Source organism: Arthrobacter sp. zg-Y238, assembly GCF_024385525.1.
GTDB lineage: Bacteria > Actinomycetota > Actinomycetes > Actinomycetales > Micrococcaceae > Arthrobacter_B > Arthrobacter_B jinronghuae.
Genome location: NZ_JANFLU010000005.1, coordinates 171,419 through 229,089 on the forward strand (window position 1 = coordinate 171,419; position 57,671 = coordinate 229,089).

Below are 57,671 nucleotides of genomic sequence, written 5' to 3' on the forward strand. Positions count from 1 at the left end.
TGTTCGTCAGCCGCCCGGCCCGCCTGCACCTGGCCATCATCGCCGCAGCCTTCCTCATCCTGCAGGGCATCAACTTCTGGCTCGACCGCTACGACACCCTGCTGAGCACCTCGGGAACCTGGACCGGCGCCCTCTACACCGACGTTGAGGCGGTCATCCCGACCAAGGCCATCCTGGCCGTTGCCTCGGTGATCGTGGCCGTCCTGTTTATCCTCTCCGCCGTCATCGGCCGCTGGCGCCTCCCGATTATCGGTACCGCAATGCTGATCATCACGGCCATCGTGGCCGGCGGCGTCTACCCCTGGATTGTCCAGCGGTACCAGGTGCAGCCTTCGGAACTGAGCCTTGAACGCGAATACATCCAGCGCAACATCGACCTCACGCGGGAGGCGTACGGCCTGAGCGACACCGAGGTCATCCCGTACGACGCCACCGTGAACGCCAACGCCGGAGCCCTTGCACAGGACGCCGGCACCACCGCCAACATCCGGCTCCTGGACCCGAATGTCGTCTCCGACGCGTTCGGCCAGCTGCAGCAGTTCCGCCAGTACTACCAGTTCCCGCAGACCCTGAACGTGGACCGTTACGAGATCGACGGCGAAGTCCAGGACACGGTCATCGCCGTCCGCGAGCTGAACGTCGGGGGCGTGCCCGCAGGGTGGGTCAACGAACACATCCTCTACACCCACGGCTACGGCGTGGTCGCAGCACGCGGATCCACAGTGGGGCCGGACGGCAAGCCGAGCTTCATGGAGTCCGGCATTCCCTCGACCGGTGTGCTCACCGACGGCGGGGACTACGAGCCGCGGATCTACTTCGGCGAGAACTCTCCGCAGTACTCAGTGGTCGGCGCGCCGGAGGGCACCCCGCCGGTGGAAATCGACCGCCCGCAGACAGGCAATTCGGAAGAGGAATCGCAGACCACCTTCAGCGGCGAGGGCGGGCCGAGTGTCGGGAACTTCTTCAACCAGCTGGTCTACGCGATCAAGTTCCAGTCCACCGAGCTGCTTCTCGCGGACGCGATCAATGAGGAGTCCCAGATCCTGTATGACCGCGACCCCCGCGAGCGGGTGGAAAAGGTTGCGCCGTACCTGACGGTGGACAGCAACGCGTACCCCGCCGTCATCGACGGCCGGGTGAAGTGGATCGTGGACGGCTACACCACGAGCAAGTACTTCCCCTACTCCACGCAGCAGGAGCTGCAGGATGCAACCACGGACTCGTTGACGCCCGGTGCTGCGGCGCTGCCGCAGGAACAGGTGAACTACATCCGCAATGCGGTGAAGGCCACCGTTGATGCCTACGACGGTTCCGTGGAGCTGTACGCCTGGGACGACGAGGATCCGCTGCTGAAGTCCTGGCAGAGCGTCTTCCCCTCCACCCTGAAAAAGTACAGCGACATGTCCGCTGACCTGATGGCGCACGTGCGCTACCCGGAAGACCAGTTCAAGGTCCAGCGTGAGCTGCTCGGCAAGTACCACGTCACCGATCCGGATTCCTTCTACAAGAACGACGACGCCTGGAGCGTTCCCGCCGATCCCACGGGCGGCAACGGCAGCGTTAAGCAGCCTCCGTACTACCTGTCGCTGCAGATGCCGGGACAGGATGAGGCGACCTTCTCGCTGACGACGCCGTTCATTCCGTTCGTGAGCGAAGGCGGCGACCCCCGCAACGTGCTTTACGGTTTCCTCTCCGCGGAGGCCGACGCCGGCACCGGGGAAGCGGGAATCAGGAGCGAGGACTACGGCAAGCTTCGGCTGCTTGCCCTGCCCACGGACACGGCTGTTCCCGGCCCGGGCCAGGCGCAGAACACCTTCAACTCCGATCCCACCGTCTCGAACGCCTTGAACCTCCTGCGCCAGGGCGCCTCGGAAGTCATCAACGGCAACCTGCTGACCCTGCCGGTAGGTGACGGCATCCTGTACGTGCAGCCCGTGTACGTCCAGTCCTCGGGTGAAGCCTCGTATCCGACGCTGCAGCGGGTGCTGGTGAACTTCGGCGAGAAGGTGGGCTTCGCACCCACCCTGGAAGAGGCCTTGGACCAGATCTTCGGCGGAGACTCCGGAGCCTCTACAGGAGATGCCGGCAACGTCGGTGCTACGCCTCCGGCAGCGGAAGGCGGCGGAGACGAGACCGCCCAGTCCGAACTGGCTACGGCGCTTTCCGACGCCGGGCAGGCCATCCAGGACGGCCAGACGGCCCTTGGCCGCGGCGATTTCGCCGCCTACGGCGAGGCCCAGACCCGGCTGCAGGACGCCATATCCCGGGCAACTGCCGCCCAGGAACGGATGGAGGGTGCTGCCGGCGGCGACGCCGCAGAGGCGCCTGCGGACGGCGCCACCGCTCCTGCGGAAGACGGAGACGGCGGCAACTAGCGGACGGCGGCGGGGCACGTAGGGTGCGCCGCCGCCGGCGCGCCGGCCCGCCCCCCGGTCCTGCAGCTATGGACCGGCGGGGTCCGGTTTGCACCACGGTGCTGCGGCGGGTAGAGTTAGATATCACGCCGCGGGGTGGAGCAGTTCGGTAGCTCGCTGGGCTCATAACCCAGAGGTCGCAAGTTCAAATCTTGCCCCCGCAACAAAAAGAAAGTCCTTCGAGGATCCGCAAGGAACCTCGGGGACTTTTGTTTTGCCCGTCAACGGACCCACTAAACTGCCCCCATGGGCGATACTCCAGCGGAACGTGACCCGGACCGCGGTGAGACCCCGCTGCAGAAGCAGGACCGGAACTGGACGGACCTGCTGCAGGAGCTGCGGGTGCTCCAGACCGGGATCCAGATCCTGACCGGCTTCCTGCTGACGCTGCCGTTCCAGCAGCGCTTCACCGAACTGAACCCGGTGCAGGTGGGCATCTACCTGTCCCTGGTGGTGCTTTCGGTGCTCGTCACCGCGCTGCTGCTGTCAACGGTCGTGCTGCACCGCACGTTCTTCCAGCGGCGGATCAAAGGGAACCTGGTGGACAGCGCGGACCTGCTGCTGCGCTTAACCCTGGTCCTGGTGGGCCTGATCCTGGTCGGGACCATCGGCCTCGTGTTCGACCTCGTGCTTTCCGGTTCAGCCGGCGCCATAGCCGCCGTCTCGGTGGCGGTGGTGGTGGCGCTGCTGTGGCTGCTTCTGCCTCTTGCGCTGAGGCGGCAGGCCCTGCGGCAGCGCAAAGCCCGGCGGGTCCGCACCGGACGCACGAAGGGCGGGCACCGGTAGCGGCACCCGCCCTTCGGCAGTACTGGAAGCAGCTGCGGCTAGTCCTCGATGGCAGACTGCTTTGTACCGGAAGACTTCAGGGCCGCCAGCCGGGCTTCGACCTCGGTCTGCTCGCCGAGATCCTCAAGGGACTCGAACTGTGCATCGAGGCTGGAGGAAGCCAGCTCGTTGGCGCCGCGGACACGGGCTTCTTCGCGGCGGATCTTTTCCTCGAAGCGGCCCACCTCGGAGGTCGAGTCCATGACATCGATGCTCTTCATGGCGTCATGCATCTGCGTCTGCGCGGAGGCGTTGCGGGCGCGGGCAATCAATTCGTCGCGCTTGCTGGTGAGCTGGTCCAGCTTGCCCTTCATCTGGTTCAGGCCGGTCTTGAGGCGTTCAACGATCTCTTCCTGGGAAGCAATGGTCGGCTGGGCGCCCTTGGCTTCGTTTTCGGAGGCGATCTGGCGCTGAAGGGCTACCTTGGCAAGGTTGTCGAACTTTTCGGCGTCGGCGGTGTTCCCGGCCGCACGGAACTCATCGGCCTTGCGGGAAGCCGCCAGCGCCTTGTTGCCCCAGTTCTGGGCGTTCTGGATGTCCTCGTTGTAATCGTCCTGGAGCATCCGGAGGTTACCGATGGTCTGCGCGACAGCGCTCTCGGCCTCAGCGATGTTGTTGCTGTAATCCCGAACCATCTGGTCGAGCATCTTCTGCGGGTCCTCGGCCTGGTCGAGGATGGCATTGATGTTGGCCTTGGCCAATTGAGTGATACGTCCGAAAATCGACTGCTTAACCACGGTGTCTGCCTTTCAATCTGCTGTGTTCGGAAAAATCCCGCCTCCGCCATGGAGCGTTACGGGTACATCTTGGTGTACTTTTGCGTCTTTGGCCCGTGTTGGCTAGAAGTTTCCGCCGGATGAGCCGAACCCGCCGCCGCCGCCGAACCCGCCGCCGCCGCCGAACCCGCCGCCTCCACCGAAGCCGCCGAACCCGCCGCCGCCCCAGCCGCCGCCGTGCGAGCCGCCGCGCAGGATGGAATCGATGAGGATACCTCCGAGGATGGCCCCGCCCAGGCCGTTGCCGCCGCCGCCGCCGATTCCGCCGCCGAAGCCGCCGCCTCCGTACCCCCCGCCGAAACCGTCAACGTCCTGCTGCGCCATTTCCGCTGCCTGTGCCGCCAGGGCATTGGCCTGCTGGGCGTAGGCGAGGGCGCTCACCGGATCTGCGGACTGCATGGCAACGGCCTGCTGCAGATTGCGCTCAGCCTCGGCCAGGCGGGTCCGGGCCTCACTGCCGACGCCGCCGCGGCGCGCCCGGATATAGTCCGAGGTGCCGGAAATCTGCGCCTGCGCGGCCATGATGGCGTGCTGCAGGGAATCCCGGGCCCGCCTCTCCTGCTCCTGGCGGTCCCGGATGCCTTCCAGTGCGGCGTCGAGTTGGCTGTTGGCCGTTTCCAGCCGGCGCAGCAGGTCCACCGGGTCAATGGGGCCGGCCTGCGTGGCCTGGTTCACGGCATCCAGGGCGGCACGGACGCCCGCTGCCGGACCGGCGAGACCGGGAGCGGTTCCGCCTGCGGCGATAGCGCCGGCCTGGGCCAGGTCCTGGTTGGCATCGGCGACTGCGCGCTGGAGCTCCTGCCGTGCGGCGTCGAGTTCCTGGCTCCGCTTGTCGATCGCGTCCAGCAGGACGTCGGCCTGGTGGACGGACTCTTCGGCCGCCCGGACGGAAACCACTGCCGAAGAAGTATCCCCTTCGGCCAGCTTTTCATTCGCCGTCGCTGCGGCATTGGACACGAACGCCAGGCGTTCATGGGCCTGATCGATGTTGTCGCTGATCTGGCTGAGCGCCGAGGCAGCATAGCGGGAGCGCAGTGAATCCAGGGTTGCCGCCGAGGCGCTGAGCCGCGAGGCGGCCTGATCGGCGGCTGTCTGTGCCGCGGCCAGGGCGGCCGGGGCGTTCTTCTCCAGTTCCCGGAGGGAATCGAACTCTTCCTTGTGTGCCTGCAGCGACTCGTTCACTGCCTCGCACCGGCGGATGATTTCCTTCAGCCAGGTCCGTTGCTGCTGCTCGGTGTCCGGTATGTGGTCATCGAGCTGCTGCTGCAGCTTGAAGGACTCGCCCATGTGGGCGCGTGCTGCGGCCAGGTCCTCGGAGAAGGTCGTGACCGCACCCTCGCCGTAGGCGGCCATGGCAAATCCGAGTTCCTGCTCGCTGGACTTGATCGCATCGTCGGCTGCCACGAGCAGGCTGCCGGCGCGCTTGCGCAGGTCCGGCACGCTCATGGTGTCCAGCGGATCCACCGGTGCAGCGGGCCCCTGCTGCTGTACGGGCGCCGCGGCGACGGACTTGCGGCGGCGGCTGCGGATCAGCAGCGCGGTACCCAGTCCACCGGCGACGACGACGCCGCCAACCAGGAGGGGTGCCACGTCGGCTCCGCCGGATTCTTCCGCGGCGGCAACTTCTCCGTCTCCGCCGCGGGCGATGTCTTCCAAGGACTCCGCAGCGTTCACGGCACTGTTGGCCCACTGCGCGGAGGAAATGTCCTGGGAGCCCAGCAGGGGGTCGGTCGCGGCAGCGAGGATCGCGTTGCGGCGCGTCTGGGTCAGGACGCTCTGGTCGCCGGTGGAGACCTGAATCTTGCGTTCTTCGGTGGCGATGCTCAGGAGTGCTTCCTTAGCGCCCATGCCCTTGCCCTGCACCACCTGCTCTGACCAGGCGGCGGGGTCTGCGGGGCTGGTAAAGGAATCCACGTAAACCACGTAGAGGGTGTACCCGGTGTTCCGCTGTACCTCCGAAATCGCTTCCTCCACCTCGGAGGCATCACTGCCCAGCACATCGGCGGGGTCCACAATGTACTCGCCCGGCGGTATCCGCACGGGGGATTCCACCGGAACCTGGACCACCGATCCGGTGGCCGCCTGGACGGGGCCCGCGGGCCCGGCAAAGGCAGCGGCGGGGACCAGGACCGTAACTGCACTCAGGCCTAGTACGGCCGCCAACCTGTTCCGTGACCGCATACAACGTCCTTTGGTTTTCGTCTCGCTCGGTTCCAGCTGCCGTAAGGGGCAGCTCATGCGGCCCCGGACCTTGGTACCGATTCTAGGGGCCGCCCTATGCCGCGTCCACCGGGACCGGAGCGGGAGAGCCGGCTGCGCAACCTGGGAACGTCCGCCTGACCTGCACTTTTACCCTGTCTTTCGAGTAGCCTGCCAGTAAGACGGCGTCCGGGTTCTTCACAGCGGATGTCCAGCAATCGTCCCCGTACATCCCAGCTGACGCTGCCATAGTGGAAAAAAAGAACGTTGTGGCTACACCATGGGTAAAGCGAACTTTGAAAGGACAACCCACATGACTGACCAATACGGCGGTCCCGAGGGCACCGAACGCCCGTTGCCTCCCCGGCCACCGGCGCCGCCGTCGTATTCGGGGACCGCTTCGGGGGCAACACAGGGGAACCCGCAGACCGAACCCCTGACCAACACCGTCCCTCCGCAGGGACAGCCGGGCGAAGGAAACGGACCGGCCGGCTACGGATCGTACGGGTCCGCGGGCTCGGGCACCGCTTTCCACGCACCGGCCGGAACTGCGCCGGCCCGCGAACCCCGGGCAAAGAAGTTCGGGGCGGGAACGCTCGTGGCGGGCATGCTGCTTGCGGGTCTGTTCGGCGGCGGGGTGGCCGTCGGCGCCAACACTCTCCTGGAAGACAGCAACACTGCCGGCCAGGCCAGCCAGCCGCAGACAGTCGTGGTGAACGACAAAGACAACGTCAACTCGGTCACGGCGGCGGCAGTGAAGGCCTCACCAAGTGTGGTCACCATTGAAGTTGCCGCCTCCGGCAGCACGGGCACCGGTTCCGGGATCATCCTGGACGATGACGGCCACATCCTGACCAACACCCACGTGGTGACCCTCGGAGGCACTGCCGCCGACCCCGTCGTCGAAGTCCAGACGGCGGACGGACGGGTCCTGACCGCGACCATCGTCGGGACGGACCCCCTGTCCGACCTCGCGGTCATCAAGGTGGATGCCCCGAACCTGACACCTGCTGCCCTGGGCGATTCCGGGAACCTGAATGTCGGGGATACCGTGATTGCCATCGGCGCCCCGCTCGGCCTGTCCGGGACAGTGACTGACGGTATTGTCTCCACCCTCAACCGCACCATCAGCGTCCAGTCCTCGGCCGCGCCGGAGGAGTCGGAGAGCTCAGACGAACCCGAAGACAACGGTTTCGGTTTCCGGTTCGCTCCGCCGGACGGATCGTCGCAGGACCAGAGCACCGCGGAGAGCTCAATCTTCCTCAACGTGGTGCAGACCGACGCCGCCATCAACCACGGCAACTCCGGCGGCGCGCTGGTCAACACCGACGGCGAAGTCATCGGCGTGAACGTCGCGATTGCCTCGGCTGCCTCCGGTGCCGCAGGCGAGGACAGCGGCAACATCGGTGTCGGGTTCGCCGTTCCCATCACCTACGCCGAGCGGGTAGCGGAAGAGATCATCGACAACGGGTCCGCGACCCACGGCTACCTGGGCGTCTCGGTGACGCCGGCAACCGCGTCCGATTCGTCGTCGACCTTCACTGTGGGTGCCGAGGTCGCTGAAGTGGTAGCCGGGTCGCCGGGCGAAAAAGCCGGCCTGCGCAAGGGCGATGTGGTCACGTCCGTCAACGGCATCCCGGTTACGGATGCCCAGTCGCTGACTGCAGCCATCCGGATGCAGCCCGCCGGCGGCAAGGCCACCATTGACTTCACGCGCGACGGCAAAACGGACAGCGTTGACGTCACCCTCGGGGATTCGGCTAAGCAGTAACGCCGCCTGCCAAGGCTGCGTAGTTCGAGCAGGCAACGAAGGGCCGCGCCGGGAGCATCCCGACGCGGCCCTTCCGTTTGCGCTGGTCTTCCGTTTGCACGGGCCTTGCATTTGCACCGACGCGAAAGCCCGGCCAGTGTGTGATTAGCTTTAAACGCGCCGCTTCGAGGGCGGCGCGCGTCGGCGGGAGGATCTCCAGGCCGCCGGGAAACGATTTTCCTACCGGAAAGGCCGGAATGCAGGAGTCAGCCACTCATCCGCTGAACATTGTTGTCTTGGTAAAGCATGTCCCCGACGCACAGTTTGACCGGCACCTCACCGGCCCCGGGCATACCTTGAACCGTGCTGAAAGCATCCTCTCCGAGCTGGACGAGTACGCCCTTGAGGCGGCACTGCAGCTGGCTGAGGCCCGCGGCGGGGAGAGCGCCGGGAACCGGGTGACCGCCCTGGCCATGGGCCCGGCGGCAGCAGTGAACGCGGTGAAGAAGTCCCTGCAGATCGGCGCCTACGCGGGCGTGCACCTGGCCGATGACGCCCTGGCCGGTTCCGATGCAGCCGGGACCTCCCTGGCCCTTGCCGCTGCGGTACGCGCTATCGCTGAATCCCAGGGGCCGGTGGACCTGGTCATCACGGGCATGGCCTCCACGGACGGTGAAACCTCGCTGGTTCCCGCCCAGCTCGCCGAAAGGCTGCAGCTGGCACAGGTGACCTTTGCTTCCGAACTCGACGTAGTGGACGTCGACGGCGCCCCGGTCGTGAAAGCGCGCCGCGACGGTGATTCCTTCACCGAAACCGTTGAGGCGCCGCTGCCGGCCCTGGTATCGGTCACCGACCAGGCCAACAGCCCGCGCTATCCGAACTTCAAGGGCATCATGGCTGCGAAAAAGAAACCCGTTACGGTGCTGACACTCGCCGAGATCGGAGTGGACCCGGCGCAGGTAGGGCATGACGGCGCCTGGACTGCCGTAGCCGCCTCCGCTCCGCGGCCGCCGCGCTCGCAGGGAACCATCATCACCGACGACGGCACCGCCGGCGTGCAGCTGGTGGACTACCTCGCCGCGCAGAAACTGATCTAAGACTTCTCCTGCTTGAAACCGGCGCTGCGCAGGCGCCGCCGCCTACGTCCTAAGGAGCGCACCATGGCGTCCGTCCTGGTTTTTCTCGATGTCCCAGCCCTGCCGCTGCCGCGGGCTGCCCGCGAACTGCTGACCCTTGCCGGCACGGTAGGTGAGCCCGCAGTAGCTGCCGCCCACCGCGTGGATCCGGCCATGCTCGACGCGCTTGCCTCGCACGGCGCCGTGAAGGTCTACGAGCCGGCGGGGGAACTGGACACCGTCCTGGTGGCCGCCAAGGCCGCCTTCCTGGCCGACGCTGCGAAGACCGAACAGCCCGCCGCGATCCTGCTGGGCAACTCCTTCGAGGACCGCGAAATTGCCGCCCGCGCCGGAATCAAGCTCGGCTCCGGCGTCATCACTGACGCCGTTGCAGTGGCGCCGGACCTCGCCGTCACCAAGTCGGTGCTCGCCGGGTCCTACACCTCGACCTGCCGGGTACGCACCGGCACGCCCATCATCACCGTCAAGGCCAACAGCGTCGAGCCGGCACCCGCCGATCCGTCCGCCGCTGCTCCGCAGCGGGTCGAGGTTCCCCTCTCGGAAACCGGTCCTGCCGCGCGGGTCACGGGCCGCTCCGGGAAACGTGTGAGCGGACGTCCCGAACTGGCCGAGGCACGGGTGATCGTTGCCGGCGGACGCGGCATGGACGGGAACTTCGGCCCCGTGGAGGAACTGGCGGACCTCCTCGGCGGAGCGGTGGGCGCTTCGCGTGCGGCCACGGACGCGGGCTGGATCGAACATTCCGCCCAGGTGGGGCAGACCGGCAAGACTGTCTCCCCGCAGCTGTACATTTCCGCCGGCATTTCCGGCGCCATCCAGCAGAAGGCCGGTATGCAGACCGCCAAGGTGATCGTCGCGGTCAACAAGGACGCCGACGCACCGGTGTTCGAGATCGCGGACTTCGGCATTGTCGGCGATGTGTTCTCCGTGCTGCCCCAGGCGGCAGAAGAGATCCGGAAGCGCAGGGCCTGAGATGTTCCCGACGTCGGCTCCCGGCCGGGTCCTGGCTTTCGCAGCCCATCCGGACGACATCGACTTCGGTGCCGCCGGCACCCTGGCCCGCTGGGCCCGCGAGGGCACGGAAATCACTTACTGCATCATGACGTCCGGTGACGCGGGCGGCTTCGACCCTACGGACCGCTCCGGCGTCAGCGCCCTGCGGAGCGGGGAACAGCGGGAAGCCGCCCGGCAGGTGGGAGTGCTGGACGTTGTGTTCCTGGGGGAGCGGGACGGCTACCTGGAGGTTAACCACTCGGTGATCGCGCGCGTGGTGGAGCAGATCCGTCGCGTGCGTCCCGACGTCGTGCTGTCCATGCACCCCGAGCGGAACTGGGACCGCCTCCAGGCGAGCCATCCCGACCATCTGGCCTGCGGCGAAATAGTCACCCGGGCTGTTTACCCGGCCGCCGAGAATCCCTTTGCCTATCCGGAACTCGCGGAGCAGGGGCTGGAAGCGTACAAGGTGCCGTGGCTGTTGTTTTACGGTGCGCCGCGTGAGCGGGAGAACACCGCCGTGGACGTTAGCTCCACGGTAGACGTCAAACTGGCCGCCATCCGGGTCCATGCGAGCCAGCATCCGGACATTGAGGGCATGGACGCCTCGGTCCGCCGGTTCCTGCAGGACAACGCCCGCCGGCACGGCCTGCCGGAGGGCGTCAGCGCGGAAACCTTCCACGCCGTAGGCGTGAATACCCCGGAGACCATCGCCGGGTTCTAGCTGCCGCAGCTACTGCCGGCTATCCTGCCGGCGCGTCCCTGCCGGCGGCCGGTTACGGGCGGACAGCCGTGGCGATCAGGGTGTCGGTATTCAGTGCGAAGTCGTCGCCGAGTTCGGCCAGGAACGCGGTCCGGACCCGGTCCACGGCTGCCGGGTCCTCGGGCAGCAGCATCCGGTAACCGCCGCCGAGCACCAGCGACCAGGCGAGGGACGGACTGAGCTGCACCTGCCCCGGTGTGGGGGCCACCGTGATATCGGTCAGGCCGAGCGACTCGAGCCAGGACGTGAGCTGCTCCGGTGTCTGAAGCCGCTGCGCGTTCTCGGCCCCCGACTGGGGAAGGGCCTCCAAATCGGGCCGTTCCTGCAGGCAGGCTTTCCACAGCAGTTCCCTGAAGGGTTCCCAGGATCCTTCGGCCCACGTGCTGAGGGCGAAACGCCCTCCACTGCGAAGCAACGACACAAGGTGGGCGGCGCCGGCGTCCATATCCGGAAGGAAGAACAGGGAGTAGGCGCAGACCACCGCGTCGTATGGTGCATCAGCCTGCCATGACGTGAGGTCGGCCTGTGCAAGGTGGACATTATTGAGTGCGAGGGTGTCTGCCTTGGCCTGCGTCAGGGCCAGCATCTCTGCGCTGAGGTCCACTCCGTCGACGACGCCGCCGGGACCGGCGAACTGTGCGGCCGGGATCGTGGTGGCACCGGTGCCGCAGCCTGCGTCCAGGACCCGGTCGCCGAGCGTAATGTCCGCTGCGGCTACGAGTGCATTTCCCATGGGGTTCCAGAGCGACGGCGCGAGCCGCTCGAAGTCGGCGGCGCCGTCGTCGAACGCGTTGCCGATGTGGAGTTCAGGCATGGGAAGTGTCCTTCGCTAGAGCTGGGCACCGGCGAAACCGTGCTGGCGCCAGGCTTCGTAAACGGCTATGGAGGCTGAATTTGCAAGGTTCAGGGAGCGCAGGGTGGGCAGCATGGGCAGCCGCACCCGGGCGGTGACATGCGGGTCTTTCTTCACCTCGTCCGAAAGCCCGACCGACTCGCGGCCAAACATCAGGACGTCTCCGGCACGATACTCGATATCCGTGTAGGAAGTGTCACCGTCCGAGGTGAAGGCATATACGCGTTCGGGTTTCAGGGCTTCCCAGGCGTCCTGCAGGCTTGCATGGACATGCAGGACGGCAAGGTCGTGGTAATCCAGGCCGGCGCGACGCAGCTTGGAATCCTCGAGGCTGAAGCCGAGGGGCTCAACCAGGTGGAGTTCGGCCCCCGTGATGGCGGCAAGGCGAATTGCATTTCCGGTATTGCCGGGGATTTCAGGGGAATGGAAAAGGATACGGAACACGACTCCATCCTATGCCCGGCGCCGGAGCCCAAACGCATCGCTCAACGGGTGGACGCGTCGATCAACGGCGCCAGCACCGGCAGCTGGACTGTGTTCGGTTGCGGGCCTTCGGCAAAGAACCGACGCAGTTCCCGCAGCAGGCCGCCGGGGTTGGCGACATGCAGGGTCGCAGGCGCTGAGCGGCTCAGCCTCGGCGGGTAATCGACGATGGGCTCGAAGGGGTTGCCGTTAGGGCTGTGGAGGACGAGCCAGCCCGTGGCGTTGTACTCCGGAAAGCGGGACTGGAGAGTTCGCACCGCATCGGCCAGCCGCAGGGTGGACACTTCCCGGCCGCGGTGCAGCAGATGCTGTCCGTCCCACCGGTAGTTGCCGGGCGAGGCCATCAGCGAACCCAGGACCGCCATTCGGTAACCGCCCAGCAGCACGTGGCTGACATCGAGGTTGCCGCCGCGCGGTCCTGTGTCCGGAATGTGGAGACCGTTGACCAGGCGCGCGGCCGGGTAGTCCTCCAGCAATTCGCGTTCCAGCAGGTGGATGGTCCGGTTCTCGGCCTCGAAGCGTCCCGCGGCGTTGGAACCGATCCGAGCGAAGAAACCAGGACGGCGCGGTGCGCCGTGGACCTGCTGTCCGGCCAGGGCCAGGGGGATGAGGGGAGGATTCTTCGGGGAGAAGTCCGGAACAAACAACGGCGGCCGGTCCAGGTCTGCTGCAGTCCGTTCCGGGGCGGACCGGGTTCCTGCGGCACGGCTGGCCGGGTTTCCGGAGCCGGAGCCGGAGCCGGAGCCGGAGTTGGTGCTGCCTGCGCCTGCGCCCGTGTCCTGGCCGAATCGGCGATCGTATGCGGCCTTTCGCCGCGGATCGGAAAGCACCCGGTAAGCTTCCGTGACCCGGTGGAAGCTCTCGCTCGTGCCGCCCTGGTCCGGATGGGAGTTCCGGGCTGCCTTCCGGTAGGCGGCCTTGATTTCAGCCGCCGATGCCGTGCGGGCCAGGCCTAAGACCTCATAGAGCGTCGGGTCTGACGGGCTCAAAATGGTTCCTCTCGGGCAGGCTGGTCGCTGCGTGAGGCAAGTCTACCGGTGGTTCCGGCACTGCGACCCGGCACGGGAGGGCCCCGGGGGAGACATTTTCCGCGGAAGGGCAGAGGAGGACAGTGTGTGTCCTGCGCGCTGCGTATCGTCGGCGTGCATCGGGGATCCGACCCCGGCATACCCCTCACGGAGGAACGCCATGAATGACCAGATCTAGCCCTTCAGCATTCCGATCGACCCGGCAGCGGTGGACCGGCTTAAGGACAGGCTCCGGGGAACGCGGTTTGCGCCCGCGCTTCCGGGGGAAGAATGGGCAACGGGTGTCCCGGCCGGCTACCTCGAACGCGTGGTCACGTACTGGGCGGACGAATACGACTGGGTGTTCCACGCAACAACCTTGAATGATCTGCCGCAGTTCACCACTGTCATCGACGGCCAGCAGATCCACTTCCTCCACATCCGCTCGAAGGTTGAGGGTGCCTTGCCGCTCCTGCTCACCCACGGCTGGCCCGGTTCCTTCGTCGAGTTCCTCGATCTGATCGGCCCGCTCACCGACCCGGCCGCGTACGGCCGAGGCACTGTAGACGCTTTCGACCTGGTGATCCCCTCACTCCCGGGGTTTGGGTTCTCGACCCCGGTGGCCCAGGCAGGTTGGGACACAGCGCGCATCGGCCGCGCCTGGGCAACTCTCATGAGCCGGCTGGGTTACGACCGCTACGGGGCACACGGGGGAGATATCGGCGCGGCGGTTTCGCCCGACGTCGCGCGCGCCGCTCCGGGTAACGTGGCGGGTGTCCATGTCAACGGGTCGATGGGCATGCCGCTGCAGACACCCACCAGCGATGACCTCGCCGCATTTACCCCGCTGGAGCTTGATCGGCTAAGCCGCGTGCAGCGTTTTATGCAGGAGGAATACGGGTACATCGCGATCCAATCGACGAGGCCGCAGACGATAGCCGCAGGCTTGGTCGATTCCCCGGCCGGCCAGCTCGCCTGGATCCTGGACAAGTTCCAGAAGTGGACTTTCCGGAGGAAGCCCTCCCGGAGGCGGTCATTGGCCTTGACCGCATCCTCACTAACGTCATGCTGTACTGGGTCACCGGTTCCGGAGGAACGGCTGCGTTTATCGGCTACGCCCAGCAATCGGCATGGGGAGCCCGCAGGGAGCCGTCGGGTGTGCCTACCGGCGTCCTCATGTTTGCCCACGACGTCGGCATCCGCCGCTATGCCGAGCAGGAGAATACGATCACGCGCTGGACCGACATCACTGACCGTGGCGGCCACTTTGCTGCCCTGGAGGAGCCTGCCCTGCTTATGGACGATCTCGCCGACTTCTTCCGTCCGCTTCGGTAAGGGCACTCCCGGTTCCTGCCTCCGTGGCGGAGCGGGCAGCCTGGGCGGCTATGCGACCGAATGCTGCGCGCAGTTCTGCAGGCTTGATGACGTCGATGTCCGCTTGCACCAGAAGGAGCCAGCGGGCGATGGAGTCATAGCTGTCCGCTCCTGCCCGCACAATAACGGACCCCGCGCTGTCGGCTTCGACGGTTCCCCACGCCGGCGCCATCCACCGGCTCACGGCCTCCAGCGGGGCATGGATCCGTACTGTGGCCGTGACCTGCTGCCAGCTGCTGCGGAGCTGCTGAGTCGCCCATGCCTCGACACCGGCCCCGGGGAAGACGCGCCCGCGGACAGGCGCCTCGGTCACCGTCACAACGGAGATCCGGTCCACCCGGTACGTGCGCCACTCGTCCCGGTCCAGGTCGAACGCAACGAAGTACCAGCGGCGGGCCGTGTGGACCAGGGCGGATGAATCCGCTTTGCGCATCTTCTCCTTCCCGCTGCGATCCGTGTGCAGAAACTCCACGCGGCGGTGCAGGACGCAGGCCCGGGCTAAGTCCCCGAGCACACTGACGTCGACCGGAGCCGCCTCCGGTTCCCTCAGGCCGTCAATTTCCAGATCGACTGCGGCCTGGTCGAGGGCCGTCATGATCCACTGCACCCTTTTTGGCACAGAAGCGAGGACTTTCTGCAACACGCCGGCTGCCAAGTGCTGTTCGGCAGCCTCGTTCCACTGCCGCAGTGCGAGGGTGCAGGCCAACGCCTCATCCACGCTGAGGAAAATCGGCGGGAGTACCGTGCCGGGCTCCAAGGAGTAGCCGCCGTCGATACCCAGGCGCGTGTCGATCGGGTATCCCAGATCGCGCAGCCGTGCCACGTCGCGGCGGATGGTGCGGGTTGTGACGCCGAAGTCGAACGCAAGGGTCTCGCCCGCGACGAAACCCTTCCGCTGCAGTTTCCTAAGGACCTCGAACGATCGCGACGCTGTATGCCACATAACGCAATAGTCGTCCCTATTGAGGACAGCCCCTGTCCTCAACGGAGCACAGCGACGTGCCGTCATCCGTGCTTCCGCTAGCCGGCGTCGCTTCCGTTGATCACCCGAAGCGTGGTTGCCCGGCTGTTGTCCAGCACCAGATCGGCCCGTGCAGCGGGATCCGCCGCAGCGAAATAGAGCTGTTGCCCGCCGACATACCGCTCGTGCGGACTCGCCGCACCGGCCTGCCGGGAACCCGGCCCGGGACCGTCCCTGACTGCCATACGTGCAGCCGTTACGTCGAACGGCACGTCCAGGAACACGGAGAAGTCCCAAAAGTCCCGGAGCTCCTCCCGATGCAGGAAAAGTCCGTCGATAAGCACTACCGCATCCTTTGCGGCCATCACCGGCTCAGGATCCAGCACCGCATCCGTTGGGAGGTCATGGCCCCGGTCCCGAAACTCCGCGGCGCCCGAGGCCAGGGGCGCCAGGACGTACTCCATGAACTGTTCCAGGTTGTAGGAATCCCGCCAGAAACCTTCGGGAGAGCCGCGTCCGCGCCGGTACCGGACGCTGCGCACGTTGTGGAAGGCATCAAGGGTGACCCGCAGGACCTGGCGTTGCGGTCCGTCAACCCCGCGGATAACACGCGCCAGGTCATCGGCGAACGTGGTTTTGCCGGCGCCGTCGACGCCGTCAACCGCGACCAGGAGCCGCGAATCAGTGCGCAGGGGAAGCAGGACGGCGGCCAGTTCCGAAAGAAAGGCGGCCCGCGCCAGGGGCTTGCCGGGGCGGAAGTGCGGGGCGAAGGGCCTGGAATCGGCGTGCTGAAGCTCCATCGCGGCCATTCTGCCACGACGGACCGGCGCCGGTCAGGGAAGGTTGCGGAAGTGGGATGAGGGCACTCCACGGAAAACGTCAGGAAAGTCCCAGCCGCCCGAATCGGCAGCAGGCGCCATGGCCGCTAGAATTGGCTGGTGCCCGTGTATCTAGATCACGCGGCGACCACGCCGATTTCGGCTTCGGCCCTCGCCGCACTCACCTCAGAACTCAGCCGCAGCGGCAACCCTTCGTCCCTGCACGGCTCGGGCCGCCGTGCCCGAATGGTCGTGGAGGACTCCAGGGAAATCCTGGCCGCCGCCGCAGGATGCCATCCCTCGGAGATCATTTTTACCTCCGGCGGCACCGAAGCGGACAACCTTGCCGTCAAGGGTCTTTTCTGGGCCCGGCGCGATGCCGACCCGGTGCGCAACCGCATCCTGGTCTCCGGCATTGAACACCATGCCGTACTGGACGCCGTCGAATGGCTGGAGAAACACGAAGGCGCGGTGCCGGTGTGGATCCCGGTGGACCGTGACGGCGTGATTTCCCTCGACGCCATCCGCCGGGAACTTGAAGCCAACGCAGACAGCACGGCCCTGCTCACCGCTATGTGGGCAAACAACGAGGTGGGTACCGTCCAGGACATCCGGGCCATCGCGTCCCTGGCCCACGAATACGGTGTCCCAGTCCATTCGGACGCCGTCCAGGCGTTCGGTGCGCTGCCGATCGGCTTCCGCTCCGCAGGCCTGGACACGATGGCCCTCAGCGCGCATAAGATCGGGGGCCCGGTGGGAGTGGGTGCCCTGGTCGTAGGCCGCGCCGTTAAGCTCACGCCCGTCCAGCACGGCGGCGGACAGGAACGGGACATCCGCTCCGGCACCTTGGACACCGCGGGAATCGCAGCGTTCGCGGCTTCAGCGCAGGACGCCGCCGAGCACCTGACGGACGAGTCCGAACGCCTGCGCACGCTCCGCGACTACCTCATCACCGGCGTCGAGCGGGCCATTCCGGAGGCAGTCCTGCGCGGCGCACGGGACGACGACGGCGGCGGACGCCGTCTGCCAGGCAACGCCCACTTCACCTTCCCCGGCTGCGAGGGCGATTCACTGCTATTCCTGCTGGATCTGGCGGGAGTGGAGTCCTCAACCGGGTCTGCCTGCACGGCCGGCGTCCCGCGGCCCTCGCACGTACTGCTGGCGATGGGACTGACTGAAACCGAGGCACGCGGTGCCCAGCGGTTTAGCCTCGGGCATACAACCACCGCCGAAGACGTTGACACTTTGTTGCAGGCACTTCCCGAAGCGTACGAGCGCGCGAAGAAGGCCGGCATGGCCGGACACGTAAGCAGCATCCAAACAGCAGGAACAGGTTTTACTTCATGAAGGTTTTGGCAGCAATGAGTGGCGGAGTCGATTCCGCCGTGGCCGCGGCACGGGCAGTCGAGGCGGGGCACGACGTCGTCGGCGTCCACCTTGCGCTGTCCCGGATGCCGGGCACCCTGCGCACCGGCAGCCGCGGCTGCTGCACCATCGAAGATTCCCGCGACGCCTGGCGTGCCTGCGACATCCTGGGCATTCCGTACTACGTCTGGGACTTCTCCGAGCGGTTCAAGGAAGACGTGGTGGACGATTTCGTGGCGGAATACGCCGCCGGCCGCACACCCAACCCCTGCATGCGCTGCAACGAACGGATCAAGTTCGCCGCGCTGCTGGAAAAGGCGCTGGCGCTGGGCTTCGATGCCGTGTGCACCGGCCATTACGCCAAGGTCCTCACCAACGCCGAGGGCAACCCGGAGCTGCACCGTGCCGCCGACTGGGCCAAGGACCAGTCCTACGTGCTGGGCGTGCTCACGGAGGAGCAGCTGCGCCACTGCATGTTCCCCCTGGCTGAGACCCCGTCCAAGGCCGAAGTGCGGGCCGAAGCCGAACGCCGCGGGCTGTCCGTGGCGAACAAGCCCGACAGCCACGACATCTGCTTCATTCCCGACGGCGACACCCGCGGCTGGCTCGAAGAGCGCATCAACATGACCGAGGGCGACATCGTGGATGAGACGGGGGAGAAGCTCGGCACCCACCCCGGCGCCAACGCGTTCACCGTGGGCCAGCGGCGCGGCCTGAAGCTCGGCACGCCCGCCGCGGACGGCAAGCCCCGCTTCGTGCTGGAAATCCGCCCCAAGGAAAACAAGGTCGTGGTCGGACCCGAGCAGCTGCTGAACATCGACCAGATGCGCGGCATCAAGATTTCCTGGGCCGGACTGCCGATCCCCGAGATCGCTGCCCGGACCACGTTCCAGTGCATGGTCCAGGTCCGTGCCCACGGCGACCCCGTGGCTGCCACCGGCTGGATGGAAGACGTAGCCGACGAGGCCGCCGGAGCAACCCGTGAAGAGCTTGTGGTCCGGCTGGCCGAACCCATGCGCGGGGTTGCCCCCGGCCAGTCCATGGTGCTTTACCAGGGGACCCGGGTGCTGGGACAGGCCACCATCGACTCGGCGCGTTCCCTCGAGTGGGACCCCGCAACCGTTTCGTAATGTGCTCCGGGCCGGGAGCCGCTCCACCTAAACTGGACCAATGAGCCAGACAGGACCAATGAGCGAATCACCGGACCACGAGTTCGATCCGCGGGCAAGTTCCCTTTCCGGGAAGGTTGCCGAGGACGTCATGGAAGAGCTGCTTGCCGTGCGCAGCAGCATTGACAACATCGACGCGACTCTCGTGTACCTTCTTGCGGAACGCTTCAAGGCAACCCAGCGGGTGGGCCATCTGAAGGCGGAGCACCACTTGCCGCCGGCCGACCCGGGACGGGAAGTGGCCCAGATTGCGCGCCTGCGCCGACTCGCCGCGGACGCCCATCTGGACCCGGCCTTCGCGGAAAAATTCCTGAACTTCATCATCAGCGAAGTGATCCGCCACCATCAGGCAATCTCCCAGACCCGCAACGGCGGAACAGATGTCCCGGAGTCCTGAGGACCGGCGCGGCGAAGCAGCTCTTCCGGAACTGCCCGCCCGCCCCGAAGCACGCAACGGCATGGTTACGGCGACGGCGCTCGGCAGCTGGCCGGGGACCGATCCGGTGGAATCGAGCCGGGTAGTCCGGGGCGAGCTGGGGGACCCGCACCTGCCCTTCCTGGTCGAACTGCCGCAGCGCGGGCCAGGTGCGGACGCGCTCGGCCGGAGCGCCGCCCTGCTCGTGGACCTTTTCGTGGATGTCCAGCCGCACGGTTGGCGTCTGGTGGGGCGGCCGGGCAAGGACCACCGCCGCGCGGTATCCCTGCTGACCCAGGACCTGAACGCACTGGCCGACGTCGTCGGAGCCGAAGAACGTACGGGCGAAGCGCTGAAGATCTCCGTCCGCGGGCCGCTCTCGCTAGCCGCGAACCTTTATCTGCATAACGGCGAACGGGCGTTGTCCGACGCCGGTGCGCGCCGGGAGATTCTCCAGTCCTTCACTGCCGGAGTGGGCGACTATGTGGCCCGCGCGTCGTCGTCGGCACCGGGCGCCCGGATCACCGTGCAGGTCGACGAACCCGACATCGCCGCTGTCCTGGCCGGCGGGATCCCCACCGCCAGCGGCTACCGCACACTGCGTTCCGTGCCGTCGTCGGAGGTATCCAGCGCCTGGCAGCAGGTCCGCGAGGCAATCGAAGCCGTCGGCGCGGACACAGTCTTCACTCTGCCCCGTGCGGAGGGATTCGGGCCGCTGCGGCCCGGCACACGGTCACCGTTTGAGCTCGCCGTCGGTGCGGGAGCGCAGGGCGCGGCCCTCGACGCAGCCGGGCTGGACGCCCGCGACTGGGAAGGCATCGCCGAAGCCGTGGAAGGCGGACGCCGGATCTGGCTGGGTATCCTTCCGGTTCCCGCGGACGGAGCAGCACTGTCCCAGGTCACCGACCTGGTGGAACGGGTGCTGCGGCCCTGGCGGAAACTGGGACTCCCGCTTCAGGACCTGCCGGCGCTTCGCCTGACACCTGCCGCCGGGCTGGCCGATATTTCACCGGAAGCGGCGCGGAAGGTCCTGGCCCGCCTCACGCAGACGGCGTCTGCCCTGGACCAGGTCGTAGCCGAGGGGTAAACGGGACCGATCCGCGTGGATCTAGGTCCGGCGCTCCCAGCGTGCCGGTTCGACGTCGGCAGGCAGGCCGCCGTCGAAATCCCGGCTGGCGTAGGTGAAGGCGCCGTCGTACTCGAAAACCGTGCCGACCTGCCGCTGGATGACCCGGGTGCGGATCCGGAACTGATCCTGCTGCGCGTCCCACCACTGTTCCACCTGCGCGTCGGCACCGGCGAAGTCCGGCAGGGGCAGCCGCAGCGGACCGAGGAACAGCCGGCTTCCCGGGGAATTCATGTGCAGATGACCGTCGTCCGAAACCCGCAGCAGCAGGTTCGTGGCCAGGTTGCGGCGGCGGCCCAGATAATCCGTCAGGACCCCGGGACCGGTCAGCACAGTGGTGTCCTCGAAGGTCCGCTGCCGGCCCGGGAAATCGAAGCGGCGGACCGCCGTCAGCGCCGGCCGGCCCCACGGGTCGAGGTGCGGATAGTTGCGGATGGAGAAGGGGACGGAGGTCCCGTACTCCGGGAAAAAAGCGTTGGACACCGGAACCAGCGGCAGCAGCGGACGCAGCCAGGCGCGTGGACAGCCGGCACGGAGAAATACGCCGGTGCCTTCACCGAACCGGCCGGTGTCCGGGCCGAGGCTGAAATACGCCTGCAGCTGGGGCTGCAGGCGGAGAAACCCTGATCCGAGGACCTGCTGGTACACGGAGTCCATGGCTACAGCCTTCCGGCGGCCTTGAGGCGGAGATACATATCTGCAAGTTTCGGCGCCAGCTCGTGCGGCGGCTCATCCACAACTTCCGCTCCCATCGAGCGCAGCTGCGCACTGACCGCAGCCCGGTCGAGCAGGGCCCGCTCCGCTGCCGCGGCACGGAAGACCGCCGGCGTTGTACCTCCGCCGGAACGCAGTTCGTCCAGGCCCGGATCCCGCACGGAGGCAACCACCACCACGTGTTTTTCCAGCAGCCGGGGCAGGACCTGCACCAACCCCTCCTCCACAGCTCCGGAATCCAGTGCGGTGATCAGGACAACCAGGGAGCGGCGTGCGGACACGGCGTGCACTGCGCCGGGCAGCAGGGAGAAATCCGCTTCGATGAGTTCGGGTTCCAGCGGTGCCGCCGCAGTGACGAGCCGGCTCAGCAGGTTTTCCTTGCCGCCGGAGTCAACACGCGCCCGGATCCGCCGGTCGAAGGCCAGGAAGTCAACACGGTCGCCGCCGCTGCGGGCAAGCACGGCCAGGAGCAGGGTAGCTTCAATGCCGGTGTCCAGGCGGGGTTCGTCGTCGATCCGGGCGGCGGACGTCCGGGAGGTGTCCAGGGCAATGACCACCCTGCGGTCGCGTTCGGGCCGCCAGGTCCGCACTACGGTGTCCCGGCGCCGGGCGGTGGCACGCCAGTCGATGGAGCGGACGTCGTCGCCGCGCACATATTCGCGCAGGGAGTCGAATTCGGTGCCGGCTCCGCGCAGCTGTACCGACGTGTTGCCGTCCAGCTCCCTTAGCCTGCGCAGCTTGGAAGGCAGGTGCCGCTTGGCATGGAACGGAGGAAGCACCCGGATTTCCGCGGGGACAGGCAGCGTCCGCTGACGGGCCGCGAGCCCAAGAGGCCCGAAACTGCGTACCGCCACATGTCCGCTTTTCAGGATCCCGCGGCGGGCAGGTTCCAGCACCACTTCCATGGTCCGGGCTTCACCGGCCGGAACGGTCAGGCGCTGCTGCGGGTTGCGGGCACCGGCAGAAGGCTGCCAGCCGTCCCGGACCACGGCCCGCAGCCGGGCCTTGGCGTCATTGCGGACCACCAGGGTGCCTGCCGTCGTTTCACTCAGCCGCACGCTGTCCGGCAGGCGCCGCTCCACGCGGAGCCGCCGAACGGGGGCAGCCAGCAGCAGGTCCAGTCCGGCGGCGGCGGCCAGGAAGGCCAGCCAGAGCAGGATCGAGACGGCGCCGGGGTACAGCACCACGGCCACGGAGCCCAGGAGCGCCAGCAGGACAAAGCGGCCCGAAACAGCCATCGGCGCTACCGGGGAACCGGCACTGTGGCGAGGATACTTCCCAGCACATCGTCCACATTGACCCCGTCCATCTGGGCCTCGGGCCGAAGCGCCACGCGGTGCCGCAGGGCGGGAAGGGTGAGCGCCTTGACGTCATCCGGAGTCACGAAGGTCCGTCCCGAGAGCCAGGCCCAGGCCCGCGCAGTATTCAGGAGGGCAGTTGCCCCGCGGGGGGACACCCCGAGCTGGAACGACGGCGCCGAACGCGTCGCCCGGACCAGGTCCACGATGTAGGCGAGGACCTCGGGTGCAACGGTTACCCTGGCCACTGCCTCGCGTGCCAGCTCCAGGTCCCGGGCCGAAGCCACCGGCCGGACGCCGGCCGCGGCGAGGTTCCGCGGATCGAAGCCGCCGCTGTGCCGGCGGATCACCTCGATCTCGTCCTCCCGGCCGGGCAGGTCTAGTGTCATCTTCAGCAGGAACCGGTCGAGCTGTGCCTCGGGGAGCGGGTACGTTCCCTCGTACTCCACCGGGTTCTGGGTCGCCGCAACAATGAACGGCTCGGGCAGCGGACGGGTGACGCCGTCGACCGTCACCTGGCGTTCCTCCATGGCTTCCAGCAGGGACGCCTGGGTCTTGGGCGGCGTGCGGTTGATTTCGTCCGCGAGCAGGATGTTGGTGAACACCGGTCCCTCCCGGAAGGAGAACTCGGAGGAACGGTTGTCGTAGATCAGGGAGCCGGTGACGTCGCCGGGCATGAGGTCGGGGGTGAACTGGACGCGCTTGGTGTCCAGGTCCAACGCCGCGGAAAGGCTTCGAACCAGCAGTGTCTTGGCGACGCCGGGCACCCCCTCGAGCAGCACATGCCCCCTGGCCAGCAGGGCGATGATCAAGCCCGTCACGGCCGCGTCCTGCCCCACCACTGCCTTGGCAACCTCACGCCGGACCTGCTCCAGGGCAGCACGCACGGGGTCCTCTCCCGGAGAGGGAGGAGGCGCCGGCGCGGTGCCGTTGGCGGCTCCGGAGAGTGCGGGTGCGTAGGGCTCGTACTGCTGGCTCATGATGAAGTGGCCTCTTCCTCTAGGTCTTTCAGGTCCTGGGCCCAGCGCACGAGTTCCGCGCCCGTTCCGGGCAGTCGCTGGTTGAGTAGATGGTCAATCTCGGAATAGCTGCGGCCGGATGCGTTCGCCGCCGCACGCGTCACCGTGTCGACGCCGGCGCCCGGGCCCACCCGCAGGTGCGCCGCCAGCCGGGTCATGGCCGCGGCACGCAGTGTGGCGGCTGCATGGGACACAGCCTGGCTGTCCTGGTACAGGCGGGCCCGGCCCTCAGCGGTCTCGGCCGCATGGACGATAACGGGCAGGGGTTCCTCCACCAGCGGCCCCAGCCTGCGGCCGCGCCAGAAAGCTGCGGCGCAGGCGACCAGCAGGAGCCAGAACAGGAGCGGATTCACCCATGGGGGCAGCAAGGCAAAGGGATCGGCGGGTGCTTCCGACGCGGGAATATCGAAGGGGCCGGCCTGGTACCAGACCAGTGTTTCGTCCGCACCGAGCGTGCGGAAAACCAGTGCGGCGTTGCCCTCGAGGGCAACGCTTTCGTTGGCGAGCAGGTCCGCGCTGCCAAGCACCACGGCGGAACCGCCCTCGGTAGCCGCATAGGCACCCGCAGCGCCGGCGCCCTGGCTGCCCGGAGCCGGGAAGCAGGTGACGGGCCCCCGGTAGGTTTTCCCGCCGGCATCAATGGCTCCGGCCGCCTCGGCATCTTCGTTGCTGCAGTCAGCGTCAAGCCGGTGGCGGTCAGGATCCTCGGGAAGAACTCCGGCGGAACGGATCTGAGGCGCAAAATCCGCCAGTTGCTCAAAGGACGGTTCCACGAGCACTACCCGGCCGGCAGCGTCGGCAAGGTCCTCGCGTTGTTCACCGGTGAGGAAGCCCGAGGGATCAAGGAACAGCAGAGTCGCCCCGGGATTGTCATCCAGGGCGGCCTGCGCTTCCGTCAACGTCTGGTGATGCTGCACGTCCACTCCCTGGTCCGTCAGGATTTCGGCGGCGGCCATGGCTCCGTCCGGGGCAGGGTTGGCGGGGGAGAGGGCAGCGGTGTCGTGATCAGCACGTCCCCAGACCGAAGCAATCACGACTCCGCAGAGCAGCAGCAGAAGCAGAAGCGGGACCCGGTGCCGGCGCAGCCAGGCCGCGACCCGGCTGCCTACCCGCCCCGGCTCTTCGTCGCCTTCACTTCCCGGGGCACCAATGCTGCCGGAAGGCACCGCTTCAGCGGCAACCCGGCTCATTGCGGCACCGCCAGCGGTGGTTCCGCCGATGCCGAAGATGCAGGACGGGCCGCCTCCAAAGCCGCATCAAGGGCAGATGCGCGTCGGTAGTCCGCGTCCGCGGCAATCCCCTTCCCGTAGAGCACTTCGTCGAACCGCTGCTGGATCCACGTGATCTCCGGGTGGAAGTCCGGGAAGGCGGCGGCCAGCCTGGTGCCGGCTTCGGCGGCCGTCCGGGCGGGCCGGGCATCGAAAATGACCCGTTCCTCCGCCGAACGGACCATCGCGCGGAAATACTCGGCAAGGGCTTCATTCCAACGGTTCTCTGCAGCGGCCTGCTCCGCGCGGGTACGGTGGTCGGTCGCCCGTTCCACGACGTCGTGCGCGAAGACCTCGGCCCGCTTTTTAGCGGACGCATTCAAGCGGGGGCGAATCACGAGAATGGCCACGGCCACCAGCACGACGGCGGCCAGGACCAGTACCAGGACTCCCGGACCCGCGCCGAGACCGTCCGCATCCTCGAACAACTCGTTCAGCCAGTCGCTGACCCGTGCCCAGAACCGGTCGAGCAGGCCGGGTTCGGCTTCTTCGTACACGCGCTTGGACAGCTCCTCGCGTGCCCAGTCCCGTGCCTGGTCGGCATCGGGCTCGATCGGGGCCTCCATGGCGGCGCCGGACCAGAGGCGTGCTGGGGACGGCATGTCTACTTCATGCCCGCAGGGGGACCGGGCGGCGTGTTCCGGGCCATGGGCACGGCGTTACGCCCGGGCAGGAAGTCCGGATCCTGTGCCTGCGGATTCTCCTGATCCTTCATCAAGGCCAGGTCGAAGCCTTCCCGGCGGATTCGGAGGTCAACATACAGCAGGGCCGTGACGGCACTTTGGAAGGCACAGGCCAACGCGCCCAGCAGCAGGGAGAAAACCAGGATCAGGACAACGCTGACTCCGATGAGGACGGCGCTTTCCGCCAGGGTGAGCATGCTCCCGACGAAGGAGAGCGGCACCGTAAGGACCTGGGTAAGGATATTGACGATCAGGCTCGTCAGGGCCATGACACCGAAGGTGCGCCACCAGTTGCGTCCGGTGAGGCGCCAGGACCGCCGAATCGCAGCGAAGACACCGATACCTTCCAATACCAGTGCTGCCGGTGCCAGGGAGAGTTTCACCGAGACCCACACAGCCGCGGCCATCACCGCGAACAGGGCCGGGATCACCACGATAAGCCCCGCTGCATCGAAAGTATCGATGATCAGGTAAGCCAGCATGGCCAGGACCGTGACGCCCACGGCGGCACCGGCCAGCATTAGTAATCCGAGGCCGGCAAGCGGACCGAGGGTGCCGCGGGCCAGCCGCCAGACCTGGCCGAAGCCGGTCCGCAGGTTCAGGGTGGACCGCACTACCGGAAGGACCAGGAGTCCCTGGACAATCAATACCCCGGCCATTGACAGGCCGCCGAGGGTCGAAACCGCCCCCACGACCGTTCCAAGGACCGGGCCCGTGACTTCGCCGCCCGCTGATCCGCTCTGCAGCCACCCGTCAATGGAGACGAAAAAGCCCGCGCCGAGTCCGATCAGCAGCACGCTCACGACAGCTTGGACCACGAACGCGTTGCCGAAGGCGGCCAACGCGTTGCGCCGGCACGCCTGGAACGCTCCGTCAAGGATTTCACCCAGTCCCAGGGGGCGCAGGGGAATGATGCCCGGTTTGGGCGGAGGCGTGTAACCGGGCTGGGGGAGGGGGCCTCCCCGGTAGGGGTTGGGCTGGTCCCAGGCGGATGCCTGCGGCGGGTAGCCCTGCGCAGCAGGTTGCTGCGTCCACGGATTACCCTGCTGCTGCGCCCACGGGTTCACGGGAGGCTGCGGCATTCCGGGCGGCGGAGGACCCTGCTGCTGCGCCCACGGGCTCACCGGCGGCTGCGGCATTCCGGGCACAGGCATCCGGGCGCCGTCGTTCGGCGCCCGGTACTCGGGGCTGCTGTTTCCCGGGCCACTGTAGTGCCGGTCGTTGTGTTCTTGCTCGCTCATCCTTACCCGTTCCCCCGCAGGCAGTAGCTTTTAGTTACCTCGACTATAGTGACGCTCCGCCCAAACGGCACCCGGCGAGCCGTGGCGGCATATGTGTCCCTTAGGATGATAGGGATTAACTTAGTCGGCTTAACGCCGTGGGGAGCGGCAGCCGATGCTGCTCCGGATGCGCAGCGGCGCGGAAGTCAAGCAGCGGAAACAGGGAGCTATGAAGGCACGCATACTGGTCGTAGACGACGACGAAGCACTCGCCGAAATGATCGGTATTGTGCTGCGCAACGACGGGTTTGAACCGGTGTTCTGTGCCGACGGTTCCTCCGCACTCGAAGTGTTCCGCAACAGCAAGCCGGATCTGGTGTTGCTGGACCTGATGCTTCCCGGCATCGACGGCATCGAAGTGTGCCGGCAGATCCGCAGCGAGTCCGACACCCCCATCGTTATGCTCACCGCCAAGTCCGACACGTCCGACGTCGTGCGCGGCCTGGAATCCGGCGCCGACGATTATGTGCCCAAGCCCTTCAAACCCGCGGAGCTGGTGGCGCGCGTGCGTGCCCGGCTGCGCCCGGGCGACCAGAAATCACCGGAGACCCTGCGGATCGGCGAGGTCTCCATTGACGTTGCGGGCCACTCCGTGACCCGAGGCAGCGACAGCGTTTCGCTGACGCCGCTGGAATTCGACCTGCTCGTGGCACTGGCACGCAAGCCCTGGCAGGTTTTCACCCGCGAGATGCTGCTTGAACAGGTCTGGGGGTACCGCCACGCCGCCGATACGCGGCTGGTGAATGTGCATGTGCAGAGGCTCCGCTCAAAGATCGAACGCGACCCCGAAGCACCCGAGATTGTATTGACGGTGCGCGGTGTCGGATACAAAGCGGGCCAGAGCTAAGTTGCCGGGTTTCCTGGCCGGGATGGCCGGGAAATCCCCTAAAACCGATATGGCACTGCAGGGCCTGGTACGCCTGCGGGATTCCTTCCGGCGGGCCACCTTCCATCGGATCGCCCGCCTGTGGCGGAGGTCCCTGCAGTTCAAGACGGTGGTTTCCACGCTCCTCCTGGTGGCGCTTGCAGGTGCCGGAATCGGTGCCTTTCTCTCCCACCAGATTGCCGATTCCCTCTATGAAGAGCGGCTGACACAGTTCCGAACCGAAGCGACGTCGGGCCTGTCCAAAGTGAAGGACAACTTCCGGGACACCGCCGCTAGCGACCGGGAGGGCACCGACCGGCTGGTCATGGACACGCTTCCGTTGCTGGAAGGCCAAGGTGCAGACGCCCAGCGGACTTATCTGCTCACCCCGCTGCCGACCGAGGAGCCCCTGTACGTCACGTCCTCTGTGAACAGCGGAACCATTACCGCCAGCGGCATTCCGGTGGCCCTCAGCGACGCCGTTATCGCCAGCGATGCCACAGCGTCCGAGACGGATTACGTGTTCTGGTCTCCGCTTGAGCTCGCCAACGGCGAGCCCGGCATAGCGTTCGGCACCAAGGTCACACTGCCCCCGGACAGCTCGGAATATGCCCTCTACCTGATCTATGACCTGCATTCGATGCAGGCGACGCTTGACGACATCCACCGGATTCTCTGGATCGCGGGATTCCTGCTGCTTGCCATCAGCGGCACGATCGCGTGGATCGTAGCCAAGGCCGGCCTGGGCGCGGTCAGCGACGCGGCAGCGGTGTCGGAGAAGCTGGCAGCAGGCGAGCTGCAGGAGCGCATGGAGGTCAAGGGCGAGGACGAAGTTGCGCGCCTGGCGGCGTCGTTCAACCGCATGGCCGGCACGCTGCAGGACCAGATCACCCAGCTGGCTACACTGTCGCGTATGCAGCAGGTGTTCGTCTCCGACGTCTCACACGAGCTGCGGACGCCGCTCACCACGGTCCGCATGGCCGCGGAGGTGCTCTACGAAGCGCGCGACAGCTTTGATCCAATGTACCGGCGTTCCACGGAACTGCTCTACCACCAAGTGGAGCGGTTCCAGGCGCTGTTGGCGGACCTGCTGGAGATCTCCCGGTTCGACGCCGGGGCGGCTGCGCTCGATTTGGAACCCACAGATGTCTTCCATATTGTCCGTGACGTCATCGACGCCACCGAGCCGCTCGCGAACAACTGCGGCTCCGAGGTGGTTGTGGTGTCCAAGGAGTCCAGCTGCGTTGTGGACGCCGATCCGCGCCGGATCGAGCGGATCCTGCGCAACCTGCTGGTGAACGCATTGGAGCACGGTGAAGGAGAACCCATCGAAATTGCGATAGCAGCTTCCGAGGAGGCTGTGGGCATAGCGGTCCGCGACCATGGCATCGGGATGACCGAAGAAGACGCCGAGCATGTCTTCGACCGTTTCTGGAGGGCGGATCCGGCGCGGGCACGCACCACGGGCGGCAGCGGGCTGGGCCTGTCCATCGCCACCGAAGACACGCGGCTTCACGGCGGCTGGCTCGAGGCCTGGGGCGAACCAGGAAACGGATCCTGCTTCCGCCTGACGCTTCCCCGCCGCCATGGTGCAGGCTTTGACTCATCCCCGGTGCCGCTGTCTCCCCGCGAGGTCGCTGCCGGCCCCCTGGCGCTCACTGCTGCGGCTCCGATCCGGGAAGAGGATATTGATGCCTACTAAGCGGAAGGTGCTGCCCAAGGCGCGCCGGGGACGGACCGGAAGGATGCTGGTTCTGTGGCTCAGTATCGTTCTGGTTCTGGTCGGCTGCTCCTCGATACCCACCGTTGGACCGGTAGGCACGGCATCGGCGGAGAATAACGGGGAAACGGGCGAGGACGCGGTTTTCTCGCCCGAGGGTCCGGCCGAGGATGCCTCGCCGCAGGACATCATCCGCGGCTTTATGGAGGCAGGCAGGGGCGCAGCAGACGATTACAGCGTGGCCCGGCAATTCCTGGCCCCGGAGCTGGCGACTACATGGTCCCCCGAGGAACGGGTGACCATTTACCGGTCCTCACGCATCGTGGCCATGCCGGAACCGGACCTGTTCCAGATTCAGCTGGAAGTGCAGGGGCGGGTGAATGTCCGGGGCATTCGGACGGACGCCGCGGAGGGCAGCACCGAAGCTTTCCCCGTCCAGCTCGAAAAGGTGGACGGACAATGGAGGCTCAGCGCCGTCCCCGACGGGATCATCGTGTCCCTGGCGAGTTTCCCTGCGATTTTCATCGCCCACAACCTCTACTTCTATTCGAGTGATTACCAGTACTGGGTCCCGGATACGCGGTGGTTCATTCAGCGCGCCGGCATTGCCGCCAACATCGTCAAGGAACTTCTCGTAGGACCCGCTCCGTACCTCCAGGGTGCAGTCCTCAGCGCCTTCCCTTCCGGAACCGCCTTGGCACGCGATGCGGTCCCGGTGGCCTCGGGAAAGGCTGTCGTGGATTTCGCGGATGAATCGCTGCGGGACTCCAGCGACCGGAACCGGCAACAGATGGTGAAGCAGCTCGAACAGAACCTGCGCGGCCTCAACAACGTCACCTCTGTGCGGATGACGGTGGACCAGCGGGACGTAGACCTCGGCAAGGGCAGCGGCGAGCTGCCGTCCGCCGTGGCAGACCCGTCCGCCGGAGCCACACAGATCGTGGTCTATCAGGACGAACTGGCCTACTACGCGGACGGTCCCGAACCGATCGGGGATATTCCGTCAGTGGCGGAATACGGCCCCCGGCATCCGGCCATGTCTGTGGATGGATCGGTCATCGCCTTCCTGAACAGCCAGGAGGACACGCTGCTGGTGACGGGAACGGGACAGGACGTTTCAGTGGTGGCCGAGGCCGAAAGGTTTACGGCGCCCAGCGTGGATCCCCGCCGGTGGGTCTGGACTTCCCAGCCCACGGATACCGGATCCCAGGTTCTCGCGGTACCGCCCGGGGGAGACCGGAGTTCCGCGGCCGTCCTTTCTGCGCCGTGGCTGGAGGGGCAGACCGTGACGGAACTGCGGATTTCCCGCGACGGCACCCGGGCCCTGGTGGCGGCGAACCGGGACGGACGCAGCGAGGTGATGATTGCCGGCGTCGTCCGGTCAGCCGAAGGCGTTCCCGTCTCCCTCACGGCTCCGATGGTCCAACAGGTGCCGCCGGAAGCGGGGGCCGTGAACCGGGTCAAGTGGGCTTCGGAAGACACAGTGGTTGCCGTCCAGTCCGGTGCGGAGGAAGCCGTGCCGGTAATCCTCAGCACCAGGCGTGATCCGGATCTGCTTTCCGCGAAGGAAGGGATCACGGGCCTCAGCGCGGGAAACGGCGCTGAGGACACTTTCATCCAGACCTCGGAGGGCATCTTCAACAAGGTGGGGAGCAGTTGGACGCTCCGGACGGAAGGAATCCGGGACCCGGCTTTCCCGGGGTGATGCAGCACCCCTGTTTTCCTCCACAGCGGCCTGATTGCGCTATTCGTCCGGTTTGATGTTCCCTGGCGGCGATTGTGCTGCGCCCACGGTTACGGTCGGGCCCCATCGTAGACGGATGGATATGCCGAATCGCCGGCTGGACCGGATGCTTTACTCACCGGCGGGGCAGGGGATCGCCGCTGCGCTGTCCGGTTTGGCTGCCGGGCTGGCACCTGTCTCCTGCGTGGCCTGCGGGGCGCCGGACCATTCTCTGTGCAGGGTATGCACGGCGAGGATCCGGCGCGGCACGCTGCATCCGTATCCTGCGCAGGAAGGTGCCGGGGCGCTTCCCGCCGCAGAACCGGGAGTCCCAGGCCCGGACCCGACAGGCGCGGACCCTGACCTCTTTGTCCCGTTGCCGGTCCTGGCGGCAGGCGTGTACTCGGGCGGGCTCGCGCGGACAGTCCTTGCTTTTAAGAACCGGGGGCACACCGACCTGGCCGGGTTCCTGGCACCGGTTCTGGCGAACGTCCTGCAGGCAGCGGTAACGGATGTACGCCGAAGGGAGGGGGACGTTCCACTGGTGCTGGTCCCGGTGCCAGGCACCGGCGGCTCGCTTCGGAAACGCGGCTACTTTCCGCTGGCGCTGCTGCTGAGGAGGCTCCGGCGCCGGCAGTTGTTGCCTGCCGGCTGCGCCGTGGTTTCCCTTGTATCCATACCAACGGGGTACGGCACGGCGTGCGCACTGCTGAGGCGGTGGAACCACGGGGGAGGGCCTGCCGGCGCATCCGGCCCGCAAAAGGGACTCGGCCGCAATGCGCGGCGACGCAACGTCCGGAACACCATGACCGCCGGTATGCCGGGAGGACTTGCGGGCGTCAACTGCCTCGTGATCGATGACGTATTGACCACGGGAGCCACTATTGCGGAGACGGTGCGGGCACTGCACCGGGCGGGTGCCCGGGTCCTTGGTGCGGCGGTTATTGCAGCCACACCAGCCCCGGAACGTAACACAACTCCCACAGACCCTGCCGTTCCGGGGGTCCGTTCCACGGGCGCCGGAAACGGAATCGCGAGACGTGAATAAAGCTCGACGGTGATCTAACGTGTTGAGTATGGATAGCTTCAAGTAGCGGGGTTATCCTGCGGCAACGGTCGCGAAGGCAACTGACAGCGGCCGTTGTTGTGTCACCGAAATCTATTGGAGGGCACCATGGAATTCATGATCAGCGGACGTAACGTTGCAGTATCAGACCGGTTCCGCGAGTACGCCGAAGAGAAAATCGGCAAAGTGGAGGCGCTCGGCGACAAAGTCCAGCGGGTGGAGGCCAGGGTCACGAAGCAGGGCAACGTCCGGGACGCAGACAGCGCCCTCACCGTGGAAATCACGGTCACCGGCCGCGGTCCCGTTGTTCGTGCCGAGGCGACATCCGGAGACAAGTTCGCGGCGTTCGACCTCGCGTACGGGAAGCTGCTGGAACGGCTGCGTCGGGCAAGTGACAGGCGCAAGGTGCACCACGGGCGCCACGCACCGATCCCGGTTCGGGTTGCCACCGCTGATCTTGGTCCCGTGAGCACCTCCGAGCCGCTCTACGCGCAGGTCGCGGCCGCCGCAGAGGAACAGGCCAACGAAGAGAACGCCCAGGACGCGGCAGAGGAAGACGCCACCGGCGACTGCCCCGTATTGATCCGGCGCAAGGTTTTCCCGGGTGCCCCCATGAGCCTTGACGACGCCGTGGACAATATGGAGCTGGTCGGCCACGACTTCTACCTGTTTGTTGATTCCGCAACCGGCGCACCTTCGGTGGTGTACCGCCGCCGCGGCTGGACCTACGGGGTCATCACCCTGGACTCCAAGTGCGCGGAAGGTACGGAAGAGCCACGGGAGGAAACCCGCGGCTACCGCGCCACTGCCTGACCGTCTCCGGACGGCTCCCCTAGGATGAGGGGATGAAAACCCGGCTCTCGCTCCGACAGGCCCGCCGTACGGCGCTGGCGGCGCAGGGACTGGCTCGGGAACGGCCCGCCGGCCTTGTTAGCGCAAGGCAGGTGGGCCGTACCTTTGAGCGGCTTGCCTTGCTGCAGATCGACTCGGTGAATGTGCTTGCCCGCAGCCATTACCTCCCGTTGTTTTCCCGGCTCGGCCCCTACGACCAGGCAATCCTGGACCGCCTGGGGACCCGGCGGCCGCGGCGCATGGTCGAATACTGGGCCCACGAGGCAAGCTTCGTCCGGCCCGAGCTCTTTGCGGATCTCCGCGCCGTCCAACGGCGGACCTGGATGACCGCCCATTCCCTGCCTCCCGCAGCCGCAGAGGATCTTCGTCAACGTATTCTCGGACTTCTGCATGACGCGGGCAGGCCTTTGACCTCCCGACAGGTAATGGACCTCCTCGGTCACAGCGCTGTGCGGGATACTTCCCACTGGGGATGGAACTGGAATGCCGCCAAGCGCGTGCTGGAGGATCTGTTCGCCTCCGGGCAGATCGGATCCGCAGGGCGGACCCCGCAGTTCGAGCGGTTATATGCCCCGACTGCGCTGGTCCATCCTGCAGGCGCAGCGGCGCTGGAACAATCCGATCCCGAGCAGGCAGTGCTGCGCCTGACCGAGGTTGCAGGCCGGGCACACGGCGTCGCGACGGTCCGGGGGCTTGCCGATTATTTCCGTCTGCAGCAGCGCGAGACGGCTATTGCTGCGGAGGTCCTTGCCAGGAAAGGCATCCTCGAGCGCGTGGAAGTCGCGGGCTGGCGGCAGCCCGCCTACCTGCACGCGGAAGCGGTGATTCCGAGGTCCGTATCCGGCCAGGCGCTGCTGAGTCCGTTCGATTCGCTCATCTTCGAGCGGCGGCGGCTCGAGGAGCTGTTTGGTTTCCACTACCGGATTGAAATCTATACCCCGCCTCAGGCCCGCAGGTTCGGCTATTATGTGCTGCCGTTCCTGCTGGGAGAGGAACTGGTGGCCAGAGTGGACCTCAAAGCGGACCGCGGCGCGGGTATGCTGCTTGTTCAGGCAGCCTTTTCGGAACCGGGAGCACCGCCGCAGACGGCGCGTCAACTCGCTGCAGAGCTGCGGCTCATGGCACAGTGGCTGGGGCTCGGGCAGATAATGGTGAAACCCGTGGGAGACCTGGCTCCCGCCCTGAAGCTGGCAGTATGCAGGGAATAAAGGTCAATAGGGAAACACGGACCTTCACGGTACGTCTCTCACGTAGACTGAGGACGCCAGATTTCGGCAACTAGATTGGGAGCAAATCAGTGGCATCACTACTCGAACGAGTTCTTCGTACCGGCGACAAGAAGACGCTGAAGACACTGCGTAACTACGCCGACGCGATCAACGTGCTCGAGGATGAGTTCAAGGGCATGACCGATGCCGAGCTCAGGGGTGAAACGGATCGCCTCAAGGAGCGCTACAACGGCGGTGAGTCCCTCGACGATCTCCTTCCCGAAGCGTTTGCCGCTGTCCGTGAGGCTGCCGGGCGGACGCTCGGCATGCGGCACTTCGACGTCCAGCTGATGGGCGGCGCTGCCCTGCACCTGGGCAACATTGCCGAAATGAAAACCGGTGAAGGCAAGACCCTGGTGGCAACGGCCCCGGCCTACCTGAATGCGCTGACCGGACGCGGCGTCCATATCGTTACGGTGAATGACTACCTGGCGGAGTACCAGTCGGACCTGATGGGGCGTGTTTTCCGCTTCCTCGGCATGACCAGCGGCTGCATCCTCTCCAACCAGGACCCCGCGACCCGGCGCGAACAGTATGCCGCCGACATCACTTACGGAACCAACAACGAGTTCGGGTTCGACTACCTGCGCGACAACATGGCCTGGAGTGCCGCCGAGCTGGTCCAGCGCGGCCACCACTTTGCCATTGTCGACGAAGTTGACTCCATTCTGATCGACGAAGCCCGTACCCCGCTGATCATTTCCGGTGCGGCCAGCGGCGACGTGAACCGGTGGTACACCGAGTTCTCCAAGGTCGTCCAGCGGCTGAAGCTGGACACCGACTATGAGGTGGACGAGAAGAAGCGCACCGTCGGCATCCTTGAGCCGGGCATCGAGAAGGTCGAGGACTACCTCGGTATCTCCAACCTGTACGAAGCAGCAAACACGCCGCTGATCGGCTTCCTGAACAACGCCATCAAGGCCAAGGAACTCTTCAAGCGGGACAAGGACTACGTGGTCCTCAACGGCGAAGTCATGATCGTCGACGAGCACACCGGCCGCATCCTGGCCGGACGCCGGTACAACGAAGGCATGCACCAGGCAATCGAGGCGAAGGAAGGGGTGGTAATCAAGGCCGAGAACCAGACCCTGGCCACGGTCACCCTGCAGAACTACTTCCGCCTCTACGAAAAGCTCGCCGGCATGACCGGTACGGCCGAAACCGAAGCCGCCGAGTTCATGAGCACGTACAAGCTTGGCGTGGTGCCCATTCCCACGAACAAGCCCATGGCCCGCATCGACCAGGCGGACCTGATCTACAAGAACGAAGTGGCAAAGTTCGACGCCGTCGTGAAGGACATTGCCGAGCGCCACGCGTCCGGCCAGCCCGTGCTGGTCGGCACCACCAGCGTGGAGAAGAGCGAGTACCTTTCCAAGCAGCTGGCCAAGGCAGGCATCCGGCACGAAGTGCTGAACGCGAAGAACCATGCACGTGAAGCCGCCATCGTCGCCCAGGCCGGCCGCAAGGGAGCCGTCACGGTGGCCACCAACATGGCTGGCCGCGGCACCGACATTATGCTGGGCGGCAACGCCGAGTTCAATGCGATTGCAGAACTGGAACGGCGCGGACTGGACCCGAACGAAAACCCCGAGGACTACGAGGCCGCCTGGCCGGATGCGCTGGAGAAGGCACGGACCGCCGTTGCCGCCGAGCAGCAGGAAGTAGTCGAACTCGGAGGGCTTTACGTCCTCGGCACCGAACGCCACGAGTCCCGGCGCATCGACAACCAGCTCCGCGGACGGTCCGGACGCCAGGGCGATCCGGGCGAATCCCGGTTCTACCTCTCGCTCACCGACGACCTGATGCGGCTGTTCAACTCCGGTGCCGCCGAACGGATCATGAACAGCTCGTCCATGCCCGACGACGTGGCGCTGGAGTCCAAGCTGGTCTCCAAGGCGATCCAGAACGCACAGGGACAGGTCGAGGGCCGCAACGCCGAACAGCGCAAGAACGTCCTGAAGTACGACGACGTCCTGAACCGCCAGCGTGAAGCGATCTACGGCGACCGCCGTCGGATCCTGGAAGGCGACGACCTACAGGAGAAGATCAGCTTCTTCCTGGAGGACGTCGTTACGGCGATGGTCAACGAGGCAACTGCCGAGGGTCACGGAGATGACTGGGACCTCGAGCAGCTGTGGACCAACCTCAAGACGCTCTACCCGATCAGCCTGACCATCGACGAAGTGGTTGAAGAAGCCGGGGGCCGGTCCCGGCTGTCCCGCGACTTCCTGCACAGCGAGATCCTTTCCGACGCGAAACTTGCCTACCAGGCACGCGAGGATTCCTTGGGCTCGGCGACCATGCGTGAACTGGAGCGCCGCGTGGTGCTCTCCGTCATCGGCCGCAAGTGGCAGGAGCACCTCTACGAGATGGATTACCTCAAGGAGGGCATCGGGCTGCGGGCCATGGCCCAGCGCGATCCGCTGGTGGAATACCAGCGTGAAGGATTCGTGATGTTCCAGACCATGATGGAGGCCATCCGCGAGGAAAGCGTTGGCTACCTCTTCAACGCGGACGTGCAGGTCAGCGAACCCGCTGCCCCGGCAGCGAACGCGTTGCAGGGAGTCAAGGATGCCCGCGGCGTCGTCGGTACCCCTGTCATCAAGGCGGCGGGACTCGAAGCTCCGCAGCAGCCGGCAAGCCTGCAGTTCACCGCTCCGAACAGCCAGGGCGGGGTGGAGACCAGGGTGGAACGGACGTCCCGCGACAAGCAGGACACCAAGACCGCGCCGGCGGCCGGCAGCAAGCCCGCCGCGAAGAAGGCCAAGCGCCGTAAGTAAACCCGCTTTACCGGGGCCGGTTATCCGATCTCCAGGGCAGTGACCTTCCAGAGCCCGCGCCGCAGCTGAACCCTCAGCGCGACGGCGCGGGCTCTTTCGTGTTCCAGTGCCACGACCGTGGCCTCGTAGATTCCTTCCGACACCGGGCAGAGGCGGCAGGAACGGATGCGTATGCTGCGGTGCAGCAGCTGCGGATCGGGCGCCGTCCTGGACCGCCCCTGGGGGTTGCGCTGCAGCCCGCGGACGAGGTTGGTGCGCAGCTGCAGCCGTTCGTAGTTTTCGGGATCGAGCCAGCGGGCCATCTGCTGCAGCGGGCGGACACCGCCGAGGACTTCCAGCGCGGCAAGTGCCACGGATTGGCAGATGGCTTTCACCCGCGCATCGTCGGCGGGGTTCGATGTCCAGTTGACTGCTCCGGCGGCGGGACGGGCCAGCGGGCCCGTTTCCCCGCGGACACCGTAACGTTCGCGCGGCTTGGCCGGAACCGGAGCCGGAAGCAGCTCCTGTGACGGGGCCAGGTAGACAGCGATGGGACCCGCATCGCCGTCAGGGCCCGTTTGGCCCCGTTGTGCCGGTCCGGCCGGGGCATCGGGAGCGGGAAGGAATATCACGCTGGTCATGGTGCGTCCTTTCCTAGCGCGGGGCGGTGCGGTTGGTGGTTCCGGCGGCGGGCCGGTGCAGGGGAGAACCGTCGGCTGGCGGGACAAGGCTGGCGGACAGGCTGGGGGACAGCGGGGAGAGGCTCAAGGAGGGGGAACGGCCAGAACCTGGCCAGGATGGATCAGGCCGGGATCCGGACCAATAACCTCCCGATTCAGTTCGTACCAGCGGGGCCAGAGGGCGGCAGTCTCTGCGTCCGTGGCCTGCGGTCCCAGTTGCGAAGCGGCCAGGGACCACAGGGTGTCTCCGGCTGCAACCACTACTTCGCGCCCGTCCGGTCGGGGTACACCCGTGAGTAGGCCGCCGGCCGCAGGCTGCGGGGGAGAAGGACGCCAAAGCGGAGAAACGGCCGGATCAGCGGACCCCGGCGCCGGAGGAGTGGTCTGCGCGGCATCCGGTCCAGCCGGGACGCCAGCGGGGATGAACGCCGGTGCAGGTTCCCCGGGTGACGCTGCCACGGTTGCGACTGCCACGGTTGCGACTGCCCCGGGCGCCGCGCCCAGCGTGCCGGCGGCCAGCGAGATCCCCAGAGCGGCTGACGCCAGCCGGCGCGCAGGTCCCGGGGCCAGGGAGAGGATCCGCATGCCGGCCGTCCGGAAGCCGAAGCGGTGCAGGAGACACCCGGCCAAGGCACAGATAAACCCCAGCACCCACCAGAACGTGAGCAGCAGGCCCGCGGCGGCGGCGCAGAACCCGGCCAGCTGCGTCAGCGCGGCCCGGGAAAGCGTAGCTTCGGAGAGCTGATCCGGGGAGAACAAGACCGAACCTGCTGCGGCAGCGTCCGGCAGCATTCGGGTTCCGCACCACAAAAGCAGCAGGCCAAGGGCTGCTACCGCTGCGGTTGCAAGGGCATCCGCAGCCGGCCCGGGGCGGGAGGTGGATCCGGTCATTGCGTTCTCCGATCTGGAGAGGAGAGCCGAGTGCTTGGGGAATCCAGCCGTTTAGGCTTATTTGGTTCGTTTCGCTTTGGTTGGCACGCTTTGATAGCTCCAAAGGTTTTTTGGTGCCGTCTGGCCTGTGTGATGCCCGTGTCTACACTTCGGTTCGACCGGTGTCCAGAGTGGTTGACAGGCTTCGTGGACGCTAGCCTTGGGCGATGCGATGGGACGCCCTGTTCAGGGACATGGAGGCACAGCTTGCCGCTGCTGCCGGGCTGGCCGCCGAAACCGAGATTTCAGACCGTGTGCGGATGGAACTGCGCGAAATCAGTTTGCAGGACAGGCTGCGCAGCCAAAGCGGGAAGCAACTGGTCTTCGATCTCGGAACAGCAGGGATGCTGCGGGGAACCCTGAGGCATGTGGGGGAAGGATGGGTGTCGCTGGAGCAGGAACGCGGCGCAGCTTTGGCGGTGTTGTCCCAGGTGGTTGCCGTCAGGGGCATGGACCGGTTCGCGAGTCCGACGACGGGGAAGGTCCGGCTGGGGGTGACATCCGCACTGCGCAGCATTGCCCGGGACCGCAGTGCCGTCGTCGTCCGTTCGGCCGGGGCACCGGCTGACAGCGCCCTGCACGGGACAATCGACAGGGTGGGCAGCGACTTCCTGGAACTGGCGGTCGTACCGTCTGACCAGCCGCGGCGCAGCGCAAACGTCACGGGCGTCTATGTCCTGCCCACTGCCACGGTCGCAGCTGTGCTGTCACAACAGCACAACGGATGGGCCTGACCGGGCCTCGGCGCCGGCCGCCCAAGGCGATGCAGCTGAACCGGAGACGGGGAAACCAGCCTGCGCCTGTTCAGCTCCCCGCGTTTTCCTCCACCGGGATGCCCTGCCGGACTGCCGCCGCGGACTTCCGGTAGGCCCTGGAAATATAGTCTTCGAGCTGCTGCGATTCGACCCGCCACTGGCCCCTGCCGCCGATCTGAATGGCGGGAAGTTCTCCGCTGCGGACCAGGGCATAAGTCTGCGAGGAGGATATGTTCAGCACCTCGGCGACATCTGCCAGCGTCAGGAATCTCTTATCGCCCACGGCACTCACCTTTCGCACCGCACCACTGCGGCTTGCACCCGTTGTATACCAGCAGCACCAGTGTGGCACCAGCAGGATGCCGCAGATGGGTTATCCACAGATTCGACTTTCCTGAAAACCACCGTTTCTTTCCCGCTGCGCTTCCCCCACAATGACCCGAATGAGGCCCCGGCACGGGGCACGGGGGGAAAGCCATGGGGGAAAGCCAAGGGGGAAAGCCATGGGGGAAAGCCAAGGGGGAAAGCAGGGAATGCAGCGGGAAACGGGGGAGCATGAGTCTGACTGACCACCGCACACAGGGGACGGAGCCGGCGGCGGCACGGCTGCGCAAGCCGTCATGGCGGGACCCGAGGCTCCTGCTGGGGATCCTGCTGGTGCTCGGGTCCATCGCCGGCGTCGTGACGCTGGTGGACAGCGCCGACCGGACAACTGAGGTCTATGCCGTGAAGCACGATATTCCTCCGGGGACGCCTATCGGCACCGAAGACCTGGTTGCGGTACCGGTCCGGCTGGGTAACGCCGAAGAGCTTTACCTTCCCGTTGCCGCGGGCCTGCCGGAGAACGCCGTAGCGGGTGCAGCGCTTCGCGAGGGGGAACTGGTGGCCCGGTCCGCATTGGTCGAGCGGGACGCGCTGGACCGCAAGCCCGTCGGCCTGCGGGTCGAGGACCCGCTTCCTGCCAGCACCGAGGCAGGATCACGCGTGGACATCTGGGCGGCCATGCCCAATGCCCGCAACGGGTTCGACGAGCCGAAACAGCTGATCGAAGCCGCCGAAATATCGGAGCTGGCCGTCACCGAGTCCGCCCTGGGCGCGAACCGCAGCACGGAGCTCCTGGTCCTGGTTGAGGATCCGGACCTCCCGCTGCTGCTGAGTGCGTTGTCGAACCAGGCCAAGATCACCGTGGTCCACAACCCCGCATCCGGCTCGTGAATATCCCGGTCGCTACGGTGGGGGCCGCTACCGCCGGTGTCCTCGACGGGCTGGAACGCCTCCAGGGACCTGTCACGGTGGTCCGGCGGTGCACGGAACTGGCGGAACTCGTGGCTGTGTCGCAGAGCGGGATCGTGCGTGCCGCCGTCGTCGCCGACGAAGCCGGGGAGCTGACCGCGGCACTGGCTGAACGGCTGGCGGCTGCCGGCGTGGCCCTCGTGGCGCTCACCGACGATCCTGTTCTTCAACCTCGCCTGGACGCCATGCGGATAGTCAATGCCCCCAGCGGAGTCGACCCGGGCGCGCTCGCCGAATTGATTGCCACTGCCGTACGGGCATTGGACCAGGAAGTGGAAGGCGCGGCTGCGGCAGGCAGCAATGCGCTTGCCGACCCTGCCGCAGCGTTTGGTGCCGGGAGCACGGGACCGGCGCCGGCAGACGCCGCGGAACCGGACGGTCGCCGGGGCACCGTCATCGCTGTCTGGGGCCCGGCAGGCGCTCCCGGCAGGACCACCCTGGCCGTCAACCTGGCGGCCGAAGCGGCCGCTGCGGGCGGGGAGGTGCTCCTTATCGACGCAGATACCTATGGCTCCAGCGTGGCGGTCAGCCTCGGCCTCCTCGACGAATCCGCCGGAGTCGCGCAGGCCTGCCGCCTTGCCGATCAAGGGCTGCTCGACGACGCCGCCCTGCGCAGGATTTCGGTCAGCGTTTCCCTGCGGGGGCAGCGGCTGGCGGTGCTTACCGGCATCACCCGCTCCGACCGCTGGGTGGAACTGCGCCCGGCAGCGCTCGCGGGTGTCCTCAATGCGGCACGCCGGGTTGCCGACCTGACCGTCGTGGACTGCGGATTCTCGCTGGAGACAGATGAGGAACTGAGCTTCGACACCATAGCCCCGCGCCGCAACGCCTCCACCCTGCTGGTACTCGATGCTGCAGACACTGTCTACGCCGTGGGTGCCGCCGACTCCGTGGGAGTTCCCCGCCTGGTCCGGGCCCTGTCGGATCTCGCGGCCGCGGTTCCTGCCGCCGAGCCGCGGGTCGTGTTGAACAAGGTCCGGGCCTCATCGGTGGGACGGCAGCCCGAAAGCCAGCTGCGCGGAGCGTGGGAAAGGTTTGGACCGGGAGGGGAAATCGCCGCCTTCCTTCCCGCCGACTACGACGCGGCCGATGCTTCCCTGCTCTCCGGGACCGCACTGCTGGAGACCGCGCCGGCGTCGGTCCTCCGCGCGGCCATAGCGGAGCTGGCAGGCGTGCAGGTTCCCCGACGCCGCCGCGGCGCACGCAGGACGGGGGCAAAGTGACCTTTGGCGCATTCGCGGCTAGGCTCGATAAGAAGAGGCTGCAACGGGGCAGCCGGACGTAAGTACTATCGGAGGCGTATTACATGTCGTCAGGATCCCGCATCGCGGATCTTTTCAGTTCGGACACTTCCCTGGATGAATTCATCGGGAACTACTACGAGCATCTGGCGCGTGAAGATGCGCAGGCCTACGCGCCGTCGGTTCTGAGGGAGCGGGCGCAAAAGCACATGGAACTGGCGCTGACCCGCGCCGAAGGAACCGCCGCCGTCGACCTGGTGGATCAAGGCGACACCAGCGTCATCCTCATCGTCACGGATGACATGCCCTTCCTGGTCGACTCCGTTACGGCAGAGGTGGTGCGCCGCAACGCCGCCATCCGGCTGGTAGTGCACCCCATTTTCCTGGCCACCCGCGATCCCCGGACGGGTGAGTTGCAGCAGGTGCAGCGGGTTCCCGCCGCTGCCGGCGTCTCGAGCGGCGACACTGCCGCCCTGCCGAACCTGGCCGACCTGCTGGGCGGGGACGGCGGCACCACCAAGGTGGAATCCTGGATAGCCATCGATGTTGCCCGCATCACCGACGAGGACAAGCGCTCCGAACTGGTCGAAGGCCTGCAGAAGGTGCTGGGCGACGTGCGGATTGCGGTATCGGACTGGCCGGCCATGCGCTCGAAGGTGCACGAGATTGCCCGTTCCCTCGAAACGGTGCCCGGTGCCCGGGACATCCCGGACCTGCAGCAGGCACGTGAACTGCTGACGTGGCTGGACAACGGTAACTTCACCTTCCTGGGCTACCGGGAATACGACCTCATCACCGAAGACGGCGAAGATGCCCTCCGTCCCACTGAAGACAGCGGACTCGGGTTGCTGCGCCTGCACTCCACCCGGCGGGTCCAGCGCCTGACCGGCGCAGGCCGCGCAAAGGCACGGGAAAAGCGCGCCCTGGTCATTACCAAAGCCAACTCGCGCTCCACGGTGCACCGGCCTGCCTACCTCGATTACCTCGGCGTCAAGCGATTCGACGAGCACGGCAACGTCAACGGTGAACGCCGTTTCATCGGACTCTTCGCCACCGGCGCCTATACCGGCTCCGTGCGCAGCATCCCGATTGTCCGGGACAAGGTCCGCGATGTGATGCGGTCCTGCGGTTTCCCGGCCGATTCGCATTCAGGCAAGGACCTGCTCTCCATCCTGGAAACCTACCCGCGCGACGAACTTTTCCAGATCGACCCCTCCACGCTGCTGGATACATCCCTGGCCATCCTTCGCCTGCAGGAGCGGCGGCGCACCCGGTTGTTCCTCCGGCCGGACATCTACGGCCGGTTCATGTCCGCCATCGTCTTCCTGCCCCGCGACCGCTACACAACGCCGGTCCGGCTGCGCATCCAGGACGAACTGCGCTCCACCTTCAATGCAGACTCCATCGACTTCGAAGCACGGATGACGGAATCCGCCCTCGCCCGCCTCTTCTTCCGGATCCGCCTTCCCCGCGGCCAGGAAATCACCGACGTTGATGCCGCTGAACTTGAGGCACGCCTCGTGCAGGCGACCCGCTCATGGAGCGAGGGCATCGAAGAGGTGGTCCGCACCCAGTTCTCCCGCCAGGAGGCAGAAAAGCTCTCCGCGCTCTGGGCTGACGCCTTCCCGGCCACCTACCGGGTCGCCTACGAAGTCGAAGATGCCCTGGAGGACATTGCCCGCTTCGAAGCGAGGCTCGCCCGCCCGGAAACCGCTCCTGAGCTGTTCGTCTACATCCCGTCCAGCACCGACGGCGAGGGACCCGAGGACGCCCGGTTGAAGCTCTACCTGACGGAGCCGAAATCGCTGACCCAGATCCTGCCGTTCCTGCACAACCTCGGGTTGGAAGTGCTCGACGAACGGCCCTTCGAGATCCAGCGCGGCGACGGCACGACCTTCTACCTTTACGACCTGGGCCTCGTGTACCCCGCCGGCATTGATCCGATGGAGACCGGTTCCCTGCTGGCCGAAGCCTTCCGTGCCGGTTTGTCCGGGACTGCGGAATCCGACGCTTTCGACCGGCTGATCCTGCGGCAGGGACTGCGCTGGCGCCAGGTAGTCGTCCTTCGGGCGTACGCAAAGTACATGCGCCAGGTCGGCACCGCGAACTCCTACGGTTTCGTTGCAGGAACACTGCTGGCCAACCCGGACGTCGCCCGTGCACTGATCGCACTCTTCGAAGGACGCTTTGATCCGGACCTGACAGAGGACGAGCGGCGGGCCGCCGTCGAGCAGGCCGGTGCCGCACTGGAGACCGGCCTCGAGCAGGTGCCGACGCTCGACGCCGACCGCGTACTGCGCACCTTTGCCACCCTGATCAACGCCACGCTGCGCACCAATTTCTACCAGGACAAGCCGTACGTCAGTTTCAAGCTGAACACCGGCGCCATTGACGGTGCTCCGTTCCCCCGCCCGAAGTACGAAATCTGGGTCTACTCGCCGAGGGTGGAAGGCGTGCACCTGCGCTTCGGCGAAGTAGCCCGCGGCGGGCTGCGCTGGTCTGACCGGCGCGAGGACTTCCGCACCGAAGTCCTGGGTCTGGTCAAGGCCCAGACGGTCAAGAACGCAGTGATCGTTCCCACCGGCGCCAAGGGCGGTTTCTACGCCAAGAAGCTCCCCGATCCCGCCGTGGACCGCGGTGCCTGGATGGAAGAGGGCAAGAACAGCTACCGCACCTTCATCCGGGGCATGCTGGACCTGACCGACAACCTCGTGGTCAAGGAGTCCGGCGAGGAAGTAGTGCCGCCGGAGCGCGTGGTCCGCCACGACGGTGACGACAGCTACCTCGTGGTGGCCGCGGACAAGGGCACGGCGTCGTTCTCCGACATCGCCAACTCCATTTCCGCCGACTACGGCTTCTGGCTTGGCGACGCCTTCGCCTCGGGCGGATCCGTGGGCTACGACCACAAGGCCATGGGCATCACCGCCCGCGGCGCGTGGGAATCGGTCAAGCGGCACTTCAGCGAACTCGGTATCGATACCCAGAGCCAGGACTTCACCGTGGTGGGTGTCGGCGACATGAGCGGCGACGTGTTCGGCAACGGCATGCTTTTGTCCGAACACATCAAGCTGGTGGCGGCCTTCGACCACCGGCACATCTTCCTCGACCCGAACCCCGACGCCGCCCGGTCCCATGCCGAACGGCGGCGCCTTTTCGAGCTTCCGCGCTCGTCCTGGGCGGACTATGACGAGTCCTTGATCAGCGCCGGCGGCGGCATTTTCCCGCGCCAGTCCAAGAGCATTCCGCTCTCGTCGGAAGTTCGCAACGTTCTTGGCCTGCCCGACACGGCAACCAAGATGAGCCCGCCCGAGCTGTTGAAAGCCATCCTCACGGCACCCGTGGACCTGCTCTACAACGGCGGTATCGGCACCTATGTGAAGTCCTCGGCCGAGACCTCCGCCGACGTCGGAGACAAAGCCAATGACGCCATCCGCGTGGACGGCCGTGACCTTCGGGTAAAGGTTGTCGGCGAAGGCGGAAACCTGGGAATGACGCAGCGCGGACGGATCGAAGCGGCCCGCGCCGGAGTCATCCTCAACACCGACGCGATCGACAACTCCGCAGGCGTGGACTGCTCCGACCACGAAGTGAACATCAAGATCTTCGTGGACCGGATGGTCGCGGCCGGCCGGTTGGATCCGCAGGAACGTGCGGAGTTCCTTCACTCGATGACGGACGAAGTCGGGCACCTGGTCCTGCAGGACAACATCGACCAGAACATGCTGCTGCTCAACGACCGGCAGCGGGTCGTGGAAGCCAGCCCGAGTTACGAGCGCCTGATGGACTGGCTCGAGGAACATGCGGACCTTGACCGTGAGCTGGAGGCGCTGCCCGGCAACGAGGAACTGCACGCACGCATTGCCGCGGGTGAGGGCGGCCTGACGTCGCCCGAACTGGCCGTGCTTGCGGCGTACGCAAAGATCGAGCTCACGAAGGCGCTTACGCGCTCGAACCTGGCCGACGACCCCTACTTTGCCGGCACCCTGCGCCGGTATTTCCCGAAGCAGATCGTCGAGCGTTTCGGGGACCAGCTGGACACCCATCCGCTGCGCCGGGAAATCATCTCCACCGTGGTCGCCAACGACATGATCAACATCGGCGGCATCACTTTTGCCTTCCGGGTGATCGAGGAAACCTCAGCGACCGAAGCGGAGGCGGCCCGCGCCTTCACCGCGCTGCGGGAGATCTACGGAATGGACAAGGTCCTGGCGGAACTCGGCGCCCTTCCCGCCGGCTTCCCGACGGAGACCTGGTCCATGATGCATCTGGACCTGCGGCGGCTCCTGGACCGCGCGGTGCGCTGGTTCCTCAACCACGTGGGCCGGGGAACAACAATCGCCGAGGATATCGAGGCGTTCCGGCCCGTCGTCCAGCCGTTGCTCTCGGACCTGACGCGTTTCCTGCGCGGCTCCGATGCGGAGCGGGTGGAAGCCATGCTGCAGAAGGCCCGTGAGCTGGATATCCCGAAGGAACTGGGGACGTACTGGGCTGACCAGTTCGAGTCGTTCGGCCTGCTCGACGTTGCCCGGTCCAGCAAGGCAACCGGAGTTCCGGCTGACGAAGTCGCTGCCGTGTATTACGCCGTTTACGACCAGTACGGGATTGACGACCTGCTGAACCGGATCACGAAGCTGCCCCGTGAGGACAGGTGGCAGTCGCTTGCCCGCGCAGCCCTGCGCGATGACCTGTACTCCACTGTGGCGGACATGACGATGGCCGTGCTGGAAGCTACCCCCGACCGGTCCGGTGCGGATCCGTCGGAGCGCCTGCAGGCGTGGGAGCAGGAGAACGCCGACCACCTGCAGCGCGCTTCCAAGATGTTCAGCGAAGTGAACCGCCTGGAGGAGGACGACATGGCATCGCTTTCAGTCGCCCTTCGCCTGCTTCGTTCCATCGTCCGCCGCTAGTCCGGGGTACCAGTGGCAATCTTTACCGATCCGATCAAGGACCATGCGGACTTCGGCCCCGGCGACGCCGAATGGCTGCACCTGCTGGTGGGGGACTGGCAGCTTGTTGCCGATCTCGCGTTCGCCGACCTGGCCCTGTGGTTCCCCGTGCCAGACGGCGGCTACGTGGCGCTGGCTCATGCCCGCCCGTCGACGTCGCATACGGTGTTCCACAGCGACTTTGTCGGCGAACGCATCCGCGCGGACCTGCACCCGCTGGTAGACGCTGCCTGGCGAAGCCAGCACATTGAGCGGTCCAGCGAAACCAGCTGGACCGCTGAAACGGCCATGCGGGTCGAGGCGATTCCGTTCGTCCGCAACGGCCGTACCCTGGCCGTGGTGACCTCGCACATGGACCTGTCCAGCTCGCGGATGCCCTCACGTCTGGAACTGACCTACCGGCAATGTGCCTACGACCTGCTGCGAATGGGAACGCTGGGCCTCTGGCCCGACTTCGCCACGCCCACCGGGTCGCGCCGGGGTGCTCCCCGCGTGGGTGACGGGTTGATCCGGCTCGATGCCGAAGGGATTGTGCAGTACGCCAGTCCTAACGGAGTCTCCGCCTTCCGTCGGCTTGGCGACATGGAAACGCTCGAGGGGCGTTCCCTCGCGGAGATCACCACGGCGCTGCTTAAGGACCGCCGGATGGTTGATGAAACGCTGCCTCTGGTGGTCACAGGGCGGATGCCGTGGCGGACCGAAATCGAGTCCCGCGGCGTCAGCCTCTCCCTGCGCGCCATCCCGCTGCGGGATGAAAAGGAACGTTTCGGTGCCCTGGTGCTGTGCCGCGATGTCTCCGAACTGCGCCGCCGGGAGATGGAACTGGTGTCGAAGGACGCCACCATTCGCGAAATCCACCACCGGGTGAAGAACAACCTCCAGACCGTTGCGGCGTTGCTGCGGATGCAGTCACGGCGGATGGAGAGCGATGAAGGGAAGCTGGGCCTTGCCCAGGCCATGCGCCGCGTGTCCACCATCGCCCTGGTACACGAGACCCTGTCCCAGGGCCTGACGCAGAATGTGGACTTTGATGAGCTGATCGACCGCCAGTTCCGGCTGTCCGCCGAAGTCGCCTCGCCCACGCAGGAGGTGCGGACCCGCCGCGAAGGATCCTTCGGCGAGCTCCCGAGCGACCTGGCCACTCCGCTGGCCCTGGTCATCAACGAACTCGTGACCAACGCCGTCGAACACGGGCTGGCAGGCCGTCGCGGCACCGTCGGGCTGGCTGCGCAGCGGCACGGCGAAGCCGGCCGCGAGGAACGGCTCACCGTGACGGTGACCGACGACGGCGTGGGCCTGCCGCCCGGACCGCGGCGGGAGGGGCTGGGACTGCAGATTGTCCGGACCCTGGTCCAAAGCGAACTGGACGGCACCATCGAGTGGTCCGCAGGGGAAAGCGGAGGCACGGAAGTCCGGATCGAGATGGGCCTGGATACCGAGTACCGGCGTACCTGATCTAATACTCCCGGTACAACAAAGGGCCGCTGCCAATGGCAGCGGCCCTTTGTTGTACCGGCATCATTTCCGCCGGGGAAGTCCTGCTTAGGAGGCGCGGCGGGCGCGGGCTGCGCGACGCTTCAACGCGCGGCGTTCGTCTTCGCTCATACCGCCCCATACGCCGGCGTCCTGGCCGGTCTCGATTGCCCACTGCAGGCAGGTGTCAATCACCGGGCAGCGGCGACAGACACTCTTGGCTTCTTCAATCTGAAGAAGAGCCGGGCCGGTATTGCCCACGGGAAAGAAAAGCTCCGGATCTTTATCCAGGCAAGCTGCGCGGCTCCGCCAATCCATGTTGATCACTATCTCCTCTGAAAAGTTGACTCCTACGTGTTTGTGAAAACATTCACGAGCAACTACAAACTAAAGGGGCCGGTTTCGGCCCCTGATTTCCCTTGTTCTAGCGTGGCACGTCAGGCCTAAGCAAACAAGGGGTAACAAGCGGAAAATATGGCCGCAGGCCTGAGGGATGCATCACATTACGTGTGCGCAGTGAACCGGGAATTGTTATCGGTTCCAGTTCCGGAAGCAACGCAACTGGACATTGTTGTGTCTTACCCCCGGTGTCTGAGCGGTGACCACCGGGACTAAAGGACCGGCCGAACCGGCCCCTTCGGCGGGCGCTGTGAAGAGCTGTCGGCCAGACCGCCGAGCTCCTTCGTGGCTCCGGAGGAGACTATGTCCGGTATTCTGCCAGTGTGTCAACACCCCAAAAACCCCCCTCGGTGCACCGTGCCCCCGCTGTGCTTGCCATCGCCGCCGTACTCGTCCTCGAAGCCCTTTGCCTGCTTGGCTTTGCGGCATGGTACGGCTACCAATTGGTGACGTCCACGCCGCTGTCCATGGGCGGTGCCGTGTTCACGCTGATCTTCGCCGTGGCCCTCGCTGTGTGGCTGCTGGCAGTGGGGCACTTCTTTTTCCGCGGTTACCGTTGGACCCGCTCGGCAGCCCTGGTCTGGCAGCTCTTCGTGGTGATCCTGGCCGTTCCGACCCTGCAGGCGGGCCTGGTCCTGGCTGGCCTCGGATTGCTGCTGCCCGCTTCAGCGGTTCTCCTGCTCCTGTTCACGAAGCCGGTCCTGGAGCACACCAGCAGGCTCACGGACGGCGGCAAAACGTTTTAGGTACTGTCGCCCGGACGCGGGCAGCGGCGTGCTCCCAGGAGTGGGAAGGCTAACCGCACCGCCTGCCTGAGAAGCCTCAACCGGCCGGTGTGTATGCGGCCTGTGCCTCCAATACCTCCGTTCCCGCAACCAGGTAGCATCTCCCGGGCGGACGGCGGGTGCCCGGTTCAATCCGAATTCCAAAGATGTCTCCATCTGACGGGGCTTCGGGTCGAAGCAGTGCTCCGCGCGGAGCTGAACGGATCTGCAGGGCCAGCGGGACGCGCATTGTCAGTTGATGCCCGGGCGCAGCCACCAGGACGAGCCGGGCGCCACGGTTCTGCAACTCCGCCAGTTTTTGGTGAAAGGATGCCGGGAGGAAATCTGCGTCGTCAACCAGGACCAGGAAGCGGCTCAGCTCGTTTCCCGGCTGATCCAGTATGGCGGCGGCCCGATCCATCTCCTCGGGTCCCGACACGAGCCGGCATTCCAGTGCGGGGTCCGCAGACCGTTGAAGCTGGCGTAGGAAAGAACTCCGGCCCGAGCCGCGCGGACCCGCGACGAGGTACACCGAGCCGGACGGTATCCGAACTGCGGCGGTCTCCAACTCGTCTCCGGATACCCCCACGGGCAGCCAGTCAGCCGACGCAGGCGGGCCCAGAGCCTCCGGCAGAACAAACGCGGGCAGGCTTTCGATGCGGTGGGGCCGCTCAATGCCGGGCGGCAGCGGGAGCCACTGCTCCGGATGAAGCGGTACCTCCGGAACGAGCAGCTGCGCTGACAGGCCTTCGGCGGTTCCGCATCTTCCCTGTACCAGCGCCCGCTGCCTTACCCGATCCATGGGTGGAAGCCGGGGCCAGGCCAGCAGTGTCTCGGCACTCGCGTCCGCCGGGAAGAACATGCGGTTGGGGACAAGTGGAAAGAAACGGGCATTGAGGACTTCCCGGTCGCCTGCGAGGACCACGCAGATGTCGGCGCGTTCCCCGTCCCGGATGAGGTCGGCCAGGTCATCTTCGCCGGACATCCCGCGGCCGGAGCGGAAGGCAGCGCACCAACGGGCCCAACCGGTGATGATGAGCGTCATTCCCGGGGTGGTCTCGCCGGTCACCCCGGTCACCCCGGTCACCCCGGTTGCCCGGGGCGCTGTCGGCGATGCTGCTGGCGTCAGCCGCTGCAGGAGTTCCGCGGCGAGGTAGGCAAGTACCCTTTCAGCACGCCGGATGTCCTGGGGGACGACATAGGCACCGGTTTGATCTGCTGCGGCGAGCCAGGCAAGACTGCCGTCCGCGTCCAAAACGTATATATGCCTTCCGGGCAGTTCGGTGAGGTGCTTCGCAGCGACGAGGCCGAGGGAATCCGGCGCCCCCGACCTGGCGGCACCGAGCAGCGCCAAATGTGAGTCCCTGCCGGGGTGCCAGTCCAGGAGCCGACGGCGCTGTTTTTCAGGTTCGTCCAGCAGGCCGAGCACGAGCCCCTGAGGCAGGGGTTCGGGCCTGTCCGCAATGCTGCGGGTGAGGAGGTCCGTGGTCAGGGCCGAGGGGAGTGGGGGCTGCACGGGGCTGAAGGGAGCCGGATACTTCCTGCTGTCCGCGGCCGCCCGGATAGCTGAAACCATCCGCTTCAGGGCGTCCGGATCCCCGGTGGCCTCCGTTGCGGACCCGCTTCCGGCGGAAGCGAGGTATTCATGCAGCTCCATCAGCAGGCTTTCGCCGGTGCCGCCGCACAGGGAGGTCGAAAGGCTTTGGAATGCGTTCGGCGGGCGGCCGCCCCGGCTCAGGAATGCCCGTCCCGGAAGGTCCGGAGGGATGGCTGCTGCGGAATCGGTATTGATGACGTCGCGGGACTCGGCAGCGGACTGGACACGCAGGGCAATGCTCGTGGACAGGTTCGCCCTGATGTCGGTGGTGATGGCTCCCTGCGGCCGTTGGGTTGCCAAAAGGAGATGCAGTCCGAGGGAGCGCCCGATGGCCGCGATCCGAAGCAGTTCGGGCAGCGCAGTGGGCACCTCATCGGCGAGCATTCGGAACTCGTCGACCACTACCAGCAACCGGGGGAGTCCGCCCTTCCGGGAACGCGCCGAATTATAGGCGGACAGGTTGTCCGCTCCCGACCCGGCCAGGAGTGCCTCCCGGCGGCGGACCTCAGCCCGCAGGGAGACGAGTGCCCGGGCCACGTTTGCGGCGGAAAAATCGGTCAGGAGCCCCACTGAATGCGGCAGCGCCGCGAGGGGGCCGAGTCCGGACCCACCCTTGAAGTCGATGAGCAGGACGGTGAAGGAAGTGGGCGGAAGCGAAGCAGCCAGGGAGCCCACGAAGGTGCGCAGGAATTCGGACTTGCCCGATCCGGTAGTGCCTGCCACCAGGAAGTGGGGACCGTCCTTGTCCAGATCCAGGGTTACCGGACCTGACGCCGCCACCCCGACGACGGCGCCCCGGGACCCGTGCAGCCATCCGTTCAGAAGCATTTCCTCCGACGGTGCGTGGAACTCTTCGAAAGCCGCTGCGGGTGGAAGCTTTCCGGGTCCGCCGAGCTGGGCGGGGTGCGGTACCGGACGCGGGTGCGCCGCGAGCGCCCGGCTGAGCCGCTCGAAGGTTCGACGCTGGACCAGGTCCGGGACAAAACTCAAGGTGTGGGTGCCGGACACGAGGGTTCCTCGGCCGGCCAGGAGTGACACGGTCACCGGCGCGGGCGGGCCTCCGCTTCTGACGATGCTCGTATGTGCCCGCTGGGACTCGGGCAGGCCTTGAAGCAACTGACCGGCGTACTCCGCCCAGGAGTGGTGGATGAACAGCATCAAGGCGGGGGGTCCTTCTGCGGCTTCCGCCGGGAGGTCGGCAAGGAGGGCACGCAGCCGGACGGCAGCGGCAGCAACGGTCGAGGAGGAAGCAGCGGGCAGTGCTGCCAGCCGGACGCCGGGCAGGAACCTGGCGTCCAGCTCAAGTTCGGACGCTGTTCCGAGGCACAGGATGTGCAGCCCGAACCCTGCGGCCGCCTGCAGGAGAATTGTTCTACCCACGGCAGCAGTGTCCTGCGGGGAGCCTTCCAGGCAGATGTCCCGGTCCTTTCCCAGGGCGAGGATGACCGGTGCTTCCGGGATCTGGGGAGGGGAGAAACGCGGTGGTGCGGGTACCGCTGCCACGTTTGCGGGCTGGTCCCCGGCTCCGATCCGGACCGGGTAAACGCCGGGGGCACCCATGATGCCGCCGGGCAGATGGCCCAGTTCCGCGGCCAGGGCAGTTGCTCCGGGATCCGGTGCAGCCAGCCGGCGACGCCTGCCGTCCTCCCGTGCTGCCTCGGCCACGCCGGCGGCGTGTTCCCGGTGGCGGCGCCGGGATCCGCCGGCCGCGATCAAGGCAGTGACCGCGGAAACCGCGCTGAAGGCCAGGAACATCCACATTCCCGTGGCCAGTGCCAGCACTATTCCGAGGATCAGAGGGAGCAGAGCTCCGGTCAGGAGAAGTCCGGTCTTTTGCCCCTGTTCCGCGAACCGGACAGTCAGCGGCTCGAAGGGGTTATCCGCCGTGGGCTCGTCTTCCCGGTGGGCACCGGGAATACACAGACGGCAGCTGCTGTAGCCGAGCCGGATGATTGATCCGGTATCCACGGCGGCCGTGCGGATGCGGCGGCCATCAACCCACGTGCCGTTGGCCGATCCCGAATCCCGGATGGTCACGGACTCCGCCCCGACCACAAGCTGCGCGTGGTGCCGGGAGAGGGCCGGGTCTGCGATGCCGATCCTGGGGCCGTATCCGGCCGCCTCTGCAGCCAGACGGCCGATGGTGTAGGTACCCCGCTGCAGGCAGATGATGTTTCCGGCGTCCGGCCCCGTGCAGACCGCTAGAAGCAGCGTGGCGGCACCAACGCCGGACGCACCGACGGGAGGTCCTTGCGCCGAGGTGGGGGAAGACAGAATCACTGCCCCGTCGACCAACGGGGCAGTGCCAGGGGTCAGATCCTCCACCCTGGTTCCGTGGACCGTGTAGAGGCCCTGTCCGTAACGCTCCTTGAGCAGGGCGGCGACGCCGCGTCCGGTCGGATTATCTGTGAGTTTTATCACCAGGGCGCGATTGTTGCTGTGCTCCGGCGTATCGGGAAGGTGCCGGCCGGGTGCCGCGGCAAGGGTCACGTGAAGCAGCACTATCCCTCCAAATTTCCTTCAAGCACGTTCGGTTCCGCGTTGAAGCGATCAGCCTATGCAGGCTGTGCGCGGTCCTGCCGCTGCGGGGCGCAGGGTGCCTATAGTCCGCCCTGCCCCTGTGCCTGTGGAGGGAAGGTCATGCTGCCGCCCGTAGAATACAAGGGAATTTTTGTCCAGAAAGGCACGCGTGACTAATCAGTTTTCTGCTCCCCAGAGAAGCGAGGAGCTGCGTTCCGCAACGGGCAAGGCAGCGAAAGCCGGCTATCGACCCGAGGTACAGGGTCTTCGGGCGGTTGCAGTGCTCATGGTGGCCAGCTATCACATCTGGTTCGACAGGGTCTCCGGTGGTGTTGACGTCTTCCTTCTGATTTCTGCCTTCCTGCTTTCACTGTCCTTCATCCGGAAGGTGGAAGATGGGCGGCCCCTGCGATTGGGGCAGTACTGGATCCACGTCTTCAAAAGACTGCTGCCCGCCGTCTCGGTCGTGCTCGTGGGAACCCTCATCGCCACGGCGTTGTTCGTCCCCCGGAGCCGGTGGACCGAAATCCTTTCCCAGTCCTGGTCGTCCCTGCTTTACTTCCAAAACTGGGCACTGGCGGCGGACTCGGTGGATTACTACGCTGCGGACCACAGCGGAGCGAGTCCGCTCCAGCATTTCTGGTCGCTCTCGGTCCAAGGGCAGGTCTTCATTCTGTGGCCGATATTATTTGCGCTTTCTGCCGTGCTGGCCAGGGCAGGACGGAAACCGTTCCGAAGGATTGTCGTGTACGTCTTCGGAACGGTCTTTGCAGTCTCCTTGGCGTTCTCGGTTCATGAAACGTACACGAACCAGGCACACGCCTACTTCGATACCCGGACGCGCCTATGGGAGTTCGCCTTCGGCACCTTGCTTGCGCTGGCCCTTCCCTACCTGAAACCGGGTAAAGGACTCCGGATCGCGGCCGGCTGGCTTGGACTCGCCGCGATCCTTAGCTGCGGCTTCCTCCTCGATGTTCAGGGTGCCTTCCCGGGTTTTGTAGCCCTTTGGCCGTTGGTGGCGGCAGCACTGGTGATTGTCGCCGGACAGACCGGCAGTCGTTTCGGTGCGGACCGGTTCCTGTCGTGGGGTCCGTTGGTTCGGATGGGGGACATGTCCTATGCCCTGTATCTCTGGCACTGGCCTGTACTGGTCATTTACCTGATCTTCCGGGACCGGACGTCCGCAGGCCCGTTGTCCGGCGCCGCAATCATCATCGTCTCGCTTACGCTCGCCTACCTGACGACGAGGTTGGTCGAGCGTCCCTTGCGGACCATGGATTGGGTGCAGCGCAGTACGTTAAACGGGGTTGTGGCCATTGCCGTCTGCGCCGCGGTAGTTGCTGTTCCCGTTTTTTCAGCGCAGACCGCGCTCCGGGTGCAGGGCGAGAGGCTGCTGGCCGGTGCGGATCGGAATAACCCGGGCGCGGCGGCCCTGGACCCAGACTTCTTTTACCTGGGGGATGAGGACGCAACGGTGCTGCCGACTGCTGATGTAGTCGGGGGTGACTATGTCAGTCTCGAGGAGGGCTGCACCGGTCGATACGCCACAGACGCAGAGATGCTCCAGGGGTATGGCTGTTCGGGCATTGTCAGCCAGGAAAATCCGGAACGGACGATCGTTGCAGTGGGCAACAGCCACGTTCAGCAGCTTGTGGCCGGCCTGGCGCCTTTGGCAGCAGAACGCAACTGGGCCTTGATTGCCCTGGTCAAGGGCGGCTGCCAGCTGGAATCCTCCCGGGAAACCTATTCCCAGGAATGCAACGAACGTAACGAGCAGGCCATGGAGTACATCTCGGAGCTGAAGCCCGACGCCGTCCTGACTACGGCCACTTACTCCATCGCAGGCCCCCCGTATGAACTCCTCCCCGGCGGTTTTGGCTCCGTGGCACAGGACATCGTGTCGCAGGGGATCAAGCTGGTTGGTGTGCGGGACACTCCGCGGTACACGTTTGATATGGCTCAGTGCCCGGAAACCCACGGCATCGACTCAGCAGAGTGCAATCCGCCCTATGAGAGCGTGCGGAATACGGACTTCAGTTCTATTCAGGCTATCGGCAGTGTGGTCCCGGAAATGGGAACCATCGACATTGATGACCTCGTCTGTCCCAACGGGACCTGCCCCGCAGTCATCGGTAATGTGCGGGTGTATTTGGACGATAATCACCTGTCCAGGACGTACGTTGAAAGCATGGCACCCCAGTTCGCCGAGAGATTCCTGAAAGCCGTCGGATGGTGATCAGGCACGGTCGGGCATGCCCCTTCCCGAAATCTCGGATAACCTTGACCGTCGGGTGCGTACCCGCCTGGGCGGTACCGGAAATATACAGGAGTAAATGTGAACGTTGACCTCGTCGTCGTCGGGGCGGGCTTTTTCGGCCTGACCGTAGCCGAGCGCGCTGCAAAGGAACTGGGCCTGAAGGTCGCAGTCATCGATCGTCGCCACCACATTGGCGGCAACGCATATAGCGAGAACGATGCGCAGACCGGCATTGAAGTGCACCGCTACGGCGCCCACCTGTTCCACACCTCGAATGAACGGGTATGGGAGTACGTCAACCGATTCACGGAGTTCACTGATTACGTTCACAAGGTCTACACCAGCCACAAGGGCGAGGTGTACTCCATGCCCATCAACCTGGGCACGATCAACCAGTTCTTCCGGTCCTCGATGGGCCCGGCGGAAGCCAAGGCACTCATTCAGGAGCAGGCCGGCGAATTGGCCGGAACCGACCCCGCCAACCTCAACGACAAGGGTATCCAGCTCATCGGGCGCCCCCTCTACGAAGCCTTCATCAAGTACTACACCGGCAAGCAGTGGCAGACGGACCCCAAAAACCTGCCTGCGGAGATCATTAGCCGCCTGCCCGTCCGCTACAACTATGACAACCGGTATTTCAATGACAAGTACGAGGGCCTGCCGGTAGACGGCTACACGGCCTGGATCGAGCGGATGGCAGACCATCCCAACATCCAGGTGCACCTGAAGACTGATTTCTTCGACGACGGCCACGAGTTTTCCCGCAACAACAGCCTGGGCCAGGTCCCGGTCATCTACACCGGACCTGTCGACCGCTACTTCGATTACGCGGAGGGTGACCTGTCCTGGCGGACCATCGACCTCGAAGAGGAAGTACTTCCGATCGAGGACTTCCAAGGTACTTCGGTAATGAACTACCCCGACGAGGACGTTCCCTTCACCCGGATCCACGAGTTCCGCCACTTCCACCCCGAACGCGACTACACCAAGGATGCCACGGTGATCATGCGTGAGTTCTCCCGTTTCGCGGAGAAGGGGGACGAACCCTACTACCCGGTGAACACAGCTGAGGACCGCGCCAAACTACTGGCTTACCGCGACTTGGCCAAGGGCGAAAAATCCGTGCTCTTCGGCGGACGCCTTGGCACCTACAAGTACCTGGACATGCACATGGCAATCGGCTCCGCCTTGTCGATGTATGACAATAAGATCAAGCCGCACTTCACAGGCGGCGCAAAGCTGGAAAGCGGAGGAGTAGACGCGTGAGCAACGCAATCGTAGAACGCACGCCCCATGCCGAAGAACCGCATGAAACCTGGTCGCCCCTGCAGCGGGTCATCCTCCCTTCCCTCGACCAGCTGGACACCATTCCGCTGTACATGGACACCGGCAGCGCGATCGGCGTGCAGCTCTCTACCATGAACGGCGATGCCCGGGCCGATGCCGGGGCACAGAGTTCCGCACCCGGGAAGGAAGCCCATGCTGAAGACTTCCTCTCACGCCGTGCCACGTCCGTCCGTCCAGGCGAGCGGGTCTCCTTCGGAACATACTTCAACGCGTTCCCCGCGAGCTACTGGCGCCGATGGACCAACTTGGAAACCGTCCGACTGAGCGTCCGGACCACTGGTACGGGTGCAGTGAGCGTCTACAAATCCAACGCGCGCGGCTCGCTGCAGCACGTACAGACACAGCGGGTGGACGCACCCAGCACCAGTACCTTCGAGTTGAGCCTGAAGCCCTTCGGCGACGGCGGCTGGTACTGGTTCGACCTCGTCGCCGGTTCCGAGCCGCTGATCCTGGAAGAAGCCGAATGGCAAGCGCCGGGTGAACCGGTTAAGCCAGGCACAGTGACGCTCGAAATCACTACCTTGAAC

Annotated in this window: 45 protein-coding genes, 1 tRNA gene and 1 pseudogene (2 of these 47 running past the window's edge); 29 read left to right on the forward strand and 18 right to left on the reverse strand. The window is 66.0% G+C overall.

All coding sequences use genetic code 11. The features are described from left to right. The 3 genes from NNX38_RS05820 to NNX38_RS05830 all read left to right on the forward strand — a co-directional run. A protein-coding gene (locus tag NNX38_RS05820; protein WP_370646373.1) for a UPF0182 family protein crosses the window boundary here: on the forward strand, positions 1-2,375 show its 3' portion. It extends 631 nt beyond the left edge of the window; 2,375 of the gene's 3,006 nt are visible here — the last part of the coding sequence; its start codon lies beyond the left edge, outside the window; it ends in the stop codon at positions 2,373-2,375. Between the two features lie 129 nt (positions 2,376-2,504). Then, positions 2,505-2,578, forward strand: a tRNA-Met gene (locus NNX38_RS05825). 82 nt (positions 2,579-2,660) lie between these two features. Continuing rightward, a complete protein-coding gene (locus tag NNX38_RS05830) occupies positions 2,661-3,200 on the forward strand; it encodes a DUF6328 family protein (protein ID WP_255797146.1) in 540 nt (179 codons plus the stop codon). Between the two features lie 38 nt (positions 3,201-3,238). Here NNX38_RS05830 and NNX38_RS05835 read toward each other — a convergent pair whose 3' ends face one another. Together NNX38_RS05835 and NNX38_RS05840 are read right to left on the reverse strand one after the other, a co-directional pair. After that, positions 3,239-3,976, reverse strand: a complete 738-nt coding sequence (locus tag NNX38_RS05835; protein ID WP_255797147.1) for a PspA/IM30 family protein — start codon at positions 3,974-3,976, stop codon at positions 3,239-3,241. 102 nt (positions 3,977-4,078) lie between these two features. Further along, the gene (locus tag NNX38_RS05840; RefSeq protein WP_255797148.1) at positions 4,079-6,196 is read right to left on the reverse strand and encodes a TPM domain-containing protein; all 2,118 of its coding nucleotides are present in this window, start codon (positions 6,194-6,196) and stop codon (positions 4,079-4,081) included. A 331-nt stretch (positions 6,197-6,527) separates the two neighbouring features. On the opposite strand from NNX38_RS05840, the gene NNX38_RS05845 reads away from it, so the two are divergent. The 4 genes from NNX38_RS05845 (at position 6,528) to NNX38_RS05860 (ending at position 10,817) form a co-directional block, all read left to right on the forward strand. Further along, the gene (locus NNX38_RS05845; protein ID WP_255797149.1) at positions 6,528-7,985 is read left to right on the forward strand and encodes a S1C family serine protease; all 1,458 of its coding nucleotides are present in this window, start codon (positions 6,528-6,530) and stop codon (positions 7,983-7,985) included. A gap of 260 nt (positions 7,986-8,245) precedes the next feature. Beyond that, positions 8,246-9,061 (forward strand): electron transfer flavoprotein subunit beta, encoded by an 816-nt coding sequence (locus tag NNX38_RS05850; protein WP_370646376.1) that lies wholly within the window; start codon positions 8,246-8,248, stop codon positions 9,059-9,061. Between the two features lie 63 nt (positions 9,062-9,124). Beyond that, positions 9,125-10,072: an electron transfer flavoprotein subunit alpha/FixB family protein gene (locus NNX38_RS05855; protein ID WP_255797151.1), complete on the forward strand. Its 948-nt coding sequence runs from the start codon at positions 9,125-9,127 to the stop codon at positions 10,070-10,072. Between the two features lies 1 nt (position 10,073). Then, a complete protein-coding gene (locus NNX38_RS05860) occupies positions 10,074-10,817 on the forward strand; it encodes a PIG-L deacetylase family protein (protein ID WP_255797152.1) in 744 nt (247 codons plus the stop codon). Between the two features lie 52 nt (positions 10,818-10,869). Here the strand turns inward: NNX38_RS05860 and NNX38_RS05865 are convergent, their stop codons facing one another. The 3 genes from NNX38_RS05865 to NNX38_RS05875 are packed head-to-tail and all read right to left on the reverse strand — an operon-like array spanning position 10,870 to position 13,181. Next, positions 10,870-11,670, reverse strand: a complete 801-nt coding sequence (locus NNX38_RS05865; protein WP_255797153.1) for a class I SAM-dependent methyltransferase — start codon at positions 11,668-11,670, stop codon at positions 10,870-10,872. A 15-nt stretch (positions 11,671-11,685) separates the two neighbouring features. Next, entirely contained in the window at positions 11,686-12,153 is a 468-nt protein-coding gene (locus tag NNX38_RS05870) for a tRNA (cytidine(34)-2'-O)-methyltransferase (RefSeq protein ID WP_227918382.1), read from the reverse strand. 41 nt (positions 12,154-12,194) lie between these two features. After that, positions 12,195-13,181, reverse strand: coding sequence for a J domain-containing protein (locus NNX38_RS05875; RefSeq protein WP_255797154.1), 987 nt, complete (start codon positions 13,179-13,181; stop codon positions 12,195-12,197). A 247-nt stretch (positions 13,182-13,428) separates the two neighbouring features. On the opposite strand from NNX38_RS05875, the pseudogene NNX38_RS16895 reads away from it, so the two are divergent. Both NNX38_RS16895 and NNX38_RS05885 read left to right on the forward strand, forming a co-directional pair. Next, positions 13,429-14,028, forward strand: a pseudogene (locus tag NNX38_RS16895) (epoxide hydrolase family protein); the annotation flags it as partial. 170 nt (positions 14,029-14,198) lie between these two features. Continuing rightward, the gene (locus NNX38_RS05885; protein ID WP_255797155.1) at positions 14,199-14,534 is read left to right on the forward strand and encodes a hypothetical protein; all 336 of its coding nucleotides are present in this window, start codon (positions 14,199-14,201) and stop codon (positions 14,532-14,534) included. Here NNX38_RS05885 and NNX38_RS05890 read toward each other — a convergent pair. Further along, a complete protein-coding gene (locus NNX38_RS05890) occupies positions 14,494-15,516 on the reverse strand; it encodes a YafY family protein (protein ID WP_255797156.1) in 1,023 nt (340 codons plus the stop codon). The two genes, NNX38_RS05885 and NNX38_RS05890, sit on opposite strands and share 41 nt — an antisense overlap. Positions 15,517-15,593: 77 nt before the next feature. Beyond that, positions 15,594-16,334: a uridine kinase gene (locus NNX38_RS05895; protein ID WP_255797157.1), complete on the reverse strand. Its 741-nt coding sequence runs from the start codon at positions 16,332-16,334 to the stop codon at positions 15,594-15,596. Between the two features lie 138 nt (positions 16,335-16,472). Here NNX38_RS05895 and NNX38_RS05900 point away from each other — a divergent pair, with 138 nt between their 5' ends. From NNX38_RS05900 to NNX38_RS05915, 4 genes are read left to right on the forward strand one after another with little or no spacing between them, the layout of a single operon-like run. Next, entirely contained in the window at positions 16,473-17,699 is a 1,227-nt protein-coding gene (locus tag NNX38_RS05900; RefSeq protein WP_255797158.1) for a cysteine desulfurase family protein, read from the forward strand. Beyond that, complete coding sequence (gene mnmA / locus NNX38_RS05905; RefSeq protein WP_255797159.1) at positions 17,696-18,847, forward strand: tRNA 2-thiouridine(34) synthase MnmA; 1,152 nt, start codon at positions 17,696-17,698, stop codon at positions 18,845-18,847. Before NNX38_RS05900 ends, mnmA begins: the two co-directional genes overlap by 4 nt. Before the next feature lie 58 nt (positions 18,848-18,905). Next, a complete protein-coding gene (locus NNX38_RS05910; RefSeq protein ID WP_255797160.1) occupies positions 18,906-19,283 on the forward strand; it encodes a chorismate mutase in 378 nt (125 codons plus the stop codon). Then, complete coding sequence (locus NNX38_RS05915; RefSeq protein WP_370646374.1) at positions 19,267-20,388, forward strand: hypothetical protein; 1,122 nt, start codon at positions 19,267-19,269, stop codon at positions 20,386-20,388. The genes NNX38_RS05910 and NNX38_RS05915 overlap by 17 nt, the downstream gene beginning before the upstream one ends. 21 nt (positions 20,389-20,409) lie before the next feature. Here the strand turns inward: NNX38_RS05915 and NNX38_RS05920 are convergent, their stop codons facing one another. The 6 genes from NNX38_RS05920 to NNX38_RS05945 are packed head-to-tail and all read right to left on the reverse strand — an operon-like array spanning position 20,410 to position 26,650. After that, entirely contained in the window at positions 20,410-21,084 is a 675-nt protein-coding gene (locus NNX38_RS05920; protein WP_255797161.1) for a DUF4166 domain-containing protein, read from the reverse strand. Between the two features lie 2 nt (positions 21,085-21,086). Then, positions 21,087-22,379: a DUF58 domain-containing protein gene (locus NNX38_RS05925; protein WP_255797162.1), complete on the reverse strand. Its 1,293-nt coding sequence runs from the start codon at positions 22,377-22,379 to the stop codon at positions 21,087-21,089. A gap of 5 nt (positions 22,380-22,384) precedes the next feature. Continuing rightward, positions 22,385-23,419 (reverse strand): MoxR family ATPase, encoded by a 1,035-nt coding sequence (locus tag NNX38_RS05930; protein WP_255797163.1) that lies wholly within the window; start codon positions 23,417-23,419, stop codon positions 22,385-22,387. Next, positions 23,416-24,648: a DUF4350 domain-containing protein gene (locus NNX38_RS05935; RefSeq protein WP_255797164.1), complete on the reverse strand. Its 1,233-nt coding sequence runs from the start codon at positions 24,646-24,648 to the stop codon at positions 23,416-23,418. The genes NNX38_RS05930 and NNX38_RS05935 overlap by 4 nt, the downstream gene beginning before the upstream one ends. Next, positions 24,645-25,328, reverse strand: a complete 684-nt coding sequence (locus NNX38_RS05940) for a DUF4129 domain-containing protein (RefSeq protein WP_255797165.1) — start codon at positions 25,326-25,328, stop codon at positions 24,645-24,647. Before NNX38_RS05940 ends, NNX38_RS05935 begins: the two co-directional genes overlap by 4 nt. 2 nt (positions 25,329-25,330) lie before the next feature. Further along, on the reverse strand, positions 25,331-26,650 hold the full coding sequence (locus NNX38_RS05945; RefSeq protein ID WP_255797166.1) for a hypothetical protein: 1,320 nt from the start codon (positions 26,648-26,650) through the stop codon (positions 25,331-25,333). A 208-nt stretch (positions 26,651-26,858) separates the two neighbouring features. On the opposite strand from NNX38_RS05945, the gene mtrA reads away from it, so the two are divergent. From mtrA to secA, 7 genes are all read left to right on the forward strand, one after another. Then, complete coding sequence (gene mtrA / locus NNX38_RS05950) at positions 26,859-27,536, forward strand: MtrAB system response regulator MtrA (protein WP_227918371.1); 678 nt, start codon at positions 26,859-26,861, stop codon at positions 27,534-27,536. 49 nt (positions 27,537-27,585) lie between these two features. After that, on the forward strand, positions 27,586-29,256 hold the full coding sequence (gene mtrB, locus NNX38_RS05955; protein ID WP_255797167.1) for an MtrAB system histidine kinase MtrB: 1,671 nt from the start codon (positions 27,586-27,588) through the stop codon (positions 29,254-29,256). Further along, positions 29,246-30,979: an LpqB family beta-propeller domain-containing protein gene (locus NNX38_RS05960; RefSeq protein WP_255797168.1), complete on the forward strand. Its 1,734-nt coding sequence runs from the start codon at positions 29,246-29,248 to the stop codon at positions 30,977-30,979. The genes mtrB and NNX38_RS05960 overlap by 11 nt, the downstream gene beginning before the upstream one ends. Before the next feature lie 115 nt (positions 30,980-31,094). Then, a complete protein-coding gene (locus tag NNX38_RS05965) occupies positions 31,095-32,045 on the forward strand; it encodes a ComF family protein (RefSeq protein WP_255797169.1) in 951 nt (316 codons plus the stop codon). 126 nt (positions 32,046-32,171) lie between these two features. Further along, entirely contained in the window at positions 32,172-32,876 is a 705-nt protein-coding gene (hpf, locus tag NNX38_RS05970; protein ID WP_229949691.1) for a ribosome hibernation-promoting factor, HPF/YfiA family, read from the forward strand. A 32-nt stretch (positions 32,877-32,908) separates the two neighbouring features. Continuing rightward, positions 32,909-34,123, forward strand: coding sequence for a winged helix-turn-helix domain-containing protein (locus tag NNX38_RS05975; protein ID WP_255797170.1), 1,215 nt, complete (start codon positions 32,909-32,911; stop codon positions 34,121-34,123). An 89-nt stretch (positions 34,124-34,212) separates the two neighbouring features. After that, positions 34,213-36,963, forward strand: a complete 2,751-nt coding sequence (secA, locus tag NNX38_RS05980) for a preprotein translocase subunit SecA (protein ID WP_255797171.1) — start codon at positions 34,213-34,215, stop codon at positions 36,961-36,963. Positions 36,964-36,983: 20 nt separating this feature from the next. Here the strand turns inward: secA and NNX38_RS05985 are convergent, their stop codons facing one another. Both NNX38_RS05985 and NNX38_RS05990 read right to left on the reverse strand, forming a co-directional pair. Further along, entirely contained in the window at positions 36,984-37,583 is a 600-nt protein-coding gene (locus NNX38_RS05985; RefSeq protein ID WP_255797172.1) for an Rv3235 family protein, read from the reverse strand. Between the two features lie 123 nt (positions 37,584-37,706). Further along, positions 37,707-38,513: a LysM peptidoglycan-binding domain-containing protein gene (locus NNX38_RS05990; protein WP_255797173.1), complete on the reverse strand. Its 807-nt coding sequence runs from the start codon at positions 38,511-38,513 to the stop codon at positions 37,707-37,709. A 206-nt stretch (positions 38,514-38,719) separates the two neighbouring features. Between NNX38_RS05990 and NNX38_RS05995 the strand changes: the two genes are divergently transcribed. After that, positions 38,720-39,286: a hypothetical protein gene (locus NNX38_RS05995; protein WP_255797174.1), complete on the forward strand. Its 567-nt coding sequence runs from the start codon at positions 38,720-38,722 to the stop codon at positions 39,284-39,286. Positions 39,287-39,356: 70 nt separating this feature from the next. On the opposite strand, the gene NNX38_RS06000 is transcribed toward NNX38_RS05995, so the two are convergent. Next, on the reverse strand, positions 39,357-39,590 hold the full coding sequence (locus NNX38_RS06000; protein ID WP_227918361.1) for a helix-turn-helix domain-containing protein: 234 nt from the start codon (positions 39,588-39,590) through the stop codon (positions 39,357-39,359). Positions 39,591-39,862: 272 nt separating this feature from the next. Between NNX38_RS06000 and NNX38_RS06005 the strand changes: the two genes are divergently transcribed. From NNX38_RS06005 to NNX38_RS06020, 4 genes are all read left to right on the forward strand, one after another. After that, positions 39,863-40,522: an SAF domain-containing protein gene (locus NNX38_RS06005; protein ID WP_255797175.1), complete on the forward strand. Its 660-nt coding sequence runs from the start codon at positions 39,863-39,865 to the stop codon at positions 40,520-40,522. Then, entirely contained in the window at positions 40,519-41,823 is a 1,305-nt protein-coding gene (locus tag NNX38_RS06010; RefSeq protein ID WP_255797176.1) for a chromosome partitioning protein, read from the forward strand. Before NNX38_RS06005 ends, NNX38_RS06010 begins: the two co-directional genes overlap by 4 nt. Before the next feature lie 83 nt (positions 41,824-41,906). After that, the gene (locus tag NNX38_RS06015) at positions 41,907-46,748 is read left to right on the forward strand and encodes an NAD-glutamate dehydrogenase (RefSeq protein WP_255797177.1); all 4,842 of its coding nucleotides are present in this window, start codon (positions 41,907-41,909) and stop codon (positions 46,746-46,748) included. Between the two features lie 12 nt (positions 46,749-46,760). Continuing rightward, complete coding sequence (locus NNX38_RS06020) at positions 46,761-48,242, forward strand: sensor histidine kinase (protein ID WP_229949673.1); 1,482 nt, start codon at positions 46,761-46,763, stop codon at positions 48,240-48,242. Between the two features lie 87 nt (positions 48,243-48,329). Here the strand turns inward: NNX38_RS06020 and NNX38_RS06025 are convergent, their stop codons facing one another. Beyond that, positions 48,330-48,578, reverse strand: a complete 249-nt coding sequence (locus NNX38_RS06025; protein WP_055239553.1) for a WhiB family transcriptional regulator — start codon at positions 48,576-48,578, stop codon at positions 48,330-48,332. Between the two features lie 404 nt (positions 48,579-48,982). On the opposite strand from NNX38_RS06025, the gene NNX38_RS06030 reads away from it, so the two are divergent. After that, positions 48,983-49,405: a hypothetical protein gene (locus NNX38_RS06030; protein ID WP_255797178.1), complete on the forward strand. Its 423-nt coding sequence runs from the start codon at positions 48,983-48,985 to the stop codon at positions 49,403-49,405. Between the two features lie 76 nt (positions 49,406-49,481). Here the strand turns inward: NNX38_RS06030 and NNX38_RS06035 are convergent, their stop codons facing one another. Then, entirely contained in the window at positions 49,482-53,441 is a 3,960-nt protein-coding gene (locus tag NNX38_RS06035) for an FtsK/SpoIIIE domain-containing protein (protein WP_255797179.1), read from the reverse strand. Between the two features lie 268 nt (positions 53,442-53,709). Between NNX38_RS06035 and NNX38_RS06040 the strand changes: the two genes are divergently transcribed. The 3 genes from NNX38_RS06040 to NNX38_RS06050 all read left to right on the forward strand — a co-directional run. Further along, positions 53,710-55,776: an acyltransferase family protein gene (locus tag NNX38_RS06040; protein WP_255797180.1), complete on the forward strand. Its 2,067-nt coding sequence runs from the start codon at positions 53,710-53,712 to the stop codon at positions 55,774-55,776. A 99-nt stretch (positions 55,777-55,875) separates the two neighbouring features. Beyond that, complete coding sequence (gene glf, locus NNX38_RS06045; RefSeq protein ID WP_255797181.1) at positions 55,876-57,063, forward strand: UDP-galactopyranose mutase; 1,188 nt, start codon at positions 55,876-55,878, stop codon at positions 57,061-57,063. A gap of 113 nt (positions 57,064-57,176) precedes the next feature. Next, positions 57,177-57,671: the start of a glycosyltransferase gene (locus NNX38_RS06050; RefSeq protein ID WP_255797220.1), read on the forward strand. 1,392 nt of this gene lie beyond the right edge of the window; 495 of the gene's 1,887 nt are visible here — the first part of the coding sequence; the start codon lies at positions 57,177-57,179; its stop codon lies off the right edge, out of view.

Excerpts from the sequence above, each read along its gene's own strand:
- NNX38_RS05840 (WP_255797148.1), bottom strand. The coding sequence starts at position 6,196 with ATGCGGTCACGGAACAGGTTGGCGGCCGTACTAGGCCTGAGTGCAGTT.
- NNX38_RS05940 (WP_255797165.1), bottom strand. The coding sequence starts at position 25,328 with ATGCCGTCCCCAGCACGCCTCTGGTCCGGCGCCGCCATGGAGGCCCCG.
- NNX38_RS05995 (WP_255797174.1), top strand. The coding sequence starts at position 38,720 with ATGCGATGGGACGCCCTGTTCAGGGACATGGAGGCACAGCTTGCCGCT.
- NNX38_RS05865 (WP_255797153.1), bottom strand. The coding sequence starts at position 11,670 with ATGCCTGAACTCCACATCGGCAACGCGTTCGACGACGGCGCCGCCGAC.
- NNX38_RS05935 (WP_255797164.1), bottom strand. The coding sequence starts at position 24,648 with ATGAGCCGGGTTGCCGCTGAAGCGGTGCCTTCCGGCAGCATTGGTGCC.
- NNX38_RS05860 (WP_255797152.1), top strand. The coding sequence starts at position 10,074 with ATGTTCCCGACGTCGGCTCCCGGCCGGGTCCTGGCTTTCGCAGCCCAT.
- NNX38_RS05855 (WP_255797151.1), top strand. The coding sequence starts at position 9,125 with ATGGCGTCCGTCCTGGTTTTTCTCGATGTCCCAGCCCTGCCGCTGCCG.
- NNX38_RS05890 (WP_255797156.1), bottom strand. The coding sequence starts at position 15,516 with ATGTGGCATACAGCGTCGCGATCGTTCGAGGTCCTTAGGAAACTGCAG.
- NNX38_RS05910 (WP_255797160.1), top strand. The coding sequence starts at position 18,906 with ATGAGCGAATCACCGGACCACGAGTTCGATCCGCGGGCAAGTTCCCTT.
- NNX38_RS06015 (WP_255797177.1), top strand. The coding sequence starts at position 41,907 with ATGTCGTCAGGATCCCGCATCGCGGATCTTTTCAGTTCGGACACTTCC.
- NNX38_RS05975 (WP_255797170.1), top strand. The coding sequence starts at position 32,909 with ATGAAAACCCGGCTCTCGCTCCGACAGGCCCGCCGTACGGCGCTGGCG.
- NNX38_RS05985 (WP_255797172.1), bottom strand. The coding sequence starts at position 37,583 with ATGACCAGCGTGATATTCCTTCCCGCTCCCGATGCCCCGGCCGGACCG.
- NNX38_RS05925 (WP_255797162.1), bottom strand. The coding sequence starts at position 22,379 with ATGGCTGTTTCGGGCCGCTTTGTCCTGCTGGCGCTCCTGGGCTCCGTG.
- NNX38_RS06005 (WP_255797175.1), top strand. The coding sequence starts at position 39,863 with ATGAGTCTGACTGACCACCGCACACAGGGGACGGAGCCGGCGGCGGCA.
- mtrB (WP_255797167.1), top strand. The coding sequence starts at position 27,586 with ATGGCACTGCAGGGCCTGGTACGCCTGCGGGATTCCTTCCGGCGGGCC.
- NNX38_RS05915 (WP_370646374.1), top strand. The coding sequence starts at position 19,267 with ATGTCCCGGAGTCCTGAGGACCGGCGCGGCGAAGCAGCTCTTCCGGAA.
- NNX38_RS05965 (WP_255797169.1), top strand. The coding sequence starts at position 31,095 with ATGGATATGCCGAATCGCCGGCTGGACCGGATGCTTTACTCACCGGCG.
- NNX38_RS05930 (WP_255797163.1), bottom strand. The coding sequence starts at position 23,419 with ATGAGCCAGCAGTACGAGCCCTACGCACCCGCACTCTCCGGAGCCGCC.
- NNX38_RS05920 (WP_255797161.1), bottom strand. The coding sequence starts at position 21,084 with ATGGACTCCGTGTACCAGCAGGTCCTCGGATCAGGGTTTCTCCGCCTG.
- mnmA (WP_255797159.1), top strand. The coding sequence starts at position 17,696 with ATGAAGGTTTTGGCAGCAATGAGTGGCGGAGTCGATTCCGCCGTGGCC.
- NNX38_RS05945 (WP_255797166.1), bottom strand. The coding sequence starts at position 26,650 with ATGAGCGAGCAAGAACACAACGACCGGCACTACAGTGGCCCGGGAAAC.
- NNX38_RS05895 (WP_255797157.1), bottom strand. The coding sequence starts at position 16,334 with ATGGAGCTTCAGCACGCCGATTCCAGGCCCTTCGCCCCGCACTTCCGC.
- NNX38_RS05990 (WP_255797173.1), bottom strand. The coding sequence starts at position 38,513 with ATGACCGGATCCACCTCCCGCCCCGGGCCGGCTGCGGATGCCCTTGCA.
- NNX38_RS05960 (WP_255797168.1), top strand. The coding sequence starts at position 29,246 with ATGCCTACTAAGCGGAAGGTGCTGCCCAAGGCGCGCCGGGGACGGACC.
- hpf (WP_229949691.1), top strand. The coding sequence starts at position 32,172 with ATGGAATTCATGATCAGCGGACGTAACGTTGCAGTATCAGACCGGTTC.
- NNX38_RS05845 (WP_255797149.1), top strand. The coding sequence starts at position 6,528 with ATGACTGACCAATACGGCGGTCCCGAGGGCACCGAACGCCCGTTGCCT.
- NNX38_RS05830 (WP_255797146.1), top strand. The coding sequence starts at position 2,661 with ATGGGCGATACTCCAGCGGAACGTGACCCGGACCGCGGTGAGACCCCG.
- mtrA (WP_227918371.1), top strand. The coding sequence starts at position 26,859 with ATGAAGGCACGCATACTGGTCGTAGACGACGACGAAGCACTCGCCGAA.
- NNX38_RS06025 (WP_055239553.1), bottom strand. The coding sequence starts at position 48,578 with ATGGATTGGCGGAGCCGCGCAGCTTGCCTGGATAAAGATCCGGAGCTT.